At 71.6% G+C, this 57671-nt stretch carries 44 protein-coding genes (1 of these 44 running past the window's edge); 17 read left to right on the top strand and 27 right to left on the bottom strand.

Annotated elements, in window-relative coordinates; translation table 11 throughout:
* The 9 genes from ABZS42_RS19235 to ABZS42_RS19195 all read right to left on the bottom strand — a co-directional run.
* Nucleotides 1–1197, bottom strand: the 5' portion of a protein-coding gene (locus ABZS42_RS19235; protein ID WP_355147035.1) for a hypothetical protein. Its footprint begins 306 nt before the window's first position; only the first 1197 of its 1503 coding nucleotides appear in the window; the start codon lies at nt 1195–1197; its stop codon lies beyond the left edge, outside the window.
* Nucleotides 1198–1305: 108 nt separating this feature from the next.
* Nucleotides 1306–1851, bottom strand: a complete 546-nt coding sequence (locus ABZS42_RS19230; RefSeq protein WP_355147033.1) for a gluconokinase — start codon at nt 1849–1851, stop codon at nt 1306–1308.
* Nucleotides 1841–3070: a D-mannonate dehydratase ManD gene (gene manD, locus ABZS42_RS19225; protein ID WP_355147031.1), complete on the bottom strand. Its 1230-nt coding sequence runs from the start codon at nt 3068–3070 to the stop codon at nt 1841–1843. Before manD ends, ABZS42_RS19230 begins: the two co-directional genes overlap by 11 nt.
* 31 nt (nt 3071–3101) lie before the next feature.
* A complete protein-coding gene (locus ABZS42_RS19220) occupies nt 3102–4052 on the bottom strand; it encodes a sugar kinase (RefSeq protein WP_355147029.1) in 951 nt (316 codons plus the stop codon).
* Nucleotides 4049–4684 carry a bifunctional 4-hydroxy-2-oxoglutarate aldolase/2-dehydro-3-deoxy-phosphogluconate aldolase gene (locus ABZS42_RS19215; RefSeq protein WP_355147027.1) on the bottom strand — a complete coding sequence of 212 codons (636 nt, stop codon included), beginning with the start codon at nt 4682–4684 and terminating at the stop codon, nt 4049–4051. Before ABZS42_RS19215 ends, ABZS42_RS19220 begins: the two co-directional genes overlap by 4 nt.
* A gap of 5 nt (nt 4685–4689) precedes the next feature.
* Nucleotides 4690–5838, bottom strand: a complete 1149-nt coding sequence (dgoD, locus tag ABZS42_RS19210) for a galactonate dehydratase (RefSeq protein WP_355147025.1) — start codon at nt 5836–5838, stop codon at nt 4690–4692.
* 7 nt (nt 5839–5845) lie between these two features.
* Nucleotides 5846–6661: a carbohydrate ABC transporter permease gene (locus tag ABZS42_RS19205; protein ID WP_355147023.1), complete on the bottom strand. Its 816-nt coding sequence runs from the start codon at nt 6659–6661 to the stop codon at nt 5846–5848.
* A complete protein-coding gene (locus ABZS42_RS19200) occupies nt 6658–7608 on the bottom strand; it encodes a sugar ABC transporter permease (protein ID WP_355147021.1) in 951 nt (316 codons plus the stop codon). The genes ABZS42_RS19205 and ABZS42_RS19200 overlap by 4 nt, the downstream gene beginning before the upstream one ends.
* Nucleotides 7609–7682: 74 nt before the next feature.
* On the bottom strand, nt 7683–8969 hold the full coding sequence (locus tag ABZS42_RS19195) for a sugar ABC transporter substrate-binding protein (protein WP_355147019.1): 1287 nt from the start codon (nt 8967–8969) through the stop codon (nt 7683–7685).
* 135 nt (nt 8970–9104) lie between these two features.
* Here ABZS42_RS19195 and ABZS42_RS19190 point away from each other — a divergent pair, with 135 nt between their 5' ends.
* Complete coding sequence (locus ABZS42_RS19190) at nt 9105–9878, top strand: FCD domain-containing protein (protein ID WP_355147017.1); 774 nt, start codon at nt 9105–9107, stop codon at nt 9876–9878.
* A 36-nt stretch (nt 9879–9914) separates the two neighbouring features.
* Here ABZS42_RS19190 and ABZS42_RS19185 read toward each other — a convergent pair whose 3' ends face one another.
* A complete protein-coding gene (locus tag ABZS42_RS19185) occupies nt 9915–11075 on the bottom strand; it encodes a CapA family protein (RefSeq protein ID WP_355147015.1) in 1161 nt (386 codons plus the stop codon).
* Nucleotides 11076–11353: 278 nt separating this feature from the next.
* Between ABZS42_RS19185 and ABZS42_RS19180 the strand changes: the two genes are divergently transcribed.
* On the top strand, nt 11354–11755 hold the full coding sequence (locus ABZS42_RS19180) for a hypothetical protein (protein ID WP_355147013.1): 402 nt from the start codon (nt 11354–11356) through the stop codon (nt 11753–11755).
* Between the two features lie 106 nt (nt 11756–11861).
* On the opposite strand, the gene ABZS42_RS19175 is transcribed toward ABZS42_RS19180, so the two are convergent.
* The gene (locus tag ABZS42_RS19175) at nt 11862–16145 is read right to left on the bottom strand and encodes an FtsK/SpoIIIE domain-containing protein (protein ID WP_355147011.1); all 4284 of its coding nucleotides are present in this window, start codon (nt 16143–16145) and stop codon (nt 11862–11864) included.
* Entirely contained in the window at nt 16142–18622 is a 2481-nt protein-coding gene (locus ABZS42_RS19170; RefSeq protein WP_355147009.1) for a serine/threonine-protein kinase, read from the bottom strand. Before ABZS42_RS19170 ends, ABZS42_RS19175 begins: the two co-directional genes overlap by 4 nt.
* Before the next feature lie 130 nt (nt 18623–18752).
* Between ABZS42_RS19170 and ABZS42_RS19165 the strand changes: the two genes are divergently transcribed.
* From ABZS42_RS19165 to ABZS42_RS19150, 4 genes are read left to right on the top strand one after another with little or no spacing between them, the layout of a single operon-like run.
* Nucleotides 18753–19061 carry a hypothetical protein gene (locus ABZS42_RS19165; RefSeq protein ID WP_355147007.1) on the top strand — a complete coding sequence of 103 codons (309 nt, stop codon included), beginning with the start codon at nt 18753–18755 and terminating at the stop codon, nt 19059–19061.
* Nucleotides 19058–19351 carry a WXG100 family type VII secretion target gene (locus tag ABZS42_RS19160; protein ID WP_355147006.1) on the top strand — a complete coding sequence of 98 codons (294 nt, stop codon included), beginning with the start codon at nt 19058–19060 and terminating at the stop codon, nt 19349–19351. The genes ABZS42_RS19165 and ABZS42_RS19160 overlap by 4 nt, the downstream gene beginning before the upstream one ends.
* A 9-nt stretch (nt 19352–19360) precedes the next feature.
* Complete coding sequence (locus ABZS42_RS19155; protein ID WP_355147004.1) at nt 19361–20803, top strand: hypothetical protein; 1443 nt, start codon at nt 19361–19363, stop codon at nt 20801–20803.
* Nucleotides 20800–21354 carry a hypothetical protein gene (locus tag ABZS42_RS19150; RefSeq protein ID WP_355147002.1) on the top strand — a complete coding sequence of 185 codons (555 nt, stop codon included), beginning with the start codon at nt 20800–20802 and terminating at the stop codon, nt 21352–21354. Before ABZS42_RS19155 ends, ABZS42_RS19150 begins: the two co-directional genes overlap by 4 nt.
* Nucleotides 21355–21369: 15 nt before the next feature.
* On the opposite strand, the gene ABZS42_RS19145 is transcribed toward ABZS42_RS19150, so the two are convergent.
* The 5 genes from ABZS42_RS19145 to ABZS42_RS19125 all read right to left on the bottom strand — a co-directional run bounded on the left by ABZS42_RS19145 (nt 21370) and on the right by ABZS42_RS19125 (nt 29419).
* Nucleotides 21370–22962: a glycosyltransferase 87 family protein gene (locus ABZS42_RS19145; RefSeq protein WP_355147000.1), complete on the bottom strand. Its 1593-nt coding sequence runs from the start codon at nt 22960–22962 to the stop codon at nt 21370–21372.
* A 135-nt stretch (nt 22963–23097) separates the two neighbouring features.
* A complete protein-coding gene (locus ABZS42_RS19140; RefSeq protein WP_355146998.1) occupies nt 23098–23700 on the bottom strand; it encodes an LUD domain-containing protein in 603 nt (200 codons plus the stop codon).
* Entirely contained in the window at nt 23697–25127 is a 1431-nt protein-coding gene (locus tag ABZS42_RS19135; RefSeq protein ID WP_355146996.1) for a lactate utilization protein B, read from the bottom strand. The genes ABZS42_RS19140 and ABZS42_RS19135 overlap by 4 nt, the downstream gene beginning before the upstream one ends.
* The gene (locus tag ABZS42_RS19130; protein ID WP_355147090.1) at nt 25124–25897 is read right to left on the bottom strand and encodes a (Fe-S)-binding protein; all 774 of its coding nucleotides are present in this window, start codon (nt 25895–25897) and stop codon (nt 25124–25126) included. Before ABZS42_RS19130 ends, ABZS42_RS19135 begins: the two co-directional genes overlap by 4 nt.
* Nucleotides 25898–26032: 135 nt before the next feature.
* Nucleotides 26033–29419 carry a glycoside hydrolase N-terminal domain-containing protein gene (locus tag ABZS42_RS19125; protein ID WP_355146994.1) on the bottom strand — a complete coding sequence of 1129 codons (3387 nt, stop codon included), beginning with the start codon at nt 29417–29419 and terminating at the stop codon, nt 26033–26035.
* A 308-nt stretch (nt 29420–29727) separates the two neighbouring features.
* Here ABZS42_RS19125 and ABZS42_RS19120 point away from each other — a divergent pair, with 308 nt between their 5' ends.
* The 10 genes from ABZS42_RS19120 (at nt 29728) to ABZS42_RS19075 (ending at nt 39464) form a co-directional block, all read left to right on the top strand.
* Nucleotides 29728–30576: a fumarylacetoacetate hydrolase family protein gene (locus tag ABZS42_RS19120; RefSeq protein WP_355146992.1), complete on the top strand. Its 849-nt coding sequence runs from the start codon at nt 29728–29730 to the stop codon at nt 30574–30576.
* Nucleotides 30573–31937, top strand: a complete 1365-nt coding sequence (locus ABZS42_RS19115; RefSeq protein ID WP_355146990.1) for an L-fuconate dehydratase — start codon at nt 30573–30575, stop codon at nt 31935–31937. Before ABZS42_RS19120 ends, ABZS42_RS19115 begins: the two co-directional genes overlap by 4 nt.
* Nucleotides 31934–32707 carry an SDR family oxidoreductase gene (locus ABZS42_RS19110; RefSeq protein WP_355146988.1) on the top strand — a complete coding sequence of 258 codons (774 nt, stop codon included), beginning with the start codon at nt 31934–31936 and terminating at the stop codon, nt 32705–32707. Before ABZS42_RS19115 ends, ABZS42_RS19110 begins: the two co-directional genes overlap by 4 nt.
* Nucleotides 32708–32900: 193 nt before the next feature.
* Nucleotides 32901–33950: a sugar ABC transporter substrate-binding protein gene (locus ABZS42_RS19105; RefSeq protein WP_355146986.1), complete on the top strand. Its 1050-nt coding sequence runs from the start codon at nt 32901–32903 to the stop codon at nt 33948–33950.
* The gene (locus ABZS42_RS19100; RefSeq protein ID WP_355146984.1) at nt 33950–35479 is read left to right on the top strand and encodes a sugar ABC transporter ATP-binding protein; all 1530 of its coding nucleotides are present in this window, start codon (nt 33950–33952) and stop codon (nt 35477–35479) included. Before ABZS42_RS19105 ends, ABZS42_RS19100 begins: the two co-directional genes overlap by 1 nt.
* Complete coding sequence (locus ABZS42_RS19095; RefSeq protein WP_355146982.1) at nt 35476–36501, top strand: ABC transporter permease; 1026 nt, start codon at nt 35476–35478, stop codon at nt 36499–36501. Before ABZS42_RS19100 ends, ABZS42_RS19095 begins: the two co-directional genes overlap by 4 nt.
* 58 nt (nt 36502–36559) lie before the next feature.
* Complete coding sequence (locus tag ABZS42_RS19090; protein ID WP_355146980.1) at nt 36560–36895, top strand: L-rhamnose mutarotase; 336 nt, start codon at nt 36560–36562, stop codon at nt 36893–36895.
* Entirely contained in the window at nt 36892–37902 is a 1011-nt protein-coding gene (locus tag ABZS42_RS19085; RefSeq protein WP_355146978.1) for an aldo/keto reductase, read from the top strand. Before ABZS42_RS19090 ends, ABZS42_RS19085 begins: the two co-directional genes overlap by 4 nt.
* The gene (locus ABZS42_RS19080; RefSeq protein ID WP_355146976.1) at nt 37899–38750 is read left to right on the top strand and encodes an amidohydrolase family protein; all 852 of its coding nucleotides are present in this window, start codon (nt 37899–37901) and stop codon (nt 38748–38750) included. The genes ABZS42_RS19085 and ABZS42_RS19080 overlap by 4 nt, the downstream gene beginning before the upstream one ends.
* 18 nt (nt 38751–38768) lie before the next feature.
* The gene (locus ABZS42_RS19075) at nt 38769–39464 is read left to right on the top strand and encodes a FadR/GntR family transcriptional regulator (protein ID WP_355146974.1); all 696 of its coding nucleotides are present in this window, start codon (nt 38769–38771) and stop codon (nt 39462–39464) included.
* A gap of 25 nt (nt 39465–39489) precedes the next feature.
* Here the strand turns inward: ABZS42_RS19075 and ABZS42_RS19070 are convergent, their stop codons facing one another.
* From ABZS42_RS19070 to ABZS42_RS19035, 8 genes are all read right to left on the bottom strand, one after another.
* Entirely contained in the window at nt 39490–40917 is a 1428-nt protein-coding gene (locus ABZS42_RS19070) for a rhamnulokinase family protein (protein ID WP_355146972.1), read from the bottom strand.
* Nucleotides 40914–41132 carry a LuxR C-terminal-related transcriptional regulator gene (locus ABZS42_RS19065; protein WP_076469524.1) on the bottom strand — a complete coding sequence of 73 codons (219 nt, stop codon included), beginning with the start codon at nt 41130–41132 and terminating at the stop codon, nt 40914–40916. Before ABZS42_RS19065 ends, ABZS42_RS19070 begins: the two co-directional genes overlap by 4 nt.
* Nucleotides 41133–41148: 16 nt before the next feature.
* Nucleotides 41149–43206, bottom strand: coding sequence for a bifunctional aldolase/short-chain dehydrogenase (locus ABZS42_RS19060; protein ID WP_355146970.1), 2058 nt, complete (start codon nt 43204–43206; stop codon nt 41149–41151).
* Nucleotides 43207–43243: 37 nt separating this feature from the next.
* On the bottom strand, nt 43244–44425 hold the full coding sequence (gene rhaI, locus ABZS42_RS19055; protein ID WP_355146968.1) for an L-rhamnose isomerase: 1182 nt from the start codon (nt 44423–44425) through the stop codon (nt 43244–43246).
* 163 nt (nt 44426–44588) lie between these two features.
* On the bottom strand, nt 44589–45674 hold the full coding sequence (gene rhaS, locus ABZS42_RS19050) for a rhamnose ABC transporter substrate-binding protein (RefSeq protein WP_355146966.1): 1086 nt from the start codon (nt 45672–45674) through the stop codon (nt 44589–44591).
* Nucleotides 45675–45707: 33 nt separating this feature from the next.
* On the bottom strand, nt 45708–46769 hold the full coding sequence (locus ABZS42_RS19045) for an ABC transporter permease (RefSeq protein ID WP_355146964.1): 1062 nt from the start codon (nt 46767–46769) through the stop codon (nt 45708–45710).
* Nucleotides 46759–47820, bottom strand: a complete 1062-nt coding sequence (locus ABZS42_RS19040) for an ABC transporter permease (protein ID WP_355146962.1) — start codon at nt 47818–47820, stop codon at nt 46759–46761. Before ABZS42_RS19040 ends, ABZS42_RS19045 begins: the two co-directional genes overlap by 11 nt.
* A gap of 61 nt (nt 47821–47881) precedes the next feature.
* On the bottom strand, nt 47882–49405 hold the full coding sequence (locus ABZS42_RS19035; RefSeq protein WP_355146960.1) for a sugar ABC transporter ATP-binding protein: 1524 nt from the start codon (nt 49403–49405) through the stop codon (nt 47882–47884).
* Between the two features lie 365 nt (nt 49406–49770).
* On the opposite strand from ABZS42_RS19035, the gene ABZS42_RS19030 reads away from it, so the two are divergent.
* Complete coding sequence (locus ABZS42_RS19030; RefSeq protein ID WP_355146958.1) at nt 49771–50802, top strand: LacI family DNA-binding transcriptional regulator; 1032 nt, start codon at nt 49771–49773, stop codon at nt 50800–50802.
* Between the two features lie 184 nt (nt 50803–50986).
* Here ABZS42_RS19030 and ABZS42_RS19025 read toward each other — a convergent pair whose 3' ends face one another.
* Nucleotides 50987–54211 (bottom strand): family 78 glycoside hydrolase catalytic domain, encoded by a 3225-nt coding sequence (locus ABZS42_RS19025; protein WP_355146956.1) that lies wholly within the window; start codon nt 54209–54211, stop codon nt 50987–50989.
* Between the two features lie 52 nt (nt 54212–54263).
* Nucleotides 54264–57671 (bottom strand): family 78 glycoside hydrolase catalytic domain (locus ABZS42_RS19020; RefSeq protein WP_355146954.1); only part of this gene is annotated, 3408 nt, incomplete at its 5' end.

Here is a 57671-nt window from a genome sequence, read left to right as displayed (position 1 = left end):
GACGCCGGCCTTGAAGACGAAGGCGTTGAATCCGACGTCGAACTTGACCCGATGCTCGATGAGCAGGCCCATGACGCCGACGGGGACTCCGGTGAGCGAGTCGATGAGGCTGCTCTTGCGTTGCACGTTCGTGCTCACGCGCGGGCCGAACGCGCCGTTGGCGTAGCCGTAGCCGAGCGATCCCGCGAGGGAGAACTCACCTGAGCCCTTGATGGTCCCGGTCTTGGCGCCGAACGCCGTCGTGACCTTCAACGTCTGGCTGATGGTGAACATGAGCGGCACGCCGACGACGGTGCCGATCGGGAAGGCCGCCTCGACCGGGATCGGCAGGACCGCCTTGATGTTCTGGCCGCCCTGGATTCCGGCCTCGAAGGCGACCCGGATGCCGAACCCGCCGGTGACCTCCAACTCGGCACGGGTCACCCGGCCGCCGCGAATGTTGAGGTGGAAGTTCGCATCGGGCGACTTGAAGGTGAGCGCCGCTCGCCCGCTCAGCTTCAGGCCGTCACGGTTGTAGTAGAAGCTGACCTCCGCGCCGTCGTTGAAGCTCACTCCGTTGGAGAAGTTGGCGGCGACGGCCTGCGCCTCCCGCTCGCGCGTCGGTGGCGGCTGCACGGGCCGTCCGGGCGGCGGGACGGCGGGAGCCGCGCGCAGCGGCACGCTGCGGCCGAACCGGCCGGTCGGTGACGGCGTCGCGGTGGCGGTCTCGTCGGTGTTCGCCCAGAACGGATCGCCGGCCTGGTACAGGACGGGGTCGGTGAGCCGCAGCCCCTTCTTGACGAAGGTGCCGTCCCGGATCACCTCGGTCAGCGTCACGGGCCCCAGCGTGACGAGCAGGTCGCCGCCGTCACGCTCGAGATGCAGTACCCGGCCGACACTGCGGCCGGTCACGAACATGACCTTGCCGACCGCCACGTCGTCGGCGTGTTCGGCCTTGCCGTCGATGCGCCAGGTGAGCCCGTCCGCGGTGACCGACCTGATCGCCCGGCCACCGCCGCCCACGATCACCACGTCGGGTTGGAACGTCACGTCCGGGTTCGCGACCGGCGCCGGACCGTACCGCAGCGCCGCTTCGCTCCACGGGTCCTCGTTGCCCGGGCCGGTCGGCGAGCCTCCCCGGCACGCGCCCGCCGTCAGCAGCAGCACGACGATGAGGGCGATCGAACCACGCTTCCGCACGCCGGATCGTCGGGTCATGCGACGACGCTACGGCGACGGCCGAGCTGGGGAATCGGGAGTTTCCCTATGTTCTGCCCGCCGCGCACCACGAGGGCACGCGGCGGGCAGGCCGGTATTGCGGGCGGGCTACCGCTCCCCCACCGGGCTCACAGTGGGCAGGTCGAGGCCGTCGATCGCCGCCGCCACGAGCTGCTCCGGGTTGAGCGAGACGTCGAGCACGAGCACCGACTCGTCCGGTTCGGCCGGCTCGAGGGTGGCGAGCTGCGACTCGAGCAGGCTGGCCGGCATGAAGTGCCCGGTGCGGCGGGCCATCCGATCCCGGATGACCTCCGCCGGCCCGTCCAGGTGCACGAAGTCCACTCCGGGCGGGCCAAGGCGCAGCACGTCCCGGTACGACCGCCGCAGCGCCGAGCAGGCCAGCACCGTTGAGCGGCCCTCCGCCGCCCGCGCGGCCATCCAGCCGGCGAGTTCACGCAGCCAGGGCAGGCGAGCGGCGTCGTCCAGGGGTACGCCGGCCCGCATCCGCGCCACGTTCTCCGCCGGGTGGAACTCGTCGGCCTCGGCGAAGAGCAGACCGGTCACCTCGCTGATCCCCCGGGCCACGGTGGTCTTGCCGGCGCCGGAGACACCCATGACCACGACGTGCCGGGTGGGCGGCCGCTCACCAGTCATGGACGGTTCCGTCCTTGAGCCGGTTGAACGGCAGGTACGCCGGCACGTACGGGAACTTCGCGGCGGCCGCCTCGTCGAGTTCGACGCCGAGTCCCGGCTGCTCCCCCGGGTGCAGGTAGCCGTCGGTGAACGTGAACGACTGCCGGAACACCTCGTCGGTGAGCGCGCCGTGCCGCATGTACTCCTGGATGCCGAAGTTGTGGATCGCCAGGTCCAGGTGCAGGGCGGCGGCCATCCCCACCGGGGAGATGTCGGTGGGGCCGTGGATGCCGCTCTTGATCTGGTACTGGGCGGCGTAGTCGAGCAGTTTGCGCATGGCGGTGATGCCGCCGGTGTGGGTGACCGCCGAGCGGACGTAGTCGATCAGCTGTTCGCGGATGAGCGTCTGGTAGTCCCACACGGTGTTGAAGACCTCGCCGATGGCGAGCGGCGTGGTGGTGTGCCGGCGGACCAGTCGCAGCGCCTCCTGGTTCTCCGCCGGCGTGCAGTCCTCCAGCCAGAACAGGTCGTACGGCTCGAGCGCCTTGCCGAGCTTCGCGGCCTGGATCGGGGTCATCCGGTGGTGCCCGTCGTGCAGCAGCGGCAGCTCCGGGCCGAACTCGTTGCGTACCGCCTCGAAGACACCGGGGAGGTGGCGCAGGTAGGCGCGGGTGTCCCAGTCCTCCTCGGCGGGCAACGGGGTGCGCTGCGCCGGCTCGTAGTCGTACCGCTTGCCGTCCACGCTGGGCTGGGTGGCCACCCCGTAGACGGCGTTGATGCCGGGCACGGAGGTCTGCACTCGGATCGACTTGAACCCCTCGTCCAGGTGGCGGCGGATCGAGTCGAACAGCTCCGGCAGGTCGCGCCCGGAGGCGTGGCCGTACGCCATGATGCCGGTGCGGGAGGCCCCGCCCAGCAGCTGGTAGAGCGGCATGCCGGCGGCCTTGGCCTTGATGTCCCACAGGGCCACGTCCACGGCGGCGATGGCCGCCATGGTGACCGGCCCACGCCGCCAGTAGGCGGAGCGGTACAGGAACTGCCAGGTGTCCTCGATGCGGTGCGGGTCTCGTCCGATCAGCAGCGGGACGACGTGGTCGCGTAGGTACGACGCCACGCTCAGCTCCCGGCCGTTGAGTGTGCCGTCGCCGAGGCCGGTCAGCCCCTCGTCAGTTGTGATCTTGAGGGTGACGAAATTCCGGTCGGGGCTGGTGACGATGACATCGGCAGCAACGATCTTCACGAGGGGTGCCTTTCTTCCGGTGGTACGACGGTCAGCGCAGGACGCTGCCCGCCTCGTGGCCGTCGAGGAGGGCGAGTTCGGCACGACGCGGGAGACCTTCGCAGTCGCCCCGGGTGGAGACCGCGAAGGCGCCCAGGGTGGCCGCGCGACGCAGCCGACCGGTCAGGTCCAAGCCGTCGAACCAGCCCGAGAGGTATCCGGCGGTGAAGGCGTCCCCGGCGCCCACCGTGTCGACGGCGGTCACGCTCACCACACCGACCTGCTCGACACCGTCGACCGTGTACGCTCGGGCCCCGTCGGCGCCGAGCTTGACCAGTACGGTCTCCACGCCGCGCCGCAGCAGCTCGGCCGCCACGGCGGGCTCGTCGGCCCCCGGGTCGCCGACGAGGTCCAGCTCGTCCGCGGAGGCGATGACGGTCGAGGCGTACCCGGCCAGCGGCGTGAGCACCGCCCGCGCGGCCGCGCGGGACCAGAGCCGGGCGCGGTAGTTCACGTCGAGGCAGACCGGGATCCCCGCCGCTTCGGCGGTCTCGGCCGCCCAGCAGGTCGCCTCCCGCGCGGTGTCGGAGAGGGCCGGGGTGATCCCGGTCAGGTGCAGCATCCGCGCCCCGGCGGCGAGCGGGGCGCGCAGGTCGTCGACGCGCAGCGCCGAGCCGGCCGAGCCGGCGCGGTAGTACTGCACCCGGGTCAGGTCGGCGGAGCGCTGCTCCAGGAACATCAGACCGGTCTGCCGCTCGGTGTCCCGGGCCACCCCGTCGACGCCGACGTCCTCGGCACGCAACTGCCGCACGACGTACTCGCCGAACTCGTCGGTGCTGACCCGGCCCACCCAGGCGGCCCGGTGACCCAGCCGGGCCACCCCGATGGCCACGTTGGACTCGGCGCCGGCCAGGTGCATGCTCAGCGGCGCGCCGGTGGCAAGCGGACCGGTGGACCGCATCGACACCATGGCCTCGCCGAAGGTGAGCAGGTCGGGGGTCATGCGTGCGCTCCCTTGACGGCGGTGAGATAGGTGCGGGCCCGCTCGCGCAGCGCGTCCAGGTCGCCGCCGGACGCGGCGTCGCCGACCAGCGGCCCGCCGACGCCGACCGCGATGGCCCCGGCCGCCAGGTAGCCGGGCACGTCGTCGAGGCCGACCCCGCCGACCGCGACGAACGGGATGTCCGGGAACGGGTCGCGCACCGCCTTGAGGTACGCCGGGCCGCCCACCGAGGCCGGGAAGAGCTTGACCGCCGACGCGCCCATCCGCATGGCCGCGTACGCCTCGGTCGGTGTGAACGCCCCGGCCGCGACCGGGATGTCGCGGCGGGCGGCCTCGGCGATCGACTCGACCACGGCGGGCGTGACGACGAACTGCGCCCCGGCGGTGGCCACGTCGGCCACGTCGGCGGCGGTGAGCACGGTGCCCGCGCCGACCAGGGTCCCGGCGGGCGCGACCGCGCGCAGGGCCGTGATGGCCCGGGCGGCGTCCGGCGTCGTGAGGGCGACCTCGACGACCCGTACGCCCTCCTCCAGAAGTGCGGTGCCGGCGGCGATCGCGCCGGAGCTCGACGTGCCGCGGATGACCGCGAGGATGCGGGCGGCGGCGAGTTCGGCAGTGAGGTTGAGCGTCATCTGATTCACCATTCCGCGTAGGAGCCGTCGAGGTGCCGCCAGGTCGGGCTGCGCCAGGCGTGCCCGCGTTTGTCGGCGGTACGCACCGCGTGTTCGTCGATCTCGATGCCGAGGCCGGGCGATCGCAGCCGCTCCACGTACCCGTCGACGAACGTCAGCGGGGTCTTGTCGACGCAGTAGTCGAGCACGTCCGCGCCGAGGTTGTAGTGGATGCCGATGCTCTGTTCCTGGATCAGGTAGTTGGTCGTGGCGAAGCCGACCTGCAGGCACGCGGCGAGCGCGATCGGGCCGAGCGGGCAGTGCGGCGCGAGCTGCACGTCGTACACCTCGGCCAGCGCGGCGATCTTGCGAACCTCGGTGATGCCGCCCGCGTGCGAGAGGTCCGGCTGCGCGACCGCGATGCCGGCCTGGAGCACCGGCAGGAACTCCTGCCGGTTGTAGAGCCGCTCCCCGGTCGAGACCGGCGTGCTGGTGGAGCGGACGAACTCGCCGATCAGGTGCGAGTTCTCCGGAACCACCGGCTCCTCGAGGAAGAACGGCCGGTACGGCTCGAGCAGCGGCGCGACCCGGCGGGCGTTGGCGAGGGTGAACCGGCCGTGGAAGTCGACCGCTACGTCCCGCTCCTCGCCGAGCACCTCGCGTGCGGCGGCGACCCGCCGAACCACACCGTCGAGTTCGGCGACCGAGGCGACCGAACTCATCCGCCCGGACGCGTTCATCTTGACCGCCGTCAGCCCCGAGGCGACGGCCGCGGCGATCTGGTCGCGTACCTCGGCGGGCTCGTCACCGCCGACCCAGCCGTACACCCGGATCCGGTCCCGGACCGGACCGCCGAGCAGTTGGTGCACGGGCGCGCCGAAGTGCTTGCCGGCGATGTCCCACAGTGCCTGGTCGAGGCCGGCGACGGCGCTGGCCAGGATCGGGCCGCCCCGGTAGAAGGATGCCTTGGTGAGCACCTGCCAGTGGTCCTCGATCCGCAGCGCGTCCCGGCCGATCAGCAGCTCGCTGAGCTGCTCGACGGCGGTACGGACGGTCTCCGACCGGCCCTCGCAGGTCGCCTCGCCCCAGCCCACGACGCCAGAGACGGTCTCCACCCGGACGAAGAGCCAGCGCGGCGCGACGAGGAAGGTCTCCACCCGTGCGATCGTCGTCATGACGGACTCAACCCTTCGTGGCGCCGGCGGTCAGGCCGGAGACGACGTACTTCTGCACGAACAGCGCGATCACCATGATCGGCAGGGTGACGACGGTGGCCGCCGCCATCAGGCCACCCCAGTCGATGCTGGCGTACCCGACGAAGTCGAAGATCGCCACCGGGAGCGTCTTCGTGTCCGCGCCGGAGAGCACGAGGGCGAACATGAAGTTGTTCCAGGAGAAGATGAACGAGAGGATGCCCGCGGTGGCGATGCCCGGCACCGACAGCGGCATGGTGATCCGCCGGAACGCCCCGATGTGGGTCAACCCGTCGACGAGGGCCGCCTCTTCCAGTTCGGTCGGCAGCCCGTCGAAGTAGCCCATCATGATGTAGACGATCAGCGGCAGCGACACGAACATGTGGCTCAGGATCAGCACGCTGAACCCGCCGACCATCCGCAGGTTCGAGAAGACGTAGTACCAGGGCACCAGGAGCGAGACGCCCGGGATCACCCGGGCCATGAGCACCACCAACGCCGAGCGGCGCATGTTGAACCGGCTCATCGAGTACGCGGCGGGCACACCGAGGATGAGCGACAGCACGGTCGCGGCGAACGCGACCCACAGGCTGTTGCCGATGAACTGGACGTAGTTCGCCCGCTTCAGGACGTTGGCGTAGTTGTCCAGGGTGGGCGAGAAGGCGAACGCCTTGCCGGTGTCGTAGATGTCGACGTTGGTCTTCAGCGACGCCGTGATCATCCAGAGCAGCGGCGCCAGCAGACCGATCACCACGACGGCGAGGGCCACCGCCCGGAAGATGCGGAACGAGCGGCTCGGTCTCATCGCTGCAGCCCCTTCTTGCGGTAGGTCAGCGCCCACATCACGCCGATGATGATCAGGAAGAAGATGATGAGGACGGTCGACGAGACGCCGTAGTCGTTGTAGTCGAAGCTGAGCCCGTAGGCGTACACGTTCAGGGTCTCCACCTCGTGGAAGGACCCGCCGCCGCGGCCCTTCGTGGCGTAGAGGATGTCGAAGGTCTTCAGCGCGTCGATGCCGCGCAGCAGGATCGCCACGACCACGGTCGGCATGAGCAGCGGCAGGGTTACGTGCCGGAACCGCTGCCAGGTGCTGGCGCCGTCGATCAGCGCCGCCTCCTGTGGCTCGTCGGAGAGCGAGGTGAGCCCGGCCAGCAGGATCAGCACGACCATCGGAGTCCACTGCCAGACGTCGATGAACATCGTCGTCGGCAACGCCGAGTGCTGGCCGGCGAGCCAGGGCTGGGGGCCGATGCCGACCCAACTGAGCACCTGGTTGGCCATGCCGATGTTGGGGTCGAAGATCAGACGCCACATCATGCCGACGGCCACCGGCGTGGCCACCAGCGGCAGCAGGATCGCCACGCGTACCCACCGCTCGCCGCGGAACGGGCGCCACAGCAGCAGGGCGATCGCCATGCCGAGGACGATCTCGAAGAGCAGCACGATGCCGGTGAAGGCGACGGTACGCCAGACCGCCGGCCAGAAGCGGTCGGTGTCGGCGAGCACGTCGAGGTAGTTCTGGAAGCCGATGAACTCGCTCTCGGCGCGTACCGAGCCTTCGGCGTCGGTCAGGCTGAGGTACCCGGTCCAGGCCACCGGGAAGACGATCAGGACGGCGACGAACGCCATCGCGGGTGCCGCGAAGAGCCACTTGCGGTGTGCGTTGGCCCAGCGCGACCAGGCCGACCCGTCCGGAAGCGCCGGGCGGGCCTCGGGTGATCTGGTGTCGGGGGTGGTGACGGTGGACATCGGGGTCTCCGGTTCGCAGGGGCGTGACCGGTACGGTGGCGGGGCACGTCGGCCCCGCCACCGTCACGGTCGGGCTACTTCGCCTCGTCGTCGAGGAACTTCTGGAACGCCTCGTTGGCCGCGTCCGCGGAGGCGGCCGAGTCCTTGCCGGTGATCGCGTCGACGATCGGCTGGCCGACGATCTCGCGCGCCTCGGCGACCTTCACGACCAGCGGACGGTCGTGGCCGACACCGTTGGCGGTGCTGACCGTGGTGGCCTCGGCGAGGTCCTTCGGGTAGGTCGAGGTGGCCTCCGGGTTGGCCCACACCGAGGCCCGGGCGCCGGGAACACCCGCCTTCTGCTGCACCAGCGACTGCTCCTTGCCCGCCGCCCACTGGATGAACTTCCAGGCGTTGTCCTTGTTCTCGGAGGCGTCGTTGACGCCGAGCGCCCACGAGGGGATGTTGTACGGCTTCGAACCGGCCGGGCCGGCCGGGAAGGCCGCGAAGCCGACGGTGTCGGCCACCTTCGACTTGGCCGGGTCGGTGGCGTTCTTGTAGAGCGAGTTCGCCTCGGTGTAGAAGGCGGCCTTGCCCTGGGTGAAGATCGCCATCGCCTCGGACCAGCTCATGTCGGTGCTGATGTTCTCCGGGCCGTGGTCCTTGAGCATCCCGCCGTAGTAGGCGTACGCCTGCTTGGCCTGCTCGGTGTTGACCGAGGACTTGCCGCCGGCGTCGACGAAGTCGCCGCCGAAGCTGTAGAGGAAGCTGGAGAACTGGGTGACGGCGGCCGCCTTGCCGGTGCGGGCCACGAAGCCGGCCACGCCCGGGTTGTCGGCCTCGACCTTCGTGGCCTGCGCCTTGAGTTCGTCGAGGGTCTTCGGCGGGGCGTTGAAGCCGGACTTCTCCAGCAGGTCCTTGCGGTAGTAGAGGACCTCCTGCTCGGTGATGATCGGTACGCCGACCACCTTGTCCTCGTAGGTGGTGGCCTGCACCGGGCCGGGCTGGAAGTCGCCGAACTCGAAGGCGGAGTCCGACTTGGTCCGGTCGGTCAGGTCGGCGAGGTACTTGTTCTTGGCGAACAGCTTCCCCTCCTGCAGGGGCCGGTACATCATCACGTCGATGTCGCCGGAGCCGGCGTTCAGCTTGACGTTGTACTGGTCGGAGAGCTGATCCTCGCCGAGCTGGGTGACCTCCACCTTGAGACCGGACTGCTTCTCGAACTCCGGCAGAGCCTTCTTGAGGTTCTCCGTCCACACGTGATTCACCAGGGTGATCCGCAGCGTGTCGGAGCCTTCGCCGCTGTCCCCGCCGCCACAGGCGGCCACACCCATCGCGACGACCACGGCCAGAGAAGTGCCGAGTATCGATCTACGTCGCACGCTTGTCTCTCCTTCTGTCGCGGCCATCGCCTCGAGGAGGCGCTACCTCGCTCTTTACATCTGCTTAACGTCGGGATGCTAAGCGCAAAAAGCAGACTTATTCAAGGTGTTGATCTAACTGATATGATCAGTGGCGTGGAAGCGTCCGCCTCACGGGCCCCCGTCAGCGCCGCCCCTGCCGAGACCGGACTGCACGCGCGCGTCCTCGAACACCTCGGCACCGCCATCTGCGGCCGCGAGCTGACACCCGGATCGATTCTCAACATCGACGAGCTGGTCGACCGGTACGCAGTGTCGCGTTCGGTCATCCGCGAGGTGCTGCGCGTGCTGGCCTCGATGGGCTTCATCGAGACACGCCGCCGGGTGGGCGTACTGATCCGTCCGGCCGGCTCCTGGAACGTCTTCGACCCGCAGGTCATCCGGTGGCGACTCGCCTCGGCCGGCCGGATGGCCCAGCTCAGGTCGATCACCGAGCTGCGCACCGCGGTCGAGCCGCACGCCGCCCTGCTGGCCGCCACCCGGGCGAGTCACGAGGAGGCGAGCGACCTCATCGGGCTGGCCGCGAAGATGTGGGCCGCGGGTAAGGCCGGCGACGAGGAGCGCTTCCTGAGCCTGGACATCGAGTTCCACCGCCGGGTGCTGCATGCCTCCGGAAACGAGATGTTCCTGCGCTTGCAGGACCTGATCGCGGAGGTGCTCACCGGTCGGCACAAGCACCACCTCATGCCGCACCACCCGCACGAGCAGGCCCTCCAACTGCACGCCGAGGTCGCCCAGGCCATCCAGCGGCACGACGGCGAGCGCGCCCGCAGAGCCATGGTGCAGCTGATGGAGCAGGCGTTCGACGAGATGAAGTCGCTGTGGGAGCAGGCCGCTGACCCCGGGCCTGCGGAAACCAGCCGGAGGTAGGGCTCGACGCCGCCGGCGACCGCGGCGTCGGGACGCTCAGTGCGGCATCCGCAGCCCCGCCCCGATCGCGCCCCGCTGGTCCACCAGCCCGGCGATCCGCCGGAGGACCGCGGTGTAGCGGGCGCGAAGCAGGGCCGGCGATCCGGGATCGGCCGCGGCGGCGGTCACGTCGACCACCCGGGCCAGCGGCCGGTACTCCATCCAGGTCGGCAACACGTCCACCCCGGTGACCGTCCAGCGGCCCGCGGCGGTACGGGTGAATGTGAACTCCGGTACGACCGCGTCCTGCGAACGCTCCTCCGAGCCGTCGTCGAACCGCGTGATGAGGTTCCCCATGCCGTAGGCGACCCACTTGTCGCCCACCTTCTCGAACGGCTGCACAACGTGCACGTGGTGACCGACGATCAGGTCGATGTCGGGCGAGGCCAGCAGGTCGTGGGCCAGGTCCACCTGGTCGGCGGTCGGCTCGTGCTGGTACTCGGTGCCCCAGTGCATCGACAGGATGACGATCTCCGCGCCGGCTTCCCGGGCCCGCCGGGCCTCGGCCCGGATGGCGTCGGCGTCGATCAGGTTGGCCGCCCACGGCCGGCCCGCCGGCAGCGGGATGTCGTTGAAGCTCAACGTGTACGACAGATGCCCGATCTTGACGCCCTTGACGTCCAGCACGTTGGGCCGGCGGGCCTCCGCCGCGGTGCGGGCCGTGCCGGTGTGCCGCAGACCCACCCGGTCCAGGTTGTCCAGCGTACGGGCGATGCCCTCGACCCCGGTGTCGAGCGAGTGGTTGGAGGCGGTGGAACAGGTGTCGAAGCCGGCCGAGGCGGCGGCGTCGGCCAACTGCGGCGGGACGCTGAAGTTCGGCCAGCCGGTGAAGGGGCCGCCCGGATCGGCGAGCGGTGTCTCCAGGTGACAGATGGCGAGGTCGGCGGCGCTCACCCGGGGACGCACCGCCGCCAGGATCTGGGTGAAGTCGTACCCGTCGCGCCCTGCCCGGCGCGCGTCGGCGGCCGCCTGCTCGCTGAGCGCGGGGTGCACGAGCAGGTCACCGGCCGCCACCACGGTGAGCGTGGTCGGTGGCGCGGCGCTGGTGGGCTGGACGGACGGGGTCACCGGTCGGACGAAGGACTCCGGCTCGGGCGCCTCGCAGCCCGCCGTCAGAACGGCAGCCAGTATCGCCGCTACGGCGGGCAACTTCCTCATGACAGCCCATGATGCCGGTCGCGCCCGCCTCTGCGGCGGGAACGGCGAAACTCCAAACCACCTGCCCGATCGCCTCGACCGGGCAGGGCGGCGACGCGGTGACATCGGCCGAACGGACGAGTGCGGACGAGCCGCTCACCACTTGATCTCCAAGGCGTTACATGTTAATATGTCCGTTTGGGACTGTTAACGTGGCGGGGCCTTCGTGCTCCTGCCCGTCGTGGTCCGGAGCGCCCTCGTCCGCTGCCTCGTGCGGCGCGCTCCGGAAAGGACCCGACATGCACGACACTTCGCCCGCCAGCCTCGACGACCGCGTCCGCGCCTTCCTCACCACCTTCTCCGGGGGCACCGACCCGGCCGCGGCCGGCGACACCTTCACCGATCCGTTCCTGCTGGCCGACCGCACGGGCGCCCGGCCGGTCCCGCGCGCGGCCTTCCTCGCCGCACTGCCCGGACGGGAGCAAGCGTTCCGCGACGCGGGCCTCGGCACGCCGGTCCTGGCCGGCATCGACTGCCAACGGCTCGACGAGACCTACGTGCTGGCCCGCGGTGACTGGGACGCCCCGCGCAGCCAGGACGGCGAGCCGGTACGGCTGGCGTCGTCGTTCCTGCTCCACGACGACGGCAACGCCTTCCGCGTCGTGCTCTACCTCACCCACCAGGGCCTGCCGACGGCGTGACCGCGGCGCCCGCATGCGGCGGCACGGCCGCGGGAAATACGGCGTCGTCGGCGTACGGCGACCGGATTTCGCCCACCGTCGCGCGACGTCGCAGGCGCGCCGGGAATCATCGAACCGGCACGGCCACCTGTAGCAGCGTGGGCGTGCGACCCGCGACCAGGTAGCCCCGCCCGGGCGGGGCGGTGAAGTACTGGTCCGGATCCAGGGGGACGTTGTGGGCCAGCGCCGTCGCACGGTCCTCCGGTGTGAGCAGCAGGCGGTGACCGGTCGTGAGCGCGGTGTTGATCAATCGAGCGGACGGTCCGGGGAACCCGGTCAGCACCGGCCGGGCGTCCGCGGTCAGGACGAGGGCGCGCCCACCCCGGGCCGTCGGCTGGGCGACCTCCTCGACGAGGGTGGGTGTGCTGGTGAACCCCTGCTCGCTGGCGAGCACCGCGAGTTGGTCGACGTCGTCGACGATCACCACGTAGCGGGTGTCGCCGAAGCTCGCGGCCACCTCACGCAGCTCACTGTCCTTGATGGCCGTTCCGGTCAACACCCGTACCCCCGGGTCCTCGGGCAGCAGCAGCGGCAGGGGTGATCGCGGCGGCGCGACGACGAGTACGCCGATGTCGTGCCGCCGCAGGCCGTGTGCGACGACGGCCGCGGCCGTGCTGCGCCCGGCTCCGGCCGGCCCGGAGACCAACAGCAGGTGCGCCCCGGCATCGAAGAGGTCGACACCGACGGCGGCGTGCTCGTCGGCGCCGATCCCGAGCGGAACCCAGCCGCGGCTCGGGATCGGGTCCGGCCCGGCCAGCTCGGCGAGCACGATCCGGCCGGGCAGGCCCGGGAACCGTCGCGGGAGCCGGGCCGGCTCGACGTCCCGGGCCGCCGCCCGCACCTCGGCGACGAGCCGGGCGGCCGAGCGATCGGGCCGGCAGACCTGCACCTGCCGCCCGGTCGCCGCGTCGATGGCACGCCCGGGCAACGGAGGCGGGCTCGGCATCGCCGACGTGAGGTGCGCCCGTCGGGTGTCCTCGTTGGGGAAGGGCAGGAGCAGTCGGCGGTTGTAGAGGCTCGGCAACCTGTGGTTGAGCATGTCCTGGCCACCGATGGCGATCACGTGCACGCCGAGCGGCGCCCCGGCGGTGATGACCCCACGCAGCATCGTGAGCAACGAGGTCTCCACGAATTGCGGATCGCTGTGGTCCTCGAAGTGCTCCCAGCCGTCGATGATCACGACGACGTACGGCGGCGGCGTCGCTCCCGGAGCCGGGCTGGTCGCCCCTCGGGCGCGTACCTCCTGATGCAACCAGGTGACGAGGCGGCGGATCCGGTCGGCGTCCGCCGGAGTGAACGCGCCGCCGCAGTGCGGCAGGTCCGCATAGTCGGCGAGGCCACCGGGCTGGCGCTCGACGAGGTAGAGGTGCACCTCGTCCGGCCCGAAGCGGGCGACGAGGCCGGTGACCAGGGACCGGGCGAATGTCGTACGACCGGACTGCGCGCCGCCAGCGACCAGGAGCCGGTCCGCCGCCGCGAGATCGAAGTGCTCGGCCGGTTGCGCCTGGGTCCCCGGCTCGTCCGCAAGCGCGATCGCGACGCCGGTGGCGGGAGGACCCTCGGTTTGATGGTGCGGCAGGTCGTCGAGCGCCAGCAGCGGCGGCAGCGGAGGAAGCAGCGGCCGGAAGGGGGCTGTCAGACCGGCGATCCGGGCGGCTTCCTCCACGGCCGCGATCGCCAGCTCCTGATCCTTCGCGGTCGCACGGGACGGGACCGGATCGGGCGGCCTCGGCGCACCGAGGCCGGCCCAGTCCAGCGTACGGACGGTGGCCGCGACAGCGCCGGTGGGTGGCGGGTCGCCGAGGTAGCCGGACTGGAACTCCTGCGGCACCCGGGTCTCGGCGGTGGTGCAGAAGATCATTCCCCGGCCGCGCAGCGCGCCCGGAATCCTGGCGGCGTCCGGGACACCGAGCACCTCGGCCGAGTCCGACGCCTCGTTCTGCCGCAGACTGATCCGCAGCGAGACGTTGTTCTTCAGCTCCGGCGACAGCTTGCCCTGCAACGACTGGGTGGCCAGCACCAGGTGCATGCCGAGGGAGCGTCCCTTGGCCGCGACGTTCACCAGTTCCCGGACGAAGTCGGGCACGGTGTCGAGCACCCGTGCGAACTCGTCGAAGATCAACACGAGGCGGGGCAGCGGTGGCAGCTCCATCCCCGAACGCCGCGTCTGCCAGTACCGGTCGATCTCGCCGTCGTAACGGGCCAGCAGCGCCTCTCGGCGGCTCACCTCCGCCCGGATCGACGCCAGCACGCGCGCCGCGGCGGCGGCGTCGAACACGTCGGCGACCGTCTCGCCCGTGGAACGGATGAGCGCCACGACGTGCGGGCACCCCTCGAACGGCAGGAACGCGCTGCCGCCCTTGAAATCCACGAGCACCATGTTGAGTTCGTCGGGCCGGTTGCCGAGCAGCAGCGCGGTGACGAGGCTCTGCAACAGAACACTCTTGCCGGCACCGGTGGCACCGCCGAGAATCGTGTGCGGCCCCTGCTCTGCCAGGTCGACGTGGACCGGCCCCCGGGCGTCCACACCCAACCGGACCCGGGTTCGCGGCCCCCGTCCCGCACCCCAGAGCGTGAGTACGTCCTCCCCCGTCGGTACGCGCAGACCGAACAGGTCGAGCAGCCGTACCCGGTTGGGAATGGCGTGCTGGGTGCCGGCCAGCGCGGCCCGGTCCCGCATCGGAGCCAGCGCACGGGCAAGCCGTTCCGCGGTGGGCATGTCCAGCCCCTCCCGGCGACCCTTGATCGGCGGATCGCCTTGGCCACGGGTGAGCTTCATCGAGCGCGGATCGACCTCACACACGTCTCGGCACTCGTTCATACCGTGCCGGTCGGCGCAGATCACGTAGACCCCGACCGCCGGGCCGTCACGCAGCACCTCGTGCATTCCGGGCAGTTCGCGCAGGGCGAGCGCGCCGTCCAGGACGACCACCACCTCCGCGCCGTACGGGCCGGCGGACGTCTTTTCGGCGCGGCGGGCCGCGATCGTCCGCCGGAGCTCCTCCACCCGGGTGGCGCGGGTCTGCGTGGTGTTGCCTATCAGGCACGGCACGAGGGCGGCGTCACCGGCGTCGACGTGGGGCAGCCACCGGACCCAGCCCAGCCGGTCGGCGTCCCCGGTGGTGATCAGCACCAGGCGCAGGTCGTCGGGTCCCCGCAGGGTGGCCAGCTGGATCACCAACCAGCGCAAGGTGTCGTCGACGGCCTCCTCGGGCCCGACCACGCCGAACACACCGGTGTCCCGCAGGTCCACGGTCACCGGCGCGGCGTGCATCGTCGGTTGCTCGAAACCCGGCCACGGGTCCCCGCGCAGCGTGACGGCGGCCGGCTGATCGGCGGTGCCGACGCGCAGCGTCAGACCGTGTGGTGCGTCCGACCGCCGCGTCCACAGGTCCCCTCGCTCACCGGACGCCGCCGCGACGACCTCCGCCGGGCCGGGTGCGAGCAGTCGGCGGGCGGCTGTCTCGGCCTTCACCTGCGCGGCGATGCGGTCCTCGATCGCCCGCTGAGCGGCGGCGAAGGCCTCCTTCTGTTCGTTGCTCTGCTTCTCCTCCGACGAACTGACGACCAGGTAGCCGACGATGGCCGCGACCGCGCCGAGCCACGCGAGCGGGTGCTGGGTGATCGACGCGGCCACCACGGCCGCCCCTGCCCCGAGCAGGACCATCGTGGCCGACCTTCGGACGGCCGGCTGCCGCGCCGGGAAGGTCACCTCGAGGTCGGGCACCACCGGCGCCACGGTGAAGGCGCGGTCGAAGTCGAGTCGCCCGTCGGGGGCGCGGGTGACCCGTAGGCTGTCCGGCGGGATCCGCTTCCAGTGCAGCTCGTTCGCGCCGATCCCGAGCACGCTTCGTGGGGCCAGCCGGGCCGTCCCGGTGATCCGAGCCCCGTCCACGAAGGTTCCGTTGCTGGACCCGGCATCGGTCACCTCGGCGCGGCCGTCCTGGTGGATCGTCAGCTCGGCGTGGGCACGCCGAGAGACGTCCGGATCGCGAAGCGGCACTGCGACCGTGGAGTTTCGTGCGACGACGTGCCGGCCCGGGCGTAGGGCGACGGTGAGACCACGGTCCGGGCCGTGCACGACTTCCAGCAGCCCGGCGGCACCGGCGTCGACGAGGCGACCGACCGGACCGGGACCGCCGACGCTGATGACCGAGCCCGGCATCAGTGGACTCTCCGCGAGGGTTGCCCGAGGGTCCAATCGCTGGGTGCCCACGAAGCATGACCGGCCGTCGAGCGCCACCGGCAGAGCCGACAACAGTGATCCGAGGTCGCTGTCCGGTGCCGCGGTGACCTCGACGTCGTCACGCTGCCCGGTCGCGACGTCCCGCACCGTCAGGCGGAGGATCATGCCCCGCCCTCCTGCTCGAACGCCCAGAGCCGGAGCCCCTTCTCGCCGGCGCAGGCGATGCTCCGTCCGTCGGGGTTCAGGGCGACGTCATCGCATCCGGGACCGCTGAGCGGGAACAAGCCGGTTGCGACGGCCTGCACCAGGTGACCGTCACTGACGCGCCACACCCGGATGCCGCTCTCGGCCGCGGTGGCGAAGAGGTCCCCGGCCCCGAAGGCGTTCGCGTCGATGCTGTCGTTGTTGCCGCGGAGCGTGACCAGGATCTGATCCGACCTGGCGTCGCGGATGAGGACGGAGTGGTCCGGCTGGACGTTCGCCAGCGGTGCGAACGTGCCGGACGGGCGGGTTGTGGCGCCGTTGCTCGTCTGCCAGAACCGCCGCGTGCCGGTCCTCTGGTCGAGGCCGAGGAGGACGCGGTTGTCCGCACTGAATCGGATGCTGTCGACAGCCATGTCCTCGGTGTCGATCGATATCAGCTTGGCGGGGTTGTTGAGGCGCCACAGCCCGACGTTCCCGAGCTCGTCGCGTGCCGCGACCGCCGTGCCGTCCGGGCTGAACTGGACGCTTTTGATCTCAAAGTTGCCGGTCTCACGGATGCTGAGAGTGGCCATTCTGCGTTGCGCGGCCACGTTCCACAGCTTGATGTTCCCCGAATCGTCGCCACTGACCAGGATCTTCCCGTCAGGGCTGAAGGCGAGCGAGGTGACATCGTACTGTTCGCCGAGCAGCACGTCGGCCCTGCGGGTCGCCAGATTCCAGATCGTGATCACGCCGGGGGTGGCGCCGGCGAGGGCAGTGCCATCGGGCGTGTAGGCCACCGCCGAGGTCGCGTCCTTGGAGAGGGCGTAGGCGTCCTTGAGCTCGTACCGGTAGTAGTGGGTGCCCCCGATCAGGCCGAGGATGAGCAGCAGACAGAAGACCAGAGCGCCCCGGCGTGGCCGATGTCGGACAGCCCGGGAAGGCTCGTCGGCCGCGGACTCGACCCGGACATGGTCGGGCGCCACGGCGAGGATGGCGGCCCTCACGTCGTCGGGAGAAGCACGCAGGTCCCCCACCGTCCATACCAGGCCGCCTCCCGGGCGCACCCGTAGGAACCCTTTGAACTGCCGTGCCGTCTCGGCGCTGGGCCAGTCCGCGCTGGCCAGCCCGACCGCGATAACACTCCGATCGGTGGATCCGGCAGCAGGGGCGACGACGACGTCGCCGACGTCTTTCCAGCGCAACTCCACCTGGCCGTCCGTCCGCCCCGCCGGGAGCCGCCCGATGGCGAAGACCAGCGTCTCCTCGCGGAAGTGCAGCAGGCCCGACGGGGAGGAGTGGACATTGAGCACCACGACCACGAAAGCCAACAGCGCGGCCCCAATGGCCATCACCGGATGCACACCCAACGTCTCGTGCAGCAACAGCCAGCTCGCCCAGCCGCAGGGCAGCGGCAGGATCACGCGGAGGATCAGGTTCGTACGACGGATCCCGGGCGGCGTGGAAACCGGGAAGCCGGCATCCGCATCGGAGGACGCGGGCATGCGACGTTGCCGGGGTACGGGGCGACGACCGGCTGAGTCGTGGACCCGGGTCCGATGTTGTTCCCACTCCTCGCCCTCGGGCGTCGCGGTGGCCGGCACCGGCGGACGCGGTGGCTCCTGCGCCGTCACGGTGCCGCCGACGAGTACCACACGTGCCTGCTGGAGTGTCGTCCGCCGGTCGGGGTCCCGCTGCAACAGCGCGGTTATCGCCGTGGCCAACGGCGGGTCGCAGCTCACCTCCGGCAGTTCCTCGTAGAGGACCGCGTGGATCGTCGCCGCGGTGGACGCTCGCTCGAACGGAGCCCGACCGGTGACGGCCTGCAGCAGCGTGACCCCGACCGACCACAGATCCGACGCCGGTCCCGGCTCCCCACCGTGGAACAACTCCGGGGCGAGATAGCCGCCGGAGCCCATGATTCCACTCTTGGTCATCCGCTCCTCGCCGACGCCCTGCGCGACGCCGAAGTCGACCAGCTTCACGTCGTCGCCGCCGAGCAGCATGATGTTGCTGGGTTTGATGTCACGGTGGACCACACCGATGGCATGCGCCGCGGCCAGCGCGTCCAGGATCCGGACCGCGATCGCGCAGACCCGGGCCGCCGGTATGGCTCCGTCCGCCGCGAGGACGTCGGCGAGGTTCGGTGCGTCCACCAGCTCCGAGACGATGTAGACCGCGTCGTCTGCGGCGCTGGGGGGCACCACGTCGTGAATGGTGACGACCGCCGGGTGGTGGATGCGCCCGGCGGTCCGTGCCTCACGTAGCGCCCGTTTCCCGGACACGACGCGTTCCGCGGGCGACAGGCCAGGACCGGGGCGGATCTCCTTGACAGCGACGTCCCGGCCGATGAGCTCGTCGGTCGCCCGCCAGACCGTGCCCATCCCACCCCGGCCGAGCAGACCGGAGAGCCGGTAGCGCCCCGCCACCAGCCGCTGCGAGGCCGGGGACTCCTGCACACCCACTCCTTGCCGTTCACCCTTAGAGTCACTTTGGACAGTACCGGGACACGACCGGTTGCACGGTCCCCGATTCGGCGACGGATCGCCCGGGCTGCCGCGCTCGCGACGGCCGGGGAGGTGGCGAACCATGGCGGACCGTTTCAGCCTCGACCCCGAGGGAGTCCGGCGGCTGTCCCAGGAACTGACCAGCCTCAGATCCGAGACGACAGGGTCGGCGCTACGCCCCGATGCCGCCGGCATCGCCGGTTCCTCCGCCGTGGAGGAGGCGGTGCGCCGATTCGGAGAAGCCACGGCGCGATCGCACCAGGAGTTCGACGACTCGCTGGAGCTGCTCGCCCGGTGGCTCAAGGACGTCGCCGCCGGGCAGCACTCGATCGACAAGATGCTGACCCGGCACCTGTCTCGGGATTCGATCAGGACGAGGAGTGAGAAGTGACGGATGTGAACGTCGGCTACGACGGCCTGCAGCGAGCGGCGTCGCAGTTGCGGTCCGGGCAGACCGAGATGACTCAGCGCCTCCATGCCCTCAAGTCGATGATCGACCAGTTGGTCGGCAGCGAGTTCCGGACCCAGCTCGCCTCAGGCCGGTTCCAGGACTCGTACCAGCAGTGGTCGACGGGTGCGCAAAACATGATCGACGGCCTCGAGGGCATGTCGACGTTCCTCAACGACGTGGTTCGGGAGTACCAGGACCTGGACAACCGACTCGCCGGCGGGCTCGGCTGACCCCGCCGGATGGAGAACTGGTCGGTCCTGGATCGGACCAGCGACCCGGCACCCGGGTCACCCGAACAGGTCCGGGCGCTCGCGGAGCGGCTGCGGCAGCAGGCCGAACTGGCCCGCCGACGGGGTGACCGGCTCCGCGGGGTGATAGCCGACCGGGCGCGGCTGCGGCTCTGGGGCGACTACGCGGAGCTGCTCGACGGGCGGCTCGATCCGTTGCCGAAAGAGGCCGCCTTGTTGGGTGCCGCGTACGGCGCCTGCGCGACGGCTCTGCTCGTCTACGCCCAGGAGCTGGATCAGCTCCGGATCGCGTCCCGGGCCGCCCTCCAGCGCGGGATTCAGGCCCACGAACAGTATGTGAGCCTGCTGCGGGCCTATGCACAGCATGCGCCGGTGCCTGCGGGCGTCGGCGGCCAGGTCTGGCGGGGCCTCGACGAGGCCGTTGCCTTCCGGCAGTGTCAGGCTCTTCAGGAGCCGTTACGGCAATACCTCCTGGGACTCGGTCGCAGCGCGGGCATGTGTGAGTTCGAGCGGAAGATGGCCCGCCACACGGCGGCGCAGATCGAGTACCGCCACCGGGACGCCGCGAACCGGTGCGCCCGGGCGGTTCTCGCCGCGGCCCCTCGGCCCCTCGGCAGCTCGGTGGGTTCCGCCGGTCAACCGCCCGGCGCGAGCGGCCCGAGCCAGCAGGTGCTCGATCGGCTACGCGGCGCGCTGCGCGGCGATCGGGAAGCGCTGGCCGCCTTCGACACGGTGGTCGAGTGGATCGGCGCCGAGGGCGCGGCGAAGCGCCTGGAGAAGATGCACGCGGCCGGTCGGCTCCGGGAACGCACTCTCCAACTCGCCACGAGCTTCAAGGACAGGGCGGCGCCGACCGGGGAGCGACGCGACAACGTCGACGTCTGGCTCAGGAATGCGGACACCGTCGGCCGGAAGATCGACGAACTCGAGCGGCGGTTCCCGAACGCCGACATCGACGGGCTGAAGAAGGACTTCCGGGAACTGCGCCGGGACCTGGACCAGATGGCTCGGGACGGCAGCAGGTACGACGAGAAGCGGGGCGGGCGCGTACTGACCATGGAGTGGGAGGTGGACGTGGCGCTCGCGCACCCGGACGTCCGGGCGGTGTCGATCTACGTCAAGGGCAACGGGGAGACCAGGCGCGAGATCGACATCGTCGGTTTCCGCGACGGACGATTCGAGTGGATCGACGCCAAGCGAGAGCCGCTGATCCAACTGAACGACGTGGAGAAGCACTGGGAGCAGCTACGGGGGCAGATGCGCGCGGCCGAGAACCCGGACCCCAGGTGGCCGGTCTTCGACAATCCACGCATCATCCTCTATCCCCGCAACGGAACAACCACTGAGGCGGCGGAGGAGTTGCAGAGTCGGGTCGGCCCGGGCGGACACCGGCCGACGGTGCTCGGGCCATGGATCGAGGGAGGCGACCGATGACCGAGTGGCGCGACGCCACCGCGTTCTTCCTCACCCCGGGTGCGGACGACGACGAGCAATGGCTGCGGGGCCTGTCGAGTCGTATCGACCTTCGTTCGGAGGGGCTCATCTTCGACGAGCACTCGTCGATGTTGAACTGCGAGTGGGCGGGGCTCGACTGTCGGGCACAGCTGATCAACGGTCCGGCCGGAAAGACCCTGGTCATAAGCTACTTCGCCCGCGATTTCCGTGAGCATGTCGCCGCCGGGTCCGAGCGCTGGCGCGACTTCTGCCGGCTCTTCGCGCGGGCCTGCCTCGAACTCGACCCCGCCGTCGCGGTAGCTCTCGGAACCATCTCCGACGACGTTCTCTCCGACGTCCGCGACTTCGACTCGCTGGTCGCCGAGGGCGACGCCGCCGGACTTCAAGACAGGTGGCACGCGTTGCTGTACCTGTCGCCCGCGCTGGCACAGCCGGCGGAACTCTCCCCGGCCGCGGCGCCACTCGCTCGCCTGCTGCCCAACGGAGGGCGTATCAGCTGGGACTGGAGGTACGACGACTTCCCGGAGTGATCGCCGCCGTCCCGGCTACCGGCCGAACGCGGCGGCGAGTTCGTCGTCGAAGGTGGCGATCGGGTGGCCGCCCGCGTCATAGGCGACCAGACGGCCGTGCACCATGGTCGCGGACCGGAACGAGAACACCCGAGGCCCCGGGTAGGGCGACAGCAACGGAATGACGCGCGGTGCGCCGCCCGGGGCCGAGTGGTACTCCAGTCGCGCCACCTCCGCCGAAACCACCCCGTTCACCCGCACCTTCGTCTTCTCGGTCCGGGTGCCGAAGGTGACCGGACCGCCCCTGTCGTAGGACGTGCATTCGACGGCGCTTCGGCAGACGAAGAAGTAGCGCGGGTTCGCCACGTCGTCGAGCGCGTACGCCTTGAAGGTCGGGTCCGCGCCCGCCGGCAGCGGCTGCACGGCGAAGAACGCCACGGCCGTCGCGGCCGCGACCCCGGTACGCAGCCAGGCCCGGCCGGTGCTCCGCGAGCGTCTCGTCCGGACCGCGACGACCGCCACCCCTCCGAAACCGGTGAGGCAGAGCGCCACGACGCCGAGCGCGCGGGCGTTCTCGAACAGGAACTGCACCCCGGGCCGCATCGAGACGGCGCTCAGCGCAGCGCCCAGCGACACCACCATCGTGGTCAGCAGCGCGACGCCGGCCACCCGGCGGGCCACTCCCGTGGTCCCGATCAGCAGCATCGCGGCCAGCACCGGCCAGACCTGGTGATGCGTCCAGGACACCGGTGACGCGGCCACGGTGGCGCAGCCGACGAGCACCGCGGCGTGCCCCGGCCACCCCTGCGCCGAGAGTTGGCGGGCGCGCAGCAGCGCCACCGCGCAGACGACAGCCACCAGACCGGCCCAGACCAGCGGCAGGGACCCCGGGTCGACCCCGAGCCGCAGCAGCATCCCGTGCAGCGACTGGTTGCCCAGTGAGGCGAGGTTGCCGATCCGGCTGGTCTCCAGCACCGTTCCGGCCCAGTAGGTCCAGCTCTCCCGCGGCAGGACGGCGGCCGCGAGCCCGGCGCAGGCCAGGAACGTGGCCGCCGCGCGGGCCGCGTCTCGGTAGCGCCCGGTGGCCAGGTAGTAGACCACGAACAGCAGCGGGGTGAGCTTGATCGCCGACGCCACCCCGACGAGCACTCCCCGCAGGCGCGGTGGAACGACCTCCATGCCGTCGAGCAGCGCCAGCAGCACGACGAAGATGCTGACCTGCCCGAACCGCAGGTTGCTCTGCACCGGCGCGGAGAGCATCAGCGCGAGCGCCACGACGGCCACCGCCACGTGCCGCCGCGACCGCCCGCGCGCCAACACCCTGCCCACGGGCACCGCGACGGCGACGACTGCCGCGCAGGTCGCCAGCAGCCACCCGGCCTGCACCACCGCCTCGGGCACGAGCGTGATCGGCCAGAGCACCAGGGCCGCGAACGGCGGATAGGTGAAGGGGCCGCCGTTCTCCGCGACGTACCCGTACAGCGGGCGCCCGGCGCGCAGGTCGAGCAGCGCCCCGTAGTAGATGTGCAGATCGGAGAGTCGATCCTCGCGCCGCAGGACGAGCGCGGCGGAGACCAGCGCGACGGCGGCGAACGCCGACCACAGCAGTGTCACTCGTCGATCCCGCACGGCTGCCAGCATACGGTTCCGTGCCGTGACGTACGGCCCCGGGCGCAGCCGCCGTCGCCGCCTTCTTCAACGGCCGCGCGCAGGCCGCGGTCCCGGCGTACGTGGACGCCGCGCCGGGCACCGGCGCGGTCCGCGTCAGGGGGCCAGGAGGACGACGTGCAGGTTCCGCGGGCCGTGCACTCCCTCGACCCGGTTGAGTTCGATGTCGCTGGTGGCGGAGGGACCGCTGATCCAGGTCAACGGGCGCCGCGGGTCGAGCCGGGCCACGGCGTCCGGCACTCCCGCGACCACCTGCTCGGCACGCAGCACGCAGAGGTGTACGTCGGGCAGGAGCGTGATGACCCGCCGGCCCTGGTCGGGAGCGCCGTCCAGGACGATCGTGCCGGTCTCGGCGACGGCCACGGCCGCTGCGGTGACCACCCCGTCGGTGGCGGCGATCTGTGCGGTGGTGAGGTCGTCGTCGGTCACCGCGGTGACCGAGGGGGGCAGCCACCGCCGGGGCAGCGCCGGCGGGACCACGATCCGCCGGCCGCCGAGGACGGTGTCGACGACCCTCGGCACCTCCGGCTCGGCGCACCGGTGCACGGTGGCCCGGTAGTCGGTGAGCCGCTCCACCAGCAGGTCGAGATCGACGGCGGCTCCGGCCGGCCGGTAGTCGCGCGGCACCTCGGCCGGTCCGGGCGGCTGGGCGCCCCGGGCGGCCCGCAGCCGGGCGAGGACCTCCTCCCGGCCGCTCACCGCTGCGCCCACCATTCGCGGAACGTCCGCGGTGGCGGCTGCGGCAGGTCACGGCCGATCGTCCAGCCGGACAGCGGTGGGGGCAGCCCGCGGCCACGGCGGCCGGCGAGACGGCTGAGCCGGGCCGCCCGCTGCGCCGCCGCGTAGAGCGCCGGCCGATCCATGACGTACGCGGCGGCGGCCATCGCCGCGGCCTCGGCCCTCGGGTGGGGCGCCTGGTCACGCAGGTGCACCAGCAGCTCCGGAATGTTGATCTTCACGGGGCAGGCGTCGTAGCAGGCGCCGCAGAGCGTCGAGGCGTACGGCAGGGAGGCGTTGTCCTCCACTCCGGTGAGCTGCGGCGACAGCACGGCACCGATCGGACCCGGATAGACCGACCCGTACGCGTGCCCGCCGGCCCGTTCGTAGACCGGGCAGACGTTGAGGCAGGCGGAGCAGCGGATGCAGTGCAACGCCTGCCGGCCCACCTCGTCGGCCAGCACGGCGCTGCGCCCGTTGTCGAGCAGGACCAGGTGGAACGCCTGCGGGCCGTCACCGGGCGTCACGCCGGTCCACATCGACGTGTAGGGGTTCATCCGCTCCCCCGTGGACGCGCGGGGCAGCAGTTGCAGGAAGACCTCCAGGTCCCGCCACTTCGGCACGACCTTCTCGACGCCCATAACGGTGATCAGCGTCTCGGGCAGGGTGAGGCACATCCGCCCGTTGCCCTCGGACTCGACGACGGCGAGGGTGCCGGTCTCGGCCACGGCGAAGTTGACCCCGGAGACGGCGACCCGCGTGGCCAGGAACGTCTCGCGCAGGAAACGGCGCGCGGCGGCGGCGAGCGCGGGCGGGTCGTCGCTGAGCGACGGGTCGACGCCCGGCATGGCGCGCAGGAAGATCTCACGGATCTCGGCCCGGTTCCGGTGGATCGCCGGGACCAGGATGTGGCTCGGCCGGTCCTCGCCGAGTTGCACGATCAGCTCGGCGAGGTCGGTCTCCACCGGCGCGATGCCGGCCGCCTCGAGCGCCTCGTTGAGGCCGATCTCCTGGGTCGCCATCGACTTGACCTTGATGACCCGGTCGCTGCCGGTAGCGGCGACCAGCTCGGTGACTATCCGGTTCGCCTCCACCGCGTCGGCCGCCCAGTGCACGGTGCCGCCGGCCGTGGTGACCGCCGCCTCGAGCTGTTCGAGCAGCTCCGGCAGGCGGGCCAGCACGTCCGCCTTGATCGCCGAGCCGGCCGCGCGCAGCGCCTGCCAGTCCGGCAGCTCACCGATGACCGCGCCGGACTTCGCGCGGATGGTGGTGGTGGCGTGCCCCAGGTTGCGACGCAGCTGCGGGTCGGCGAGGCCACGCCGGGCGGCGGCCGGGAAGGGCTCCTCGCCGCGCAGGTGACCGACTCCGCGGGGCGCGGTGGCCGGCATGCCGAGGAAGGTACGGCTCATGCCCGCGCCGCCGTACGGGCGGTCCGGCCGGTGGTGCCGTCACGCTCGGTCGCGGCGAGGATCTCCGCCAGATGCACCGTGCGTACGCCGGTGCGCAGCCGGGACAGCCCGCCGCCGATGTGCATGAGGCAGGAGGCGTCACCGGCCGTGCAGACGTCGGCGCCGGTGGACAGGACGTGGCGCAGCTTGTCCGCGAGCATCGCGGTGGAGGTGTCGGCGTTCTTCACGGCGAAGGTGCCGCCGAAGCCGCAGCACTGCTCGGCCTGCGGCAGCTCGACGAGGTCGAGGCCACGCACCTCCCGCAGCAGCCGCAGCGGCCGGTCCCCCACGCGCAGCATCCGCAGCGAGTGGCACGTCGGATGGTACGTCACCCGGTGCGGGTAGTAGGCGCCCACATCGGTCACCCCGAGCACGTCCACGAGGAACTCCGACAGCTCGTAGGTGTGTCCCGCCACCGCCTCGGCGCGCTCGGCCAGCCGCTCGTCACCGGCCCGGCGGGCGACCGTGGCGTGCTGGTGCCGTACCGAGCCGACACACGAACCGGACGGGGCGACCACCACGTCGTACGACTCGAAGGTGCGCACGTGCCGGCGTACCAGCGGCAGGGCCTGCGCCGAGTAGCCGGTGTTGACGTGCATCTGCCCGCAGCACGTCTGCTCGGGCGGGAAGACCACCTGGTGGCCGAGCCGTTCCAGCAGCCGCACGGTCGCCTCGGCCGCGGCCGGGAAGAGCGTGTCCGCCAGGCACGTCACGAAGAGCGCGATCCGCATCGTCACCCGCCTCTCGGGTACTGGCCGGGCCGGCGCGCACCGGCCGCGGCTATTCGATCAGCTCGGCCACCTTCACGCAACGGTCGGGCCGGCCGCCCGCCGGGACGACGGCTCGCGTCCCGGCGGGTGGCGGAGTCAACCGAAGGCACGGCTCTGCCAGGTGGTGACCGCATCTGCCGGGAGCGCCTCGGGCAGGATGGCCATCCGGTCCACCTCGCCGGTGAGCCGCTGCCCGCCGCCCTGATCGGCGGCGAACCGCAGCTCCCGAGTAGCGCAGCCGACGATGCCGCCGTCCGGAACCTTGGCCGTGCCGGCCGGTTGCCCGTCGAGGTAGACGGTGACGGCACCGGCGTCGTCCATCGTGATCACCAGGTCGACGTACCGACCGAGGGGCACGGTGGCGTTGGTGGTGACGCCGGTGCCGGAGCCGATGAACCGCACCTGGTTGCCGGGGGTGAGGTCGATCAGCACGCCGTCGGTGCCCGGATCGCCGCTGGGCTGGAAGTCGAACAGCCGCCGGTAGCTGCCACTCGTGGTCACCTTGACCTCCGCGGCGAAGGTGGCCGTCTCCAGGAAACCCAGCGTGGTGGGGGCGGTCCGCAGGTAGCGGGCACCGTCCAGGGCCAGCGCCGTGCCGGTCGGGCCGTCGGCGACGTACGCCGCGCCGGTCTGCACCGTGGCCGTGCGTCCGTTGGCCGACCGATCGGCGATGGTGTCGCCGCTGGTGGGGTCCCAGGCGACGAGCGGCCGACCCGGGTCAGGCCGGGCGCACGGCGGCGGTACGGGCAGTGCGATGGCCGTCCAACCGGACGCCCGCCATTCGTCGTCGACCAACCGCGCCTCGATCCGGTTCCTGCCCGGTGCGGCGTCCCGGGTCGGTGTGACGGTGAACCGGTAGACCTGGGAGTCGCCGGAGCGCAGGCGCGGCACCTCGAACCGGGCGGGACGGGCGTTCCATCCGGTCGGCAGGGCCAGCGTCAGCCAGGACGGCGGCAGGTTCTGCGTGGCGTCGACCGTCACCGAGACCGTCCCCGGCTGGTCGGCCTCGAGCGCCGCCGGGGCGTCGATGGTGAAGCGGACTCCGGCGGTGGCGACGTAGCGGTGTCCGGCCTTCGCCGGGAACGTCAGCCGCTCGCCCCGGGTGTCCGCGTCGACCCGCTTGCCGGTCGTGGCGTCCACCAGCCGGAACGGGCCGGTGAAGAGCGGACTGCGCAGCCGCACCTCACCGGTCCGGCCGGCGGTCACGGCGACCTCGGTCGCGGCACCGGCCGACCACGTCGTGTCGACGGTGAGGTCGCCGCGGGCGCGCAGTCCGCGTACCGAGCCGTCCGGCCAGGCGCTCGGCAGCGCCGGGAGGACGTGGACGTCGCCGCTCTGGCTCTGCAGCAGCATCTCCGCGACGCCGGAGGTGGCACCGAAGTTGCCGTCGATCTGGAACGGGGGGTGGGTGTCCCAGAGGTTGGCGAGGGTGCTCTGCCGTAGCTGTTCGGTGAGCATCTTGTGCGCGTGGTCGCCGTCGAGCAGCCGGGCCCAGAAATTGATCTTCCACGCCTTGCTCCAGCCGGTGCCGCCGTCGCCGCGCGCGACGAGCGAGACCCGGGCCGCGTCGGCCAGCTCCGGATCGTCCAGCGCCGAGATCTGGGCGCCGGGGTGCAGGGCGAACAGGTGCGACACGTGCCGGTGCTCGTTGTCGGGGTCGTCCAGGTCCTCCTTCCACTCCTGCAACTGCCCCCACGAGCCGACCCGGATGCCCGGGTCGAGGTCGGCCAGCGCGGATCGCAGCTCCTTGCGGAACGCGTTGTCGCCGCCGACGATCCCGGCGGCCTCCACGGTGTTGGTGAACAGGTCCCAGACGATCTGCTGCGACATCGAGGCGCCCGCGGTGAAGTCGCCCTGCTCCGGTGAGTAGCTCGGTGAGACGACGAGCTTGCCGTCGCGCGGGTCGACGACCAGTTCGTCGAGCCAGAACTGCGCCAGCTGTCTCATCACCGGGTACGCGCGGTCGGACAGGAACCGCTTGTCCCGGGTGAACTGGTAGTGCTGCCAGTAGTGCTGGGCGAGCCACGCCCCGGCCTCCGGGAACCAGAACGAGGAGGCCCAGTTGTGCAGCCCGGTGAACCCGTAGACGTTGGTCTCGTTGTTCACCACCCAGCCACGGTTGCCGTAGATCTCCCGGGCGGTCACCTGGCCCGGCGGCACCATCGAGTCGACGTAGTCGAACAGCGGCGCGGTGGTCTCCGAGAGGTTGGTGAGCTCGGCCGGCCAGTAGTTCATCTGCAGGTTGATGTTGACGTGGTAGTCGGCGTCCCAGGGCGGGTTGGTGGAGTTGTTCCAGACACCCTGGAGGTTCGCCGGCAGCGAGCCGGCCCGGGACGACGCGATCAGCAGGTAACGGCCGTACTGGAAGAAGAGCGCCTCCAACGCCCGGTCGGCCGGGGTGTCGCCGCCGGTGTAGGCGCGCAGCAGCTCGTCGGTCGGCACGTCCGGCATCGCCTGGCCGATGTCCAGCCGGACCCGGTCGAACAGGGCACGATGGTCGGCGGTGTGCGCGGCGAGCAGATCGGCGTACGTCCGGCTTGCCGCCGCGTCCGTGGTGGCGGTGACCACCGCGTGGGGGTCGGCGCCCCGGTAGCTCGGGTAGCGGGGCGCGTAGTCGGTACCGGCGGCCAGGATCACGGTGGCCGAGTCGGCCTCCCGCACGGTGACGGTGCCGTCGGCGCCGGAGGCGACCGTCCCGCCGTCGGCGTTCACCTGGATCTGGGACTCGTACCGGAGCCTGTTGTCGGTGAGCACCCCGGCGAAGGTGATCCGCCCGTCGTTCGCGGTGACCGTCTTCGACCGGTTGCCGGGCGCCGTGACGGCGGCGGTGAAGGCGACCCGGCCCGGCTGGTCGGCGCTGATCCGCACCACCAGCACCCGGTCCGGGTGGCTGGCGAAGTACTCCCGGGTGTAACGCACTCCGTCGTCGAGGTAGGACACCTTCGCCACGGCACGGCCGATGTCGAGCTCGCGACGGTACTCCTGGACCGCGCCGGGATCCTCGGACAGCCGCAACGACAGCTCCCCGAACGTGTTGTACGAGCCGAATCCGCTCTTGGGTTGGCCGAGCCGGCTCGCCACCTCCTCCGGGGTCAACCGGCCGCGTTCATCGATCAGACGCTGCACCTCCTCGATCGCTCCGGGACGCGGGGAGGTCCAGTTGCCGAAGTTGTAGCCGGCGGCCGAGCCCGGCCCGCCGGTCCACAGCGTCTTCTCGTTGAACTGCACGGTCTCGGTCGCCACCCGGCCGAAGATCATGCCGCCGAGCGCACCGTTGCCGATCGGCAGCGCCTGGGTCTCCCAGTCGGCGGCCGGCTCGTCGTACCAGAGGGTGAGCGGGTCGGCGGTGGCGTTCGCGGTGGTGGCACCCGTGGCCACGGCCGGAGGCGGTGCGGACCAGACGGGAAGCGCCGCGACCAGCACGGCCACCAGCAGGATCGTTGCCGAGCGGAGCGGGTTTCGCCACCGGGAGAGGTCGTCCATTGGTGTCTCCGGATCGTCCGAGGGCCGGGATGGACTTGGCGGGTCTGCGCTGCGAGGGCCGACCAGGGCGGCACCTCGGATGTTTCAGGTCGAGGCTACAAAGGATGACGCGCCACAACAAGAACTCACCTTCATCGATCTCCTGCCGGGCGCGCCACATGTCCCCGGCTGCCACCGGGGTCCGGACGCTGCTGCTGACCGTATCGATGCGACTTTCGTCTATCGCTTGGTCTTGTGAAGCATCGTGGGGCACTGATAGACATCGGATGTATTGCCGACGGCTGCGACATGGTTCTGGGGAGCGACGCGTGAGATTGTTGCGGGTGGGTGCGCCGGGCCGGGAAAGCCCGGCGCTGCTGGACGAGACCGGACGGTTACGCGACCTCCGCGGGGTGATTGACGACCTCGACGCCGAGTTCCTGGCGGCCGGCGGGCTCTCCCGGCTCGCCGCGGTCGCCGTGGACGAGCTGCCGGTGCTGGACGGCGCCGGCCTGCGTGTCGGCCCGCCGCTACGTCCCGGAAAGATCGTCTGTATCGGCCTGAACTACCGGGACCACGCCGCCGAGACGGGTGACCCACTGCCCGCCGAACCGGTGGTCTTCCTGAAGGCGCCGGACACCGTCGTCGGCCCCGACGATCCAGTCCTGATCCCCAGGGGCAGCACGAAGACGGACTGGGAGGTCGAGCTCGCGGTGGTCATCGGCCGTCCGGCGCGCTACCTGGCCAGCACCGAGGAGGCGCTGACCTGTGTGGCCGGGTACGCCGTGGCCAACGACGTGTCCGAGCGGGAGTTCCAGCACGAACGCGGCGGCCAGTGGGACAAGGGCAAGTCCTGCGAGACCTTCAATCCGTTCGGCCCCTGGCTGGTGACCGCCGACGAGATCCCGGACCCGCAGGACCTCCGGCTACGGCTCTGGGTCAACGGCGTGGCACGGCAGGACGGCACCACGAAGGAGATGGTCTTCCCGGTGGCGGAGATCGTGCGGTACCTGAGCTGGTTCATGGTGCTGCACCCGGGCGACGTCATCAACACCGGCACACCCGCCGGGGTCGCTCTCGGCCGGCCGGACCCCAAGCCGTACCTGACGGCGGGCGACGTGATCGAGGTCGAGATCGACGGCCTGGGCCGGCAGCGTCAGGTGGTGGCGCAGGCATGATCTTCACCGAGCTGGAGATCTCCGACGTCCGCTTCCCGACCTCGCGGTCGCTGGACGGCTCCGACGCCATGAACCCCGATCCGGACTACTCCGCCGCGTACGTGGTGCTGCGCACCGACGTCGGGGACGGCTACGAGGGGCACGGCTTCGCCTTCACCATCGGACGCGGTAACGACGTCCAGGCGGCGGCCATCGCGTCGCTGCGCCCGTACGTGGTGGGCCGGTCGGTGGCCGCGGTGCTCGCCGACCTGGGTGGCCTCTGGCGGGAACTCGTGCACGACTCGCAGCTGCGGTGGCTGGGCCCGGAGAAGGGCGTCATGCACATGGCGATCGCGGCGGTCGTCAACGCGCTCTGGGACCTGCGGGCCAAGCGGGAGGGCCTGCCACTGTGGCGCCTGCTGAGCCGGCTGAGCCCGGAGGAACTCGTCGACCTCGTCGACTTCCGCTACCTCGACGACGCGCTGACCCGCCAGGAGGCGCTACAGCTCCTGCGGGCGGCGCAGCCCGACCGGGCCGAGCGCGAGGAACACCTGTTGCGAGCGGGCTTCCCCGCCTACACCACCTCACCCGGCTGGCTCGGCTACGACGACGAGAAGCTGCGCCGGCTCTGCAAGGAGGCGGTCGCCGACGGCTTCGGCCAGATCAAGCTGAAGGTCGGCGCGGACCTGGCCGACGACATCCGGCGGATGACCATCGCCCGGCAGGCCTGCGGCCCGGACTTCCCGATCGCGGTCGACGCCAACCAGCGGTGGGACGTGCCGACGGCGATCCGGTGGATGCGCGAGCTGGCGCGCTTCGATCCGCACTGGATCGAGGAACCGACGAGCCCCGACGACCTGCTCGGGCACGCCACGATCGCCCGGGAGCTGGCGCCGATGCGGATCGCCACCGGCGAGCACGTCGCCAACCGGGTGGTCTTCAAGCAACTGCTCCAGCTCGACGCGATCTCGTATCTGCAGATCGACGCGACCCGCGTCGCCGGTGTCAACGAGAACGTCGCGATCCTGCTGCTGGCGGCGAAGTTCGGCGTACCGGTCTGCCCGCACGCCGGCGGGGTGGGTCTCTGCGAGCTGGTGCAGCACCTGGCGATGTTCGACTACGTGGCGGTGTCCGGCGAGATGACCGACCGGGTCATCGAGTACGTCGACCACCTGCACGAGCACTTCGTCGACCCGGTGGTGATCCGCGACGGCCGGTACGCGGCGCCCGTCGCGCCCGGTTTCAGCGCCACGATCCGGCCCCGGTCGCTGACCGAGTACGCGTACCCGGACGGCCTCGTCTGGTCGGAGGCCGCCGCGGCCGAGGAGACGGTCGGAGAGCCCCCGGAGCCGGTACGACCCGGATCGGAGATGGCCTCGTGAGCGGCGTCCGGGGCGAGTTCGCCGGTCTGGCGGCGCTGGTGACGGGCGGGGCGTCGGGCATCGGCCTGGCGACCGCGACCCTGCTCGCCGAGCGTGGCGCCCGGGTGGCGTGCCTCGACCTGAACCCGGAGGGCGTGCCCGAGCCGCTGCTCGGACTCGCCGCCGACGTGACCGACGACGGGAGCGTACGGGCCGCGGTCGCCGCCGCCGCGGACGCGCTGGGTGGCATCGACGTGCTGGTCAACAACGCCGGGATCGGCGCGCGCGGCGGCGTCGAGGACAACTCCGACGAGGAGTGGCACCGGGTGCTCGACGTCAACGTGGTCGGGATCGCGCGGGTGACCCGGGCCGCGCTGCCCCACCTGCGTGCCTCGGCACACGCGGCGATCGTCAACACCTGCTCCATCGCCGCCTCGGCCGGCCTGCCTCAGCGGGCGCTCTACAGCGCCAGCAAGGGGGCCGTGCAGGCGCTCACGCTGGCGATGGCGGCCGACCACGTCCGGGAGGGCATCCGGGTGAACTGTGTGAGCCCCGGGACGGTCGACACCGCCTGGGTGCGCCGGCTGCTCGACGCCGCCGCGGATCCACCGGCGGAACTCGCCGCGCTACGGGCCCGCCAGCCCACGGGCCGCCTCGTCCGCGCGCAGGAGGTGGCCGCCGCGATCGCCTACCTGGCGGGTCCGCTCGCCGCGGCGACCACCGGCAGTGTGCTCGCCGTGGACGGCGGGATGCACGGGCTGCGGCTCCGTCCCGATCCGCCGTCCCGCTGACGACGGGGGCGGTCGCCATGCTCCCGGAACATCCGATGTACCTCGTGCGAGCAGTGCCGGACCTGCTCCGCGAGCGTCCGCGATCGCCCCTTGCCGGGCATGGACATTCATTGATAGGCATCGGATGTATGCACCGCGTGCGTCCGGCCGCCATCGAGAACGCCCACCGCATCCACACCGCTGGAGGACCACCGTGAGAGATACCGCCAAGGCCCCGGCCGGAATCGCGCTGGCCGCGGTCCTCGCCCTCGGCACCGTCGCCTGTGCCGACTCGTCGTCGGGCGGCGCGGGTGGCCAGAGCGGCTCCGGCCCGCAGATCGGCATCGACCTGCCCCGCGCCGACTCCGACTTCTGGAACTCCTACACCAAGTACGTCCCGAAGTTCGCCGACGAGTACGACGTCAACCTGATGTCCCCGACCAACTCGCAGAACGACGTGTCGAAGCTCGTCGCGAACGTGCAGGCGTTGGTCAGCCAGGGCGCGAAGGCGATCGTGATGGCCCCGCAGGACACCGGCGCGATCGCCTCCACCCTGGGCAACCTGGAGTCCCGCAAGATCCCGGTGGTCTCGGTCGACACCCGCCCCGACAAGGGCAAGGTCTTCATGGTGGTGCGCGCCGACAACCGCGCGTACGGGCAGAAGGCCTGCGAGTTCCTCGGCGAGAAGCTCGGCGGCAAGGGAAAGGTGATCGAGTTCCAGGGCTCACTCTCCTCGATCAACGGGCGGGACCGCTCGGAGGCGTTCGCGGAGTGCATGAAGACAAAGTTCCCCGGAATAACGATCTTCGAGGAGCCGACCGAGTGGGAGGGGGCCAAGGCCGCGGCCGCGCTCCAGACCCGCCTCGCCCAGCACCCCGACATCAACGGCGTCTACATGCAGGCGGGCGGAGTGTTCCTGGCCCCGACACTGCAGGTGCTCCGGTCGAAGAACCTGCTGGTCCCGCCAACCGACCCGAAGCACATCTTCATCGTCTCCAACGACGGGATCCCCCAGGAGTTCGAGGCGATCCGCAAGGGCGAGATCGACGCAACCGTCTCCCAGCCCGCCGACCTCTACGCCAAGTGGGCGCTCTACTACGCCAAGGCGGCGGCCGAGGGTAAGACCTTCCAGGCCGGTCCGACCGACCACGACAGCACCGTCATCGACATCGGCAACGGTCTGGAGGACCAGCTCGCCGCGCCGCTGGTCACCAAGGAGAACGTCGACGACCCGGCGCTCTGGGGAAACCAGATCGGCAAGTGATGACCAGTCACGAACAAACCGCGCGCGCCGCGGCCGGCCCCCCGGCCGCGCAGGCCCGCGACGTGTCGAAACGGTACGGGGCGACCGTCGCGCTGCACTGCGCCGGCATCGCCGTCCAGGCGGGTGAGACGCACGCGCTGGTGGGCCGCAACGGCGCCGGGAAGTCGACGCTGGTGTCGATCCTGACCGGGCTCCAGCGGCCGGACAGCGGCGAGATCCGGTTCGACGGCGTTCCGGCGCCGCCGCTCGCCGACCGGGACGCGTGGCGGCAGCGGGTCGCCTGCGTGTACCAGAAGTCCACGATCATCCCCACGCTGACCGTCTCGGAGAACCTCTTCCTCAACCGGCAGGCCGGCCATGGGGTCATCGACTGGCGCGGGCTGCGACGCCGCGCCGCGGACCTGCTGGCCGGGTACGCGGTCGACGTCGATCCGGCCGCGCTCGCCGGGGCGCTCACCGTCGAGCAACGGCAACTCGTCGAGATCGCCCGGGCGCTCTCGTTCGGCGCCCGGTTCATCATCCTCGACGAGCCGACCGCCCAACTCGACGCCGCCGCCATCGACCGGCTCTTCGACCGGATGCGCGAACTCCAGTCGACCGGGGTGACCTTCCTGTTCATCTCGCACCACCTACAGGAGGTGTACGAGGTCTGCCAGCGGGTCACCGTGCTGCGCGACGCGCGGCACATCCTCACCGAGCCCGTCGGGGCGCTCTCCCGCGACGAACTGGTCGCGGCGATGACCGGCGAGACCGGCCGGGCGCTGGTGGCGGGCGCCACGCGGCCACCGGTACCGGCCACGGCACCCGTCGTGCTCGACGTACGCGGTCTGCGGCTCGCCGGCCACTACGACGGCGTCCACCTCACGGTGCGCGCCGGCGAACTGGTCGGGCTCATCGGTTCGGGCAGCAGCGGCAAGGTGGCCCTCGCCGAGACGATCGCCGGGCTGCGCCGGGCCGACGCCGGAACGGTGACCATCGCCGGCAAAACCCCGAAGCCGGGCCAGGTGCCCGCCGCACTCGCCGCCGGGCTCGGCTACCTGCCGCAGGACCGGCACCGGGAGGGCCTGGTGCCGTTGCTGTCGGTGGCCGAGAACGCCACGATGCCGATCGCCGGCCGTCTCGGCCCCGCCGGGATCATCGCCCCCGCCCGGCAGCAGGCCGCCGCCGAGCGGATGATCCGGACGTACGACATCAAGACCGACGGGCCGCACCAGCCGGTCAGTGACCTCTCCGGCGGCAACGCCCAAAAGGTCGTTCTGGCCCGCGCCCTCGCCAACGACCCGAAGGCGCTGGTGCTGGTGAGCCCCACCGCCGGCGTGGACGTCCGGTCCAAGGCGTCCCTGCTCACGGCCGTCGACAAGGCCGCGGCCGGAGGCGCCGGCGTGCTGGTGGTCTCCGACGAACTGGACGACCTGCGCTCGTGCGACCGGGTGCTGGTCATGTTCCACGGACAGGTGATCCGGGACCTGCCCCGGGGTTGGACGGACGCCGACCTGGTGTCCGCAGTGGAGGGAATGGAGCAGCCGTGACCGGCACCGAGACGATCGCCAAGCCTCCGCGGACCGGCGGCACCCGGCCGGGTGGCGGTCGGTTACCCCTGGCCCGGCTCCGTGACTTCGCGCTCGTTCCCGCGATCCTCCTGCTGGTCGTGGTGGGCGCGCTCATCGACCCGGTGTTCCTCAGCACCGCCAACATCACCAACGTGCTGCAACAGCAGACCGAGCTGGCACTGCTGGTGCTCGCCGAAGCGATCATCCTCATCGCCGGGAAGTTCGACCTCTCGCTGGAGTCGACGATCGGGCTGGCGCCGGCGCTGGCCGTCGCGCTCGTCATCCCGGCGGCCAGCAACGGGCTCGGCACCGAGCTTCCGGCCGGCCTGGCGATCGTCCTCTGCCTGCTCACCGGGCTGGCGATCGGGGCGTTCAACGGGCTGCTGATCCTGCGGTTCAAACTCTCCGCGTTCATCGTCACGCTGGGCATGCTGATCGTGCTGCGTGGCCTGCAGATCGGCATCACCGGTGGGCAGAACCTGTTCGACATCCCACCCTCGGTGCTTTACCTGGGCAGCGCGGTGTGGCTCGGCGTACCGGCCTCCATCTGGATCAGCGGCAGCCTCTTCGTGGTGGGCATCGTCGCGCTCGGCTACTTCCGGCACGGCCGGTCGGTCTACGCGATCGGCGGGAACACCGACGCGGCCCGGGCTGCCGGTATCCGTACCGACCGGGTGGTCTGGGTGGTCCTGATGGTCGGTGGCCTGCTGGCCGCGCTCGCCGGCCTGCTGATGACCGGTCGCCTGGGTTCGGTCGCGGCGGCGCAGGGCGACGGCATGATCTTCACCGTCTTCGCGGCGGCGGTCATCGGCGGGATCAGCCTCGACGGTGGCAAGGGAACGCTCTTCGGCGCGCTCTGCGGCGTCGTCGTCCTCGGCCTGATCAACAACATCCTGACCCTCGCCGGGGTCTCCGCCCAGTGGATCCAGGCCATCTACGGGGCCATCATCCTGGTCGCGCTGATCCTGGCCCGGCTCACCTCCGGCAAAGCACAGGACTAGTAGCTCATCGCCCCCGGCCGCCGCCGGCGGCCCCCGACGGCAGCGGAGAGGAGCGCCGATGCGGCGGATCGCCCTGCACACCCGGCTCAAGCCCGGCCGCGAACGCGAGTACGACGACGTCCACGCGACCATACCCGCGGAGCTGGCGGCCGCGATCCGCGCGGCGGGCGTACACGGCTGGTGGATCTGGCGGGACGGACTCGACCTGTTCCACGTGGTGGAGGTCGAGGACTACCAGCGGATGCGGGACGAGTTGCGCGAGCACCCGGCGAACGTCGCCTGGCAGGCCCGGATGGCGACGCTGCTCGACGTCACGGACGACTACTCGGGCACGGACACCGGACTTCCCCTGGTCTGGGAGCTACCACCCCCGTCGGATCGGGCGACGTCGTGACCGGCGTCCAGGTGGGACGGTCCCAGGTGACCGTGAGCCGGGTCGGTCTGGGTTGCGGGCAGCTCGGCAACCTCTACACGCCGATCGGCGCGGCGGACGCGACCGCCACCGTGCGGGCCGCCTGGGACTGCGGCATCCGCTACTTCGACACCGCACCGCACTACGGTCTCGGGCTCTCCGAACGCCGGCTCGGCGACGCGCTGCGCGCCCTTCCCCGGCAGGCGTACACGGTCAGCACGAAAGTGGGTCGGCTGCTCGTGCCGGACCGGTCCGGAGCCGGCCGGCAGGACCCCGAAGGGTTCCACGTGCCGGCCGACCAGCGGCGGGTGTGGGACTTCACGCCGGACGGGGTGTGCCGGTCCCTGGAGGCGAGCCTGACCCGGCTCGGCCTCGACCGGATCGACGTCGTGCTGATCCACGACCCGGAGGGTCACCAGGAACCGGCGCTGGAGCAGGCGTATCCGGCCCTGCACGAGCTGCGCGCCCAGGGCGTGATCGGCGCCCTCGGTGTCGGGTCGAAGCAGTCGCAGGTGCTGCACCGGTTCGTCACCGAGACCGACGTCGACGCGGTGATGGTCGCCGGCCGGTACACGGTGCTGGAACAACCCGCGCTCGACGCGCTGCTGCCGGAGTGCCGGCGGCGGGGCGTCTCGGTGCTCAACTCGGGAATCTTCAACAGCGGCCTGCTCGCCGTCGCGGACCCGCAGCCCGGCCTCCCGTACGAGTACGCCACCGCGCCGGCCGCGGTGCTCGCCCGGGCCCGCGCGATCGCCGCGGTCTGCGCCCGGCACGGGACGACGCTGCCGGCCGCCGCGCTCGCCTTCGCCGCCGCGCACCCGGCCGTCGCCACGGTCGTGGTCGGTGCACACGATCCGGCACAGGTCCGGCGCAACGCCACCCTGGCGGCCGCGCAGCCGCCACCCGGCGAGTTCTGGGCGGAGCTGGTCGCGGAGGGGTTGCTGCGCCCGGACGCCGCCCTGCCCACGGCACCGGTGGTGGCCGCGTGATCGTCGACGCGCACCACCACCTGTGGCGGATCGAGGACGGCTACCGCTGGCTGGACGCACCCGAACTCGCCCCGATCCGGCGCTCGTTCGGCCCGCAGGACCTGGCACCCGAGCTGGCGGCGGCCGGCGTCGACCGGACCGTCCTGGTCGAGGGCGGCCGCTGCGACGCCGACGAGGCGGCCCTCCTGCTCGGGTACGCGCACCGTTCGACCGTGATAGCCGGGGTGGTGGCCTGGGCGGACCCCGCCGACCCCGCGCTCGCCGACGTGATCGCCGGCTACCGGGGGCTGCCCGGCGGCGACCTGCTCGTCGGCGTACGTCCCCAGCTCCAGGCCGAGACGGATCCGGCGTACCTGGACCGGCCACCGGTCCGGCGCGGTCTGCGCACCATCGCCGACGCGGGGCTGGCCTTCGACGTGGTGTGCCGAGTCGATCAGCTGCCCGCCGTGACCCGGGCCGCCCGGGACGTGCCCGAGCTGCGGTTCGTCCTAGACCACCTGGGCAAGCCACAGATCCACGACGGCGCCGACGGGCTGGCCGCCTGGTCGGGTCCGATCGGCACGCTCGCCGCCCGACCGAACGTGACGGCGAAGCTCTCCGGGCTGGTGACCGAGGCGGATCGGCACCGGTGGCGGGTGGCCGACCTGCGGCCGTTCGTGACCGAGGCGGTCGGCCGGTTCGGCCCGGGCCGGCTGATGTTCGGTTCGGACTGGCCGGTGTGCCGGCTCGCCGCCGACTACCGGAGCGTGCTGTCCGCGCTGGTCGAGGCGCTGCCACCACTGACCGCGCGGGAGCGGTCGGCGGTGTTCGGCGGAACCGCCGTACGGACCTACCGGCTCCGGCCCTGAGCGGTCCCCTACGCTGCGGTGCGGAAGAGGGCGGAGGCGAACGTGGCGGTCACGGACGAGGCGATCGACAAGATCAAACAGATGATCCTCGCCGGCGAGTTGCGCCCCGGCGACCGGCTACCACGCGAACCGGACCTGGCCGAACGCCTCGGCCTGTCCCGCAACTCCCTGCGCGAGGCCGTCAAGGCGCTCTCGCTCATCCGGGTGCTCGACGTACGGCAGGGCGACGGGACGTACGTGACGAGCCTGGACCCGGCCCTGCTGCTCGACGCGCTGAGTTTCGTCGTCGACTTCCACCGGGACGACACCGTGCTGGAGTTCCTCGAGGTCCGGCGGATCCTCGAGCCGGGCGCGACCGCGCTGGCCGCGCAGCGAGCGACCGAAGAGGACATCTCGGTGCTGCGCGGTGTCCTCGACGGGCTCGGCGACGATCCGGGCATCGACGAGCTCGTCGCCAACGACCTGGAGTTCCACCGGCTGATCGCGGTGTGCGCGGGCAACAACGTGCTCACCTCGCTGCTGGACAGCCTCTCCGGCCCGACCACCCGGGCCCGGGTGTGGCGGGGCCTCACCCAGGAGGGCGCCGTCGCCAAGACCCGCGAGCAGCACGCCGCCATCCTGGACGCGGTGGCCTCCGGGCAGGCCGACCTGGCCCGGTCCTGGGCCACCGTGCACGTCGCCGGCGTGGAGGAGTGGCTGCGCCGGGTCCTCTGACCGGCCTCTCCGGTGCGCCTCACCGTCAACCGGCCATCCGCTCCTCGGCGGCGCGCCACGTCGCCTCCGTTCCGCGCGGCTCGTACCGCACGACCTGCTGGGTCTCGCGCAGCAGGGCCCGCAGTGCCGGCAGGTCGCCACCGACGGCGCCGGCGGTCCGCGCCTGCACCAGCACGTTGCCCAACGCGGTGGCCTCCACCGGACCGGCGAGCACCGGCAACCCGCACGCGTCAGCCGTCAGCTGGCAGAGCAACGAGTTGCGGGCGCCGCCGCCGACGACGTGCACGGTGTCCACGTGCCGGCCGGAGAGCTGCTGCGCCTGACGTACCGCACGACGGTGCGCCAGCGCCAGGCTGTCGAGGATGCACCGGACGGTGGCGGCCGGCGTGGTGGGCACGGGTTCGCCGGCGCGGCGGCAGGCCCGCGCGACGCGTGCCAGCATGTCGCCCGGCGGCAGGAACGCGGGGTCGTCGGGATCCACCACCGACCGGAACGCGGGTTCGGCGGCGGCGCGGCGCAGCAGGTCCGGCAGGTCGGCTCCGCCCCAGGCCCGCACGGACTCCTGGAGCAGCCACAGACCCATGACGTTGCGCAGATAGCGGATGCTGCCGTCGACTCCGGACTCATTGGTGAAGTTCGCCCGCCGGCTCGCCTCGGTGAGCACCGGAGCGTCGAGCTCGACCCCCACCAGCGACCAGGTGCCGCAGGAGATGTAGGCGAAGTTCCGCCCCGACGCCGGTACGCCCACCACCGCCGACGCGGTGTCGTGCGAGCCGACGGCCACGACGTCGGGCGCACCCGGCAGCCCGAGCGCGGGCAGAACCGGCGCGATACGGATGCCCGCCTCCCGCAGCGGCGGGAACAGCCGCGGCCGGATGCCGGCGTCGGCCATCAGGTCGGTGGCCCACGCCCGACGACGCACGTCGTAGAGCTGGGTGGTGGAGGCGTTGGTGACCTCCGCACCGACCTCGCCGGTGAGCCAGTAGACGACGAGGTCCGGGATCAGCAGCAGCCAGCGCGCGACGTCGAGCTGCGGTGTGCCCCTCGCGGCGGCGAGCTGGTAGAGGGTGTTGAACGGAAGCTGCTGCAACCCGGTCGTCGCGTACAGCCGTTCCGGCCCCAGCCGCGTCGCCAACCGCTCGGCCACCCCGTCGGTACGCGCGTCGCGGTAGTGCACGGGGTTGCCGAGCAGCGCGCCGGACGCGTCGAGGAGCCCGTAGTCGACGGCCCAGGAGTCGACACCGACGCTGGTCACCGGGCCGGCGGCCCGCAGACCGTCGAGGACACCCCGCGCGAGGGCGAGGATGTCCCAGTGCAGGGTGCCGGCGACCCGCACCGGCTCGTTGGCGAACCGGTGCACCTCGGTCAGGTCGAGGACGCCCGAACCGACGCGCCCGACCATCACCCGGCCGCTGGAGGCGCCCAGGTCCACGGCGGCGAAACGGGTGCTCACAGCAGCCCCCGCCGGACCGCCCACACCACCGCCTGGATCGGCGCGGCCACGTCGAGCCGGTCGCAGACCGCCCGTACCCGTCGGCGTACGGTCCGCTCGGAGAGTCCCGTCCGCCGGGCCACCGTCTCCAGTGGCAGGCCGGTCGCCAGCAGCCGCAGCAGTCGCAGGTCCCCTTCGTCGAGCACCGGCTCCACCACCCGCGCCGTCGTCGTCATCCCGCACCGGCCCGGGTCAGCGGAGAAAGGCCGCGGCGACACCGGCGTCGACCGGGACGTGCAGTCCGGTCGTGTGTGACAGCTCCCCGCAGGTGAGCACGAAGACGGCGTTGGCGACGTGCTCCGGCAACACCTCCCGCTTGAGCAGGGTGCGCTGCGCGTAGTACTCGCCGAGCCTCTCCTCCGGCACGCCGTAGACGGCGGCGCGTTGGGCGCCCCACCCCCCGGCGAAGATGCCGGAGCCGCGTACCACGCCGTCGGGGTTGACGCCGTTGACCCGGATGCCGTGCCCGCCGAGTTCGGCCGCGAGCAGGCGTACCTGGTGCGCCTGGTCGGCTTTCGCCGCGCCGTACGCCACATTGTTCGGGCCGGCGAACAGCGAGTTCTTGCTGGAGATGTAGACGATGTCCCCGCCCATCCCCTGGGCCGTCATGATCCGCGCGGCCTCCCGGGAGACCAGGAACGAGCCCTTGGCCATCACGTCGTGCTGCAGGTCCCAGTCCGCCTCGGTCGTCTCGAGCAGCGGCTTCGAGATCGAGAGCCCGGCGTTGTTGACGACCAGGTCCACCCCGCCGAACGCGAGCACCGCCGCGCGCAGGGCGCGGGCGACGGCCGTCCCGTCGGTGACGTCGGCCGTGACGGCGAGCGCCACGTCGGCGCCGCCGATCTCGGCGGCCACGGTGGTCGCCGTCTCGGCATCGCGGTCGACGACCACCACGCAGGCGCCCTCGGCCGCGAGACGGTGGGCGGTGGCCCGGCCGATACCGGAGCCGCCACCGGTGACGAAGGCGACGCGGGTGGCGAGAGGCTTCGGCTTGGGCAGCCGCTTGAGCTTCGCCTCCTCCAGCGCCCAGTACTCGATGCGGAACTTCTCGGCCTCGTCGATCGGGGCGTACCGCGACACGGACTCCGCACCGCGCATCACGTTGACGGCGTTGACGTAGAACTCCCCCGCCACCCGGGCGGTCTGCTTGTTGGCGCCGAAGCTGAACATGCCGACGCCCGGCACGAGGACGATGGCCGGATCGGCGCCGCGCATCGGCGGGCTGTCGCCGGTGGCGTGCCGCTCGTAGTAGGCCCGGTAGTCGTCGCGGTAGGCGGCGTGCAGTTCCCGGAGCCGGTCGATCGTCTCGGGCAGTGGCGCGGTGGGCGGCAGGTCGAGCACCATCGGTCGCACCTTGGTACGCAGGAAGTGGTCCGGGCAGGACGTGCCGAGCGCCGCGAGCGCGGGATGCCGTTCCCGGGCGACGAAGTCGAGCACCACGTCGCTGTCGGTGAAGTGGCCTACCTGTGGCCGGTCGGTGGAGGCGAGGCCACGCAGAACCGGTGCGAGGGCGACCGCGCGGGCCCGGCGCTCGTCCGGCGGCAGCGGCGCGTACCCGTCGATGACCGGGCCGAACGGTTCCGCCCGGCCGTGTTCGTCGAGGTACGCCTGGGCAGTCCGGATGATCTCCAGCGAGTGCCGCTCGCACTCCTCGCCGGTCGCTCCCCAGGCGGTGATGCCGTGCCCGCCAAGGATCACCCCGATCGCCTGCGGGTTGGCCCGCGCCACCGCGGCGATGTCCAGCCCGAGCTGGAAACCAGGCCGGCGCCACGGCACCCAGAGCACCCGGTCGCCGAAGATCTCCTTGGTCAGTTCGGGGCCGTCCGCGGCGGCGGCGAGGGCGATGCCGGCGTCCGGGTGCAGGTGGTCCACGTGCGCCGCGTCGACCAGCCCGTGCATCGCCGTGTCGATCGACGGCGCGGCACCGCCCCGGCCGTGCCGGCAGTAATCCAGTAGCGAGACCATCTCATCCTCCCGCGCGGGATCGACCGGGCCCCCGCCGGCATCGCCCGGGTAGACGTCGACGAGGGCGCGCAGCCGGTCCAGGCGCAGCACGGCCAGACCGGCCTCGGTGAGCGTCCCGAGGTCACCGCCGGAGCCCTTGACCCACAGCAGGTCGACGGGCCCCCCGGTGACCGGGTCGATGACCTGGCCCTTGGCCGAGGTGTTGCCCCCGGCGTAGTTCGTGGTGGTCGGATCGGCGCCGAGCCGGTTGCTCCGCGCGATCAGCGCCTCTACCTCGGAATACATCGTCCTCACGTCCCTGTTCGCGTTCGTTCGGTGGTGGTCAGGCGCCCCAGCCGGCCTGCTGCCCGCCGGCCCGCTCGGTACGGATGCGCTCGAAGTAGCCGGAGCGGGCGTACGCGGCGATCGGGTCGGGGTCCAGGCCCAGGTCGGTCCGCAGCTCGGCCAGCAGGGGACGGACGTCGGTGTGGTACGCGTCCATCAGCACCGCGTTCGCCCCGAGCACGTCACCGGCTCGCTGGGCGGCCGCCAGCGCGTCGGCGTCGACGAGCGACGCCTTGGCGGTGGCCTCCTGCACGTTCATCACCGACCGGATGATCGCCGGGATCTTCGGCTCGATGTTGTGGCACTGGTCGAGCATGAACGCGATCCCGCCCTCCGGCCGCAGCGCGTCACCGCGGACGATCTCGTGCATGATCCGGAACAGCTGGAACGGGTCCGCGGCGCCGACCATCAGGTCGTCGTCGGCGTAGAAGCGGGAGTTGAAGTCGAAGCCGCCGAGCTTCCCGGCGCGCAGCAGGAACGCCACGATGAACTCGATGTTGGTGCCGGGCGCGTGGTGGCCGGTGTCGATGACCACCTGCGCCTTGGGCCCGAGCTCCAGGCAGTGCGCGTACGCGGTGCCCCAGTCGGGCACGTCGGTGGTGTAGAAGGCCGGCTCGAAGAGCTTGTACTCCAGCAGCAGCCGCTGGTCGGCGCCGAGCCGGTCGTACGCCTCGCGCAGCGCGGCGGCGAGCCGGTCCTGCCGGGCCCGGATGTCGTCCTGACCGGGATAGTTGGTGCCATCGGAGAACCACAGCTTCAGGTCACGCGAGCCGGTGCGATCCATGATGTCGACGCACTCGAGCAGGTGGTCGATCGCCTTGCGCCGCACCCCCGGGTCCGGGTTGGTGACGCTGCCCAGCCGGTAGTCGTTGTCCTGGAACACGTTGGCGTTGATCGCACCCAACGCGACACCCTGGTCCGCCGCGTAGCGGGCCAGCTCGGTGTAGTCGTCGACCCGGTCCCACGGGATGTGCAGCGCCACCGTGGGGGCCACCCCGGTGAGCCGGTGCACCATCGCCGCGTCGGCGATCTTCTCGTACGGGTCACGCGGCACGCCCTCCTGCGCGAACACCTTGAAGCGGGTGCCGGAGTTGGCGTACGCCCAGGAGGCGGTCTCGATGCGCTGGGCGCGCAGGGCCTGCGTGACCCGCGCACGGGTCGGCGCGTCGGGGTGGGTCATGGAGTTTCTCCCGTCTGCGCGGCGAGCTGAGCCGCAAGTTTGAAGACCTCGTCCAGCGGCCGCACGGCGCGCTCGGGGGTGTCGTGGTCGAGGTCGAGGAGGAACGACGACATCTCCGCCCGCCGGCGGCGTGGTGCCGGGGCACCGGCACCAGCCGCGGCGGTCAGAAGTCGAACTGGTCGATGTTGTTCTTGTCGAAGACGGTGGGCGGGCCGAGGACGACCACGCCGTCCTTGCCGACGGTGTACTCGCCGAGCTTGCCGGCCGTGAACTTCTCGCCCTCGGCACCGGTGATCTGCCCCGACGCCAGCGCGGCGCCGGCGTACGCCGCGAGGTAGCCGAGGTCCGCCGGGTTCCACAGCGAGAACGCGTCGACGGTGCCGTCCTTGACGTACTGGCGCATCTGGTTCGGGGTGCCCAGGCCGGTCAGCTTGACCTTGCCCTTGTACTGGGAGCCGCTCAGGTAGCGGGCGGCGGCCGCGACGCCGACCGTGGTCGGCGAGATGATGCCCTTGAGGTCGGGGTAGGACTGCAGCAGGCCCTGGGTCTCCTGGAACGACTTCTGGTCGTCGTCGTTGCCGTACGCGACGGTGACCAGCTTGATCTTGCTGTACTCGGGCTTCGCCAGCTGCTGCTTCATCAGCTCGATCCAGGCGTTCTGGTTGGTCGCGTTGGCGGTGGCGGAGAGGATCGCGATCTCACCCGCGCCACCGATCTGCTCCGAGATGAGCTTGACCTGGTTCTCGGCGATGCCCTCGGCGGTCACCTGGTTGACGAAGATCTGCCGGCACTCCGGCTTGGTGTCCGAGTCGAAGGTCACGATCTTGGCGCCCGCCGCCTTCGCCTGGTTGAGGGCGCCGCAGATCGCGTTGGGGTCGTTCGCCGAGGTCACGATCACGTCCATGCCCTGCTGCGACAGGGTGTTGATGTAGCTGACCTGGGAGGACGCGCTCGCCTCGGAGGGGCCGACCTCCTTGAACTCGCCCTTGATCTCGGTGACCGCCGTCTTGCCGCCGTTGTCGGAGACGGTGAAGTAGGGGTTGTTCACCTGCTTCGGCAGGAAGGCGATCTTGAGGCCCTCCTTGATCGACGCGTCGGGTTTCGCCGCGCCGCTGGCCTGGTTGCCGGCACCGGTGTCGTTGCCGGAGTTCTCCCGGGTGGTGCCGCCGCAGGCCGTGGCGCTGAGCAGCAGGGCGGCGAGGGCGAGGCCGGTGGCCCCGAATCGGAAACCTCTGCGGTGCGCGGACATCGTTATCCCTTCCGGGGGTTGGTGGTGGGGGAATCAGGGCGCGACGGGGTTCGCGCGCTGCCGTCGACGGTGCAGCCGCGCGCGGACGTCCGCGACGGCGTTGGGAAGCACGACGGAGGCGACGAGCAGCGCCCCCGTGACGATCGTCAACGCGTTGGCGTCGACGTCGGCGAGTTGAAGCGCGTTGCGGAGGACACCGAGGAGCAGGACTCCGGCGACCACGCCGAGCAGACCACCCCGGCCGCCGAAGATCGACACACCGCCGAGCAGCACGGCGGTCACCACGGTGAGTTCGAGACCGGTGGCGTTGTCGCCCCGGGCGCTGGCATAGCGCAGCGTCCAGAAGATCCCGACCAGCCCGCAGACCGCGCCGGAGGCGACGAAGAGCCAGAACTTCGTCCGCGCCACCGAAACGCCGGCGAAGGTGGCGGCCTGGTCGTTGTTACCCATCGCGTAGAGCGCCCGCCCGGCCGAGGTCGCGTGGAGCACGACACCGAACACCAGCGCCAGCAGCAACACCGGCAGCACCGCGACGGGGATCGAGGTGCCGGGGATGTCCCGTACCGCCGCCGCGGTCCAGCTCGCCGGGAAATCGGCCACCGCCTGGTCGCCGAGCACCACGAACGACAGTCCCCGGTACAGGGCGAGGGTGCCGATGGTCACCGCCAACGAGGGCAGGCCGAAGCCGGTGACGAACACGCCGTTGACCGCGCCGAGCACGGCGCCGAGGATCACCACCAGCACGCAGATCAGCTCCAGCGACAGCCCGCTGGACAGCCACAGCTGCCCCATCACCGTGCTGCACAGACCCACCGTGCTCGCCACCGACAGGTCGATCTCGCCGGTGATGACGATCAGCGTCATGGGCAGCGCGAGCATGGCCAGCGGCACCAGGTCGAGCAGCAGGAACTGGACGTTGCGGCCGGTGGCGAAGTTCTGCACCGACACGCTCGCCAGCAGCGCGGCCACCACCAGGGCCACCACGACGGCCGCGTCCCAGGAACCGAGCACGCCACGCAACCCGGCCAGGCGGCCCGTCTCCCGCTCGGTCTCGGCGCCGGACGACGGTGCGGCGTACAGGCTGTCATGCGCCATGGGCGCTTCTCCCTTGGAGCCGGGCCGCCATCCGCAGGGCCAGGAGCCGGTCCAGGCCGATGGCGGCGAGGATGAGCGCGCCGACGACTGCCTGCTGCCAGAACGGGTCGATGCGCAGAACGGCCAGCGAGCTGCCGATCGTGGTGAGCAGGACAGCGCCGAGCGCGGCGCCGTACGCGCTGCCGCTGCCGCCGAAGATGGCCACCCCGCCGACCACGGCCGCCGCGACGACCTGTAGTTCCAGGCCCGTACCGGCGGCCGCGTCGAGGGTGCCGAACCGCGCCGCGTGGAGCACACCGGCGAGGCCGGCGAGCGCCCCGTTGGCGACGAACACGGCGAAGACGCGCCGCCCGACGGGGATCCCGGAGAGCCGGGCGGCCGCCGGCTCCGAGCCGATGGCGTAGAGCTCCCGCCCGCTTCGGTAGGAGCGCAGGTAGTAGCCGACGACGGCGACGACGATCACCGCGGCGAGGAAGAGCAGGGGTACGCCGAGCATCGTCTGGTTGCCCAGTCGCAGGAACGACCGGGGCATGTCGGCGGCGTTGATCTGGCGGCCGGACGCCCAGTAGTAGTCGACGCCCCGGAAGGCGTAGAGGGTGCCGAGCGTGATGACGAGCGCGGGGACCTTCGCGACCGCGATGAGCCCGCCGTTCACCGCGCCACACACGGCGCCCAGCACGACACCGAGCAGCACCGCCACCGGCCAGGGCGTGCCGGGCGCGGCGAGGAAGAGGGACCCGGTCGAGAAGGCGACCAGGCCGAGGATCGAGCCGACGGACAGGTCCACGTTGCGGGTGACGATGACCAGGGTCTGCCCGACCGCGAGGATGACCAGGATCGCGCAGCCGAGCAGCAGGTCCTTGACACTCTGCCCGCTCAGGAATCGGTCGTTGCGCAAGGTGGTGACCAGGATCAGCGCGCCGAGCGCGAGCAGCAGGCTCAACTCGCGTACGGCGAGCAGCCGTTCGGTGATCCCCCGGCGTTGCCGGCCGGCGCCGGAGCGCGGGTTCTCGGTGCGGCGGTCCGGCGTTCCGGTGTCCGTGAGACTCATGCCGGCACCTCGCTCCGCCCGGGTCCGACCACGACATCGCACTTCGCTCGCCGGCGCCCGCTCATGCGGTCGCTCCTTGACCGGTGGCGGCGAGCATGACCGAGGTCTCGTCCGCCTCGGCCCGGGACAGTTCGCGGACCACCCGTCCCTCGTGCATGACGAGCACCCGGTCCGCCATGCCGAGCACCTCGGGCAGTTCGCTGCTGATCATCAGGATGGCCAGCCCCTCGTTCGCCAGTTCGGAGAGCAGTCGGTGGACCTCGGACTTGGTGCCGACGTCGATGCCACGGGTCGGCTCGTCGATGATCAGGATCCGCGGCTCGGTGGCGAGCCACTTGGCGAGCACGACCTTCTGCTGGTTACCGCCGGAAAGGGTCGCCACCGGGGCGGTGAGCCGGGACGCCTTGACCTGCAACCGTCGGGTCCACCGCTGGGCCTCGGCCCGCTCGGCTCCCCCGATCAGCAGCCCCAACCGGCTCAGCGCGCGACGGCGGGCCAGGGTGGCGTTGCGCTCGACCGACAGTTCCATCACGAGGCCCTGTTGGCGGCGGTCCTCGGGGACCAGCGCCAGGCCGGCGGCGATGGCCCGGCGCGGGCTGCCCGGTGGCAGGGTCCTACCGGCGACGCGTACCTCACCGGCGTCGTAGTGGTCCACACCGAAGACGGCCCGGGCCACCTCGCTACGGCCGGCGCCCACCAGCCCGGCCAGGGCGACGATCTCACCACCGCGGACGTCGAACGACACGTCGGAGAAGACGCCGGCACGGCTCAGCCCGCTGACCTCCAGCAGGGTCTCCCGCAGCGGGGCGTCCTGCTTCGGGTAGAGCGAGGAGACGTCCCGGCCAACCATGCGCCGCACCACCTCGTCCACGGTGAGCTCGGCGGTCGGGTCGGTGGAGACCCAGGCCCCGTCGCGTAGCACTGTGATCCGCTGGCAGAGGTCGAAGACCTCGTCGAAGCGGTGCGAGATGAACAGCACGGCCGCGCCCCGCTCGCACAGTGACCGGGCCACCCCGAAGAGCCGTTCCACCTCGACGCCGGAGAGCGCGGCGGTCGGCTCGTCCATCACCAGGACCCGGGCGTCGAAGGAGAGCGCCTTGGCGATCTCGACGAGTTGCTGGTCGGCGATGGACAGCCCACGCGCGGGACGGGTCGGATCGATGCGGACGCCGAGTCGCTCGAAGAGCCGCTCGGCGTCGCGGTTCATCGCGGTCGTGTCGATGCGGCGCAGGCCGCGCAGTGGCTGCCGGCCCATGAAGATGTTCTCCGCGACCGACAGGTCGGGAAACAGGGTCGGCTCCTGGTAGATGACGGCGATGCCGGCGGCCCGGGCATCCGCGGGTCCGCGCAGTTCGAGCGGGCTGCCGTCGAGAGTCATCCGGCCGGTGTCCGGGGCGTGGGCTCCGGCGAGGGTCTTCACCAGAGTGGACTTTCCGGCCCCGTTCTCCCCGACCAGGGCGTGCGCCTCGCCGGGGTGCAGCGCGAGGTGCACGCCGCGCAGCGCGGCGACGGCGCCGAAGGACTTCGTCACGCCGTCCAGTACCAGCAGCGGAGCGCTGCCCGCTCCCGGTGCTTCCGGGCTCATCCGACCCCCTCCTGAATCGTTTCACGGGTCGTGCATGGACGGTAGGGGCAGGCATTCGTGACCGTCAAGACCCCGCTGGGATTTCCCCGCCGTTGCCGGAACCCGCCCCGACGTCCCACTTCTCGTCGGGCCAGCCCGGCCCGACGTGGGCCGCCGACGACGGGGCAACTGGATGAAACGTTTTAGCCGCTATAGACTCCCCGACGTCGACCCGGGGCCCGGGGCCACCGCGTGGCGTCTCCGCTCCACCCTCCGGGGACCAGGTGGCGTGCTGCGGTGTCCGCGGTGGGTGAGCGGGACCGTCCGATAACAAGGCGGGACCACCCAACAGACGCTCACCATGCGCACTGAGAGGTGACGGAACGATGGCAGGGGCAAGCATCAAGGAGGTGGCCCGCCACGCCGGCGTGTCCCTCGGCACGGTGAGCAACGTGCTCAACCGGCCCGACATGGTCTCACCCGGCACCCGCCAGCGAGTGCTCGACGCCATCGCCGAACTCGGTTACGTACGCAACGACTCCGCCCGCCAGCTGCGCGCGGGCCACAGCCGTACGGTCGCCATCGTCGTGCTGGACGTGACCAACCCGTTCTTCACCGACATGGTCCGCGGGGCGGAGCGGGTCGTCGAGGCGACCGGCGCCATGCTCATCGTCTGCAACAGCGGCGAGGACGGCGCCCGCGAACGCCGGCACCTCGAACTGCTGGAGGAGCAACGCGTACGCGGCGTGCTCATCACCCCGGTCGGCGACGGGCCGCAACCCCACCTCGAGAAACTCATCGACCGTGGCATCCCCGTCGTCCTCGTCGACCGTGGCACCGGGCGGGCCAGCCGCTGCTCGGTGGCCGTCGACGACGTCCTCGGCGGCCGGCTCGCCATGGACCACCTGCTCGACGAGGGTCACCGCCGCATCGCCTACGTCGGCGGGCCGCTCTCCATCGCCCAGGTCGCGGAGCGGCACGCCGGGGCCGCCGCCGCCCTGGAGGATCGGGGGGCGGGCGCCGAACTCCGCGTCGCCGCGACCACCAGCCTGACCGTCGCGGCCGGACGGCGAGCCGCCGAGGATCTGCTGGCCCTGCCCGCGCGGCAACGACCCACCGCCCTCTTCTGCGCCAACGACCTCCTCGCCCTCGGTGTGCTCCAGGAGCTCACCGCGCGTGGTCTGCGGGTGCCCGCCGACATCGCCATCGTCGGCTACGACGACATCGAGTTCGCCGCCGCGGCGGCGGTGCCGCTCTCCTCCGTACGCCAGCCCCGCGAACAGCTCGGGCGCACCGCGGCCGAGCTGCTGCTCGAGGAGGCCGAGCACGGCGAGGCACACCAGCACCGGCACGTCGTCTTCCAGCCCGAGCTCGTCGTCCGCCGCTCCAGCGATCAGCCCCGGCGCACCCGACGCTGACCGACCCCGGCCGCCGGCAGCGGTGACACCGACGCGGTGGTAGCCGACCCGGTGTGCGGCGACGGGCAACACGCGCCCGACCCGATGCTCCCCGGCGCGAAGCCGGACACCGCGTACGGCAGGCGGATCGCCTCCGCGGCCGGGCCCGGCGTCACGGCATGGACGCCGGGCCCGGCCGCAGGGGCTATCGCGCGACCGTGAAGGAGTACGAGCCCGCCCCGACGCGGTAGACGGCATGGTCGGCCTCGACCCGCACGAAGTCGGCCCGCTCCGGCGCGGCGGTCACGTGGCCGCCGTGCAGCGGCACCCGGACCTCCGCGGTGGTGTTGGTGGGCACGGTGACCGCGAGCCGGAACCGACCGTCGGTCCTGGACCACTCGGAGCGGACGAGCCCGGCCGGCGTCCGGTAGCTACCCTTCACGAAGGTCAGATCGCCGACGACCTTCGGCTCGATGACCAGCTCCCGGTAGGCGACGCTGCCGTCCGCCGCGCGGATCCCGGCGAGCCCACTGTGGAACCACTCCTCGATCTGGGCGAGGATCATGTGGTTCTTCGAGTCGCCACGGTTCCACCGCTCCCCGATGGTGGTCATGCCGCCCGGATTGGCGGTGGTGGACGCCATGAAGTACCCGTAGCTCGGCTGGTCGTCCTCCTGAAGCAGGTCCCACAGCACGTCGTCGCGGCCACCGGCGGCGAGAGCCCGGACGGTGGGGCCCATGCCGATGGTGCCGCCACTGAAGTGCGGCCCGTCCCCGTCGGGGTGGAACGCGTAGACCAGGTCGACGAGGGCGTCGAGGACCGCCGCGCGTTCCCCGTCCGGGACGAGCCCGGCGTCCAACGCGAGTGCCTGTGCCGTCTGGGTGGCACCGGCGGTACCACCGTCGCCGTCGGTGGTGTAACGGCGCAGCTGGGTGTTGTAGAAGTGCGCGTTGAACGCCGTCCTGATGTCGTCGGCCAGCGTGCGGTACCTCTCCGCGTCCGCCCGGTGGCCGGTCAGCTCCGCCATCATGGCCAGCTTGGTGATCATCACGTGGTAGCCCCAGGTGCCGGTGATCCGGCCTGAGGTCTGGTCGGCCGACACCCAGTCGGCGAGGGCCGCGTCGACGATGTGCGCGTCGGCGCCGGTGCCGACCTTCTCCCGCTGGATGTAGTCGGCGAAGTCGACCATCCGGTCGTAGTAGCGGGTCATGGTCTGGGTGTCGCCGTACAACTCGTACAGCATCGCCGGCACGAGAATGATGGCGTCGCCCCAGTTGATCTCGTCACCGAAGCGGCCGCTGTAGCCCCAGTCGTACACCGGAGTCTTCAAGGCCACGTTGCCGGACATGGGCGTGTCGGCGACGGACTGCCCCTCCACCAGATGGTGCATGGTCGTGCGCAGGTACGCCGCGAGCTGCTCGTTGCGGTGGATGGCGCCCATCGGCATGGTGTAGTCCGCCGGATACGACAGCTTCTCCCGGCCGGGGCAGTCGGTGAACACCGACATGATGTTGCTCATGAAGGAGTACCGGGACATCGTGTGGATGCGGTTGACCCGGGCGTTGGAGGTGACCACCTCCCCGGCTGTCGGGGTGTCCGCCTGCAACCGCAGGCCCCGGATCGTGTCCTTGGTGGGCACGTACCCCTCCGGCAGGCCGGTCACCTGCACCCACTGCATCCCGAAGTAGTTGAACTCGGGGTGCCAGGTCTCGCCGCCCCGGACACCGGCCGTCGTGTACGTGTTGAACAGGTCCCGGCCCCGGCTGCCGCCGCCGCCCATCAGCGACGCCTGGTCGACGGTGCCGTCGGCGGCGAGCGACTCGGCCGGGGACATGCGGACGGTGGTGCCCGCCGGCACCCCGTCCCGCAGGTGCAGCTCCGGCCACCCGACGAAGTTCTGCCCGAAGTCGAAGACCCAGGTGCCGGGCGCGGGATTGCGTACCGACAGCGGGGTGAACCTCTCGACGACCTTGACCGGCTCGGCCGCGCGGGCGACGAGCTTGGTGGCCAGGTTGGGCGGTGGGGCGATGCCGGCGTCGATCCAGCCGGTGTTCGTGCCGTCGCGGCGTTTCGCGGTCGGCGAGAGGTCCGCCCCCGGACCGTCCCAGCCGGGTTGCTCGCGGCGGGCGTCGTGGTCCGCGCCGGAGTACCACGCGTCGGTGACGAGTGGCCCCAGGGCGGTACGCCAGCTGCGGTCGGAGACGATGACCTCGGTCGCCCCGCCAGCGTACGAGATCTCGAGGCGCGCGATGAGGCGCGGGGTGACCGCGGCCCCGGCGCTGGCGTCAGTCGCGGCGATGTTGTTGCCCGACCCGGTGACCAACGCGCCCGCGGCGTGCGGTCCGGCCAGGCCGGGGGTGAAGGCGATGCCGGTGCCGGTGGGGCCGGCGGTGCCGATCGCGGTGATCGTGCGGGATTCGAGGCGGTCGCCGCCGTCGCCGGTGTCGATGTTGATGCTGCCGCCGACGTGGTAGTTCGCCACGTTCGTGACCTGCACCGTGGTGGCCCCGGCCGCCGCGTCGGTGGCTAGGGCGCCGCTGCCCTTGAGCTGGCTCTGCCACCAGGAGTACGGCGCGGTACGGCCGACAGCCGGGTTGGTGACGCTGCGGCGCACGTACGCCGGGCCGTTGCCGAGCTGCACCCCGAGCGTGTTGCCGCCGGTGCGCAGCTCCTTGGCGACGTCGTAGGTGCGGTACTCGCTGGAGAGCTGGTAGTTCGAGTTGCCGGGGGCGAGCACCTCGTCGGTGAGCGTCCGGCCGTTCAGACTCGGCTTCTGCAGGCCGACACCGGACAGGTACAGGCGGGCGTCTTCGATCCGCGCCCGGCGGTCGATGGTGAACTGGCGGGCGAAGATCGGCATCGGCTGGTTCTCCGCGCGGCCCGGATACTCGATCCAGCGGGCCGGCGCCCAGTCACTCTGCCGCAGCAGGCCCATCTCCCAGGAGGACGCCTCGCTCCAGCCCGAGGGACGCTTGTCGGCGTCCCAGACGCGTACCCGCCACACGACCCGATCACGGGACTCCAGGGGCGCACCCGTGTAGCGGACACCCGTCTGCACCTCGGATTCGACCCGGCCGGAGTCCCAGACCAGCCGCCCGCGATCGAGGTCCGACTCGCTGGCCGCCGCCTGGACCTGGTAGGCGGTCTGCCTGTCTCCCGGGCACGCCTGGCGGGCTCGGGGCCGGTGACACGGATGCGCCGCGGCCCGGGGCGTCTCGACGATCTGCCAGGCGAGCGTCGGATCGGGATTGTCGATACCCAACGGTTCGTCGTACCTGCCGTCGACCTGAAGGTTGACGACCCGGACGTGAGGGGCGCCACCGCCAGGTCCGGCGGCGGCCGGTGTGGCGGCCGATGCCTGCGACGCGATCAGGATCAGGCAGGCGCCCGCCCCCATGAGCCCGCGCGCCCGATGTCTCACTCTCGACACGATGCTCTCCCTCCCGTCGACGCGCGGGCGCCGACGCTCCGTCTTTCGCGCATCAGGCGGTCGGTGCGGAGCTGCTGACGAAGTGCCAGGTCCCCGAGCCGACCGTGTGCACCAGGTAGCCCGCTTCCATCCGCCGGGCCGCCACCAACCCACCGGGCGACGCCTCGACGTCGCCCGCCCGCGCCGCGGGCACGTGGACCTCGGCCGTGGCCCCCACCGGCACCTGCACGGTCAGCTCGAACCGGCCGTCACGGTGACCCCAGGCGGTCGAGGCCCGCCCGCGTACCGTGTTCACCGCCACCGACGCCGAGGACAACTCGGCCCGCGCGTCGGGCCGGACGACGAACCGGGCCCATCCGTCGGCGACCGGCCGCAGGCCCGCGACGTGCTCGTAGAGCCACTGCACAACGGTGCCGTGGAAGTAGTGCTGGCGGGAGCGGGTCGATGTCGGCCACATCTCCCACATGGTGTCGGCGTCGTTCTCCACCCAGTAGCCCCAGCTCGGGTACGTCCGCTGCAACGCCACCCGGGCGGCCACGTCGGCGTGGCCGTGCGCGGTCAGCACGGGCAACAGGACGCTGGTGCCGAGGCAGCCGGTGTTCAGGTGCCAGCCCCGGTCGCGGATGTCCGCCACCAGGTTGTCCACCACCGCCCGCACCAGTTCGTCGGGCACCAGGCCGAACGCCAACGGAACGGCGTTGGACGTCTGCCGGTAGCCGGGATCACGGTCGGTGCGGTACAGCCCGCGCCCCCGGTCCAGGAAGGTCTCGTTGAGCCGGTCCCGCAGTCCGGCGGCCGCCGCGCGGAACCGGGCGGCCTGCGCGTCCTGCCCGATCAGCTCACCCACCTCGGCGGTGGCCAGCAGCGCCCGATGCAGGTAAGCCGTGGCGGTCAGCCGGGTGTCCTCGGGCGGATTACCGCCGGTGCCCGGCGACAGGTAGTCCCCGAGCGCCGTCACCGCCAGCCCGTCACTGAGGCGATCCAGCTCCCACTCCAGATAGTCGGTCACCGCCTGCCAGTGCTCCTGCGGCAACCGGTCGTCGCCGTACCAGCGGTGCATCTCACGCAGCAGGTAGGGGTAGACGGTGGTCCACTCGGGCGCCGGGGCCAGCTCCTGGTATCCCCAGCCGCCGCTGGGCACGATCACCGGCACCTGGCCGGAGGCGACCTGGGCGTCCCGCAGGTCCCCGAGCCACTTCGTGAAGAACCGCGACAGGTCGAGCTGACCGGCCATCGTGGCGGCGGCGACCTGCGCGTCCCCGGTCCAGCCGTTCTTCTCGTACATCGGGGTGTCGGTGGGGATGCCGTGCAGGTTGCTGCGCACCGTACGGCGCATCATCCGCTCGAACTGCTCGAACAGCGGTTCGCTGCACCGGAACTCGCCGACGTCGCGGACGTCGGAGTGCACCACCCGCATGGTCACGGTGTCGGTGCGGGCCGCCCCCGGCAGCCCGTCGAGCTGTACGTAGCGGAATCCCTTGTACGAGAAGCGTGGCTCCCACACCTCCACGCCGCCGCCCCGGGCCACGTACTCGTCGAGTTGGAAACGGGCGCTCTGGACGTTGCCGTTGGACGCCTCCACCGTCCCGTCGGCGCGCAGCTTCTCGCCGTACAGAACGCGCACGACGGTGCCGGCCGGCGCGGTGACCCGCAGCCGGACCCAGCCGGCCGTCGTCCGGCCGAAGTCCGCCACCCAGACACCCGCGCGCGGGGAGTTCAGCGAGGTCGGGGCGACGGACTCGACGACCCGGATCGGTTCGTGTTCCTGGGCCCGCAGCGTGCCGGCCGGGGTGTCCAGCACGCTCGCCCGGTCCCAGCCGGAGTCGTCGAACCGGGCCGTCGACCAGCCCGGCAGCTCCAGACGGGCGTCGTAGATCTCCCCGGCGTAGAGGGAGTTCGACACCGTCGGGCCGGTGGTGACGCGCCAGTTGTCGTCGCTGACCACCTCGGTGCGTGACCCGCCGGGATGCTCGACGACGAGCCGGGCCAGCACTCGCGGCTCGCCGTGCCAGGGCGGTTGGTGCCAGCGCCACACGTTGCGGGTGGTCATGCCGTAGAAGCCCCGGCCGAGCTCCACGGCGAGCGCGTTGCGACCTTGCACCAGCAGCTGCGTGACGTCGTGCGTCACGTACAGGACGGTGTCGTCGTAGTCGGTGAACCCCGGGTCCAGCACGGCTGTCCCGACCCGCTCGCCGTTGAGGTGCAGCACCTGGTAGGCGAGGCCCGCCACGTACAGCCGGGCCCGGGTCACCGGCTTGTCGAGCTGGAACGCGCTCCGCAGCAGCGGCGCGGGCCGTTCCTGCACCGGCGGTTCGACACCGCTGCCCCACGGCCCCTGGCCGTACGGCGCGAGGACCACCACCGGCGACCAGGCCGAGTCGTCGTGGTCCACCTGTTCCCAGCCCGGCTCGACGCTGCCGGTCGTTCGCCAGGCCGCATCGGTGACGAGCACCAGTTCGCCGCCGTCCGTGGTGCGGACCACGAGCTTCGCGATGAGACCACCGGGGTTGACCGACGCGCCACCACGGTTGGTGGCGATCGCGGCCAGCACCAGGTCACCGCCGACGGCCGCGCGGGTCAGCTCGGTGACGTCCGCGACCCGGGCGGTACGCCAGCCGTCGGTCTGCTGGGGCGCGGAGAGGACGAGCCGGCCGGAGAGGTACGCGGTGAAGTCGTCGTCGGCGCTCATGATCAGCCGCGCGGAGCTGACTCCGGTCCCCTGAGGCAGGGCCAGTCGGCCGCGGAACCAGCGCGGACCGGCGGGGGCGTTGCCGGTCGTCGCGCCCGGCCCCCAGATCCAGGACGCGGCGGTCAGGTCCAGGGCGTTCGGCTGCGGAATCTCGACCTGCCCGCCCCACGGCCCCTGGCCGTACGGCACGAGCACGGCCACCGGCGCCCAGCCGGTGTCGTCGTGCCCCGGTTCCGGCCAACCGGCCTGCTCGACGTCGCAGCTGCGCCAGGATTCGTCGCTGACCAGCACCGACCGCTCGCCGGCGGTGGAGGTCACGACCAGCTTGGCGATCAGGCCGGCGGGGTTCACCGACGGGCCCGGGCGGTTGGTGGCGACCACGGCGAGGGTGAGCGGCCCGCCGGCGTCGCGGACGAGTTCGGTGACGTCGGCGGCCTTGGCGCTCTTCCAGCCGTCGCTCTGCTGCGGGGCGTGCAGCACCTGCTGCCCGTCGAGGTACGCGGTGAAGTCGTCGTCGGCGGTCACGACGAGCTGCGCGGCCACGATCCCGGTGCCGGCGGGGATCACCAGCCGGCCACGGAACCAGCGGGTACCGGCCGGGGCGTTGGCGGCGGTGGCCTCCGGCGACCAGATCCACGAGGCTCCGGCGAGGTCCAGCCGCTCAGCCGCGTGGTCCGGTTCCGCGGAGCTCGTGCAGAAGTACCAGGATCTTGGTAACGAACTCTTGCCGTACCGCCAGGAAGTGGACCGCCGGCTCCCCAAGGACCTGGC

The sequence above is a fragment of the Micromonospora sp. NPDC005367 genome, from assembly GCF_040606825.1.
GTDB lineage: Bacteria > Actinomycetota > Actinomycetes > Mycobacteriales > Micromonosporaceae > Micromonospora.
Note: the sequence above shows the minus strand (reverse complement) of the source record. Positions and strands in the feature narration are given on the sequence as shown.

Bases quoted from the DNA above. Each gene is read 5' to 3' on its own strand.
- ABZS42_RS19230 (WP_355147033.1), bottom strand. From the start codon at position 1,851: ATGACTGGTGAGCGGCCGCCCACCCGGCACGTCGTGGTCATGGGTGTC.
- ABZS42_RS19220 (WP_355147029.1), bottom strand. From the start codon at position 4,052: ATGACCCCCGACCTGCTCACCTTCGGCGAGGCCATGGTGTCGATGCGG.
- ABZS42_RS19215 (WP_355147027.1), bottom strand. From the start codon at position 4,684: ATGACGCTCAACCTCACTGCCGAACTCGCCGCCGCCCGCATCCTCGCG.
- dgoD (WP_355147025.1), bottom strand. From the start codon at position 5,838: ATGACGACGATCGCACGGGTGGAGACCTTCCTCGTCGCGCCGCGCTGG.
- ABZS42_RS19205 (WP_355147023.1), bottom strand. From the start codon at position 6,661: ATGAGACCGAGCCGCTCGTTCCGCATCTTCCGGGCGGTGGCCCTCGCC.
- ABZS42_RS19200 (WP_355147021.1), bottom strand. From the start codon at position 7,608: ATGTCCACCGTCACCACCCCCGACACCAGATCACCCGAGGCCCGCCCG.
- ABZS42_RS19185 (WP_355147015.1), bottom strand. From the start codon at position 11,075: ATGAGGAAGTTGCCCGCCGTAGCGGCGATACTGGCTGCCGTTCTGACG.
- ABZS42_RS19180 (WP_355147013.1), top strand. From the start codon at position 11,354: ATGCACGACACTTCGCCCGCCAGCCTCGACGACCGCGTCCGCGCCTTC.
- ABZS42_RS19175 (WP_355147011.1), bottom strand. From the start codon at position 16,145: ATGATCCTCCGCCTGACGGTGCGGGACGTCGCGACCGGGCAGCGTGAC.
- ABZS42_RS19165 (WP_355147007.1), top strand. From the start codon at position 18,753: ATGGCGGACCGTTTCAGCCTCGACCCCGAGGGAGTCCGGCGGCTGTCC.
- ABZS42_RS19155 (WP_355147004.1), top strand. From the start codon at position 19,361: ATGGAGAACTGGTCGGTCCTGGATCGGACCAGCGACCCGGCACCCGGG.
- ABZS42_RS19150 (WP_355147002.1), top strand. From the start codon at position 20,800: ATGACCGAGTGGCGCGACGCCACCGCGTTCTTCCTCACCCCGGGTGCG.
- ABZS42_RS19135 (WP_355146996.1), bottom strand. From the start codon at position 25,127: ATGAGCCGTACCTTCCTCGGCATGCCGGCCACCGCGCCCCGCGGAGTC.
- ABZS42_RS19130 (WP_355147090.1), bottom strand. From the start codon at position 25,897: ATGCGGATCGCGCTCTTCGTGACGTGCCTGGCGGACACGCTCTTCCCG.
- ABZS42_RS19125 (WP_355146994.1), bottom strand. From the start codon at position 29,419: ATGGACGACCTCTCCCGGTGGCGAAACCCGCTCCGCTCGGCAACGATC.
- ABZS42_RS19115 (WP_355146990.1), top strand. From the start codon at position 30,573: ATGATCTTCACCGAGCTGGAGATCTCCGACGTCCGCTTCCCGACCTCG.
- ABZS42_RS19100 (WP_355146984.1), top strand. From the start codon at position 33,950: ATGACCAGTCACGAACAAACCGCGCGCGCCGCGGCCGGCCCCCCGGCC.
- ABZS42_RS19090 (WP_355146980.1), top strand. From the start codon at position 36,560: ATGCGGCGGATCGCCCTGCACACCCGGCTCAAGCCCGGCCGCGAACGC.
- ABZS42_RS19065 (WP_076469524.1), bottom strand. From the start codon at position 41,132: ATGACGACGACGGCGCGGGTGGTGGAGCCGGTGCTCGACGAAGGGGAC.
- ABZS42_RS19060 (WP_355146970.1), bottom strand. From the start codon at position 43,206: ATGTATTCCGAGGTAGAGGCGCTGATCGCGCGGAGCAACCGGCTCGGC.
- rhaI (WP_355146968.1), bottom strand. From the start codon at position 44,425: ATGACCCACCCCGACGCGCCGACCCGTGCGCGGGTCACGCAGGCCCTG.
- rhaS (WP_355146966.1), bottom strand. From the start codon at position 45,674: ATGTCCGCGCACCGCAGAGGTTTCCGATTCGGGGCCACCGGCCTCGCC.
- ABZS42_RS19045 (WP_355146964.1), bottom strand. From the start codon at position 46,769: ATGGCGCATGACAGCCTGTACGCCGCACCGTCGTCCGGCGCCGAGACC.
- ABZS42_RS19040 (WP_355146962.1), bottom strand. From the start codon at position 47,820: ATGAGTCTCACGGACACCGGAACGCCGGACCGCCGCACCGAGAACCCG.
- ABZS42_RS19035 (WP_355146960.1), bottom strand. From the start codon at position 49,405: ATGAGCCCGGAAGCACCGGGAGCGGGCAGCGCTCCGCTGCTGGTACTG.
- ABZS42_RS19030 (WP_355146958.1), top strand. From the start codon at position 49,771: ATGGCAGGGGCAAGCATCAAGGAGGTGGCCCGCCACGCCGGCGTGTCC.